This window comes from Clostridium paridis, from assembly GCF_016765615.1.
Lineage (GTDB): Bacteria > Bacillota > Clostridia > Clostridiales > Clostridiaceae > Clostridium_T > Clostridium_T paridis.
The window spans coordinates 202,885-260,555 of the sequence record NZ_JAESWA010000022.1; the positions used below are offsets into that span (position 1 = coordinate 202,885).

The 57,671-nt window shown below is 29.4% G+C and carries 56 protein-coding genes and 1 CRISPR repeat array (2 of these 57 only partly in view); of the genes, 14 read left to right on the forward strand and 42 right to left on the reverse strand.

Features of this window, described 5'->3' with window-relative positions; genetic code table 11:
* A protein-coding gene (locus tag JK634_RS08665) for an ABC transporter ATP-binding protein (protein ID WP_202767252.1) crosses the window boundary here: on the reverse strand, window positions 1-273 show its beginning. Its footprint begins 702 nt before the window's first position; only the first 273 of its 975 coding nucleotides appear in the window; the start codon lies at window positions 271-273; the stop codon falls past the left edge of the window.
* Window positions 274-282: 9 nt separating this feature from the next.
* Entirely contained in the window at window positions 283-1,095 is an 813-nt protein-coding gene (locus JK634_RS08670; protein ID WP_202767253.1) for an ABC transporter permease, read from the reverse strand.
* Window positions 1,096-1,241: 146 nt separating this feature from the next.
* Here JK634_RS08670 and guaC point away from each other — a divergent pair, with 146 nt between their 5' ends.
* Window positions 1,242-2,225: a GMP reductase gene (guaC, locus tag JK634_RS08675; protein WP_202767254.1), complete on the forward strand. Its 984-nt coding sequence runs from the start codon at window positions 1,242-1,244 to the stop codon at window positions 2,223-2,225.
* 41 nt (window positions 2,226-2,266) lie between these two features.
* On the opposite strand, the gene JK634_RS08680 is transcribed toward guaC, so the two are convergent.
* The 7 genes from JK634_RS08680 to JK634_RS08710 all read right to left on the reverse strand — a co-directional run bounded on the left by JK634_RS08680 (window position 2,267) and on the right by JK634_RS08710 (window position 9,340).
* Window positions 2,267-3,625, reverse strand: a complete 1,359-nt coding sequence (locus JK634_RS08680) for a DUF6179 domain-containing protein (protein ID WP_202767255.1) — start codon at window positions 3,623-3,625, stop codon at window positions 2,267-2,269.
* Entirely contained in the window at window positions 3,625-4,128 is a 504-nt protein-coding gene (locus tag JK634_RS08685) for a DUF6323 family protein (protein ID WP_202767256.1), read from the reverse strand. Before JK634_RS08685 ends, JK634_RS08680 begins: the two co-directional genes overlap by 1 nt.
* A gap of 206 nt (window positions 4,129-4,334) precedes the next feature.
* A complete protein-coding gene (locus JK634_RS08690) occupies window positions 4,335-5,981 on the reverse strand; it encodes a glutamate synthase-related protein (protein WP_202767257.1) in 1,647 nt (548 codons plus the stop codon).
* 218 nt (window positions 5,982-6,199) lie between these two features.
* Window positions 6,200-6,955, reverse strand: a complete 756-nt coding sequence (locus JK634_RS08695) for an AIM24 family protein (protein WP_202767258.1) — start codon at window positions 6,953-6,955, stop codon at window positions 6,200-6,202.
* Window positions 6,956-7,012: 57 nt separating this feature from the next.
* Entirely contained in the window at window positions 7,013-7,780 is a 768-nt protein-coding gene (locus tag JK634_RS08700) for a nucleoside phosphorylase (RefSeq protein ID WP_202767259.1), read from the reverse strand.
* 213 nt (window positions 7,781-7,993) lie between these two features.
* Window positions 7,994-8,473 (reverse strand): Hsp20/alpha crystallin family protein, encoded by a 480-nt coding sequence (locus tag JK634_RS08705; RefSeq protein ID WP_202767260.1) that lies wholly within the window; start codon window positions 8,471-8,473, stop codon window positions 7,994-7,996.
* A gap of 87 nt (window positions 8,474-8,560) precedes the next feature.
* Window positions 8,561-9,340 (reverse strand): SDR family oxidoreductase, encoded by a 780-nt coding sequence (locus JK634_RS08710; RefSeq protein ID WP_202767261.1) that lies wholly within the window; start codon window positions 9,338-9,340, stop codon window positions 8,561-8,563.
* Window positions 9,341-9,561: 221 nt separating this feature from the next.
* Here JK634_RS08710 and JK634_RS08715 point away from each other — a divergent pair, with 221 nt between their 5' ends.
* The 5 genes from JK634_RS08715 to JK634_RS08735 all read left to right on the forward strand — a co-directional run bounded on the left by JK634_RS08715 (window position 9,562) and on the right by JK634_RS08735 (window position 14,125).
* On the forward strand, window positions 9,562-10,011 hold the full coding sequence (locus tag JK634_RS08715; protein WP_202767262.1) for a MarR family winged helix-turn-helix transcriptional regulator: 450 nt from the start codon (window positions 9,562-9,564) through the stop codon (window positions 10,009-10,011).
* A gap of 30 nt (window positions 10,012-10,041) precedes the next feature.
* Window positions 10,042-11,598, forward strand: coding sequence for a DHA2 family efflux MFS transporter permease subunit (locus JK634_RS08720; RefSeq protein WP_202767263.1), 1,557 nt, complete (start codon window positions 10,042-10,044; stop codon window positions 11,596-11,598).
* Between the two features lie 241 nt (window positions 11,599-11,839).
* Entirely contained in the window at window positions 11,840-12,139 is a 300-nt protein-coding gene (locus tag JK634_RS08725; protein WP_202767264.1) for a hypothetical protein, read from the forward strand.
* A gap of 41 nt (window positions 12,140-12,180) precedes the next feature.
* On the forward strand, window positions 12,181-13,782 hold the full coding sequence (locus JK634_RS08730) for an ammonium transporter (protein ID WP_202767265.1): 1,602 nt from the start codon (window positions 12,181-12,183) through the stop codon (window positions 13,780-13,782).
* 4 nt (window positions 13,783-13,786) lie between these two features.
* Complete coding sequence (locus tag JK634_RS08735; protein ID WP_202767266.1) at window positions 13,787-14,125, forward strand: P-II family nitrogen regulator; 339 nt, start codon at window positions 13,787-13,789, stop codon at window positions 14,123-14,125.
* A gap of 50 nt (window positions 14,126-14,175) precedes the next feature.
* Here JK634_RS08735 and ahbB read toward each other — a convergent pair whose 3' ends face one another.
* The 6 genes from ahbB to JK634_RS08765 form a co-directional block, all read right to left on the reverse strand.
* Window positions 14,176-14,640 (reverse strand): siroheme decarboxylase subunit beta, encoded by a 465-nt coding sequence (gene ahbB / locus JK634_RS08740; protein WP_202767267.1) that lies wholly within the window; start codon window positions 14,638-14,640, stop codon window positions 14,176-14,178.
* Window positions 14,633-15,097 carry a siroheme decarboxylase subunit alpha gene (ahbA, locus tag JK634_RS08745; protein ID WP_202767268.1) on the reverse strand — a complete coding sequence of 155 codons (465 nt, stop codon included), beginning with the start codon at window positions 15,095-15,097 and terminating at the stop codon, window positions 14,633-14,635. Before ahbA ends, ahbB begins: the two co-directional genes overlap by 8 nt.
* Window positions 15,098-15,112: 15 nt before the next feature.
* A complete protein-coding gene (gene nirJ2 / locus JK634_RS08750; RefSeq protein WP_202767269.1) occupies window positions 15,113-16,099 on the reverse strand; it encodes a putative heme d1 biosynthesis radical SAM protein NirJ2 in 987 nt (328 codons plus the stop codon).
* A gap of 12 nt (window positions 16,100-16,111) precedes the next feature.
* A complete protein-coding gene (gene nirJ1 / locus JK634_RS08755) occupies window positions 16,112-17,296 on the reverse strand; it encodes a putative heme d1 biosynthesis radical SAM protein NirJ1 (protein WP_202767270.1) in 1,185 nt (394 codons plus the stop codon).
* A 104-nt stretch (window positions 17,297-17,400) separates the two neighbouring features.
* Window positions 17,401-18,708, reverse strand: a complete 1,308-nt coding sequence (locus JK634_RS08760) for a helix-turn-helix domain-containing protein (RefSeq protein WP_202767271.1) — start codon at window positions 18,706-18,708, stop codon at window positions 17,401-17,403.
* 95 nt (window positions 18,709-18,803) lie between these two features.
* Window positions 18,804-19,613, reverse strand: a complete 810-nt coding sequence (locus JK634_RS08765) for an EFR1 family ferrodoxin (RefSeq protein ID WP_202767272.1) — start codon at window positions 19,611-19,613, stop codon at window positions 18,804-18,806.
* Window positions 19,614-20,066: 453 nt separating this feature from the next.
* On the opposite strand from JK634_RS08765, the gene JK634_RS08770 reads away from it, so the two are divergent.
* Complete coding sequence (locus tag JK634_RS08770; protein ID WP_202767273.1) at window positions 20,067-20,222, forward strand: hypothetical protein; 156 nt, start codon at window positions 20,067-20,069, stop codon at window positions 20,220-20,222.
* 2,570 nt (window positions 20,223-22,792) lie between these two features.
* Window positions 22,793-25,576: a CRISPR direct-repeat array (repeat unit 29 nt; unit sequence ATTTACATTCCTTATAGTTAAGATAAAAC).
* A gap of 185 nt (window positions 25,577-25,761) precedes the next feature.
* Here the strand turns inward: JK634_RS08770 and cas2 are convergent.
* The 9 genes from cas2 to JK634_RS08815 form a co-directional block, all read right to left on the reverse strand.
* A complete protein-coding gene (gene cas2 / locus JK634_RS08775) occupies window positions 25,762-26,025 on the reverse strand; it encodes a CRISPR-associated endonuclease Cas2 (RefSeq protein ID WP_202767274.1) in 264 nt (87 codons plus the stop codon).
* A gap of 1 nt (window position 26,026) precedes the next feature.
* Window positions 26,027-27,010, reverse strand: coding sequence for a type I-B CRISPR-associated endonuclease Cas1b (gene cas1b / locus JK634_RS08780; RefSeq protein WP_202767275.1), 984 nt, complete (start codon window positions 27,008-27,010; stop codon window positions 26,027-26,029).
* A 2-nt stretch (window positions 27,011-27,012) separates the two neighbouring features.
* Window positions 27,013-27,531 carry a CRISPR-associated protein Cas4 gene (gene cas4 / locus JK634_RS08785; protein WP_202767276.1) on the reverse strand — a complete coding sequence of 173 codons (519 nt, stop codon included), beginning with the start codon at window positions 27,529-27,531 and terminating at the stop codon, window positions 27,013-27,015.
* Window positions 27,532-27,564: 33 nt separating this feature from the next.
* The gene (gene cas3 / locus JK634_RS08790; RefSeq protein WP_202767277.1) at window positions 27,565-29,796 is read right to left on the reverse strand and encodes a CRISPR-associated helicase Cas3'; all 2,232 of its coding nucleotides are present in this window, start codon (window positions 29,794-29,796) and stop codon (window positions 27,565-27,567) included.
* Between the two features lie 18 nt (window positions 29,797-29,814).
* A complete protein-coding gene (gene cas5b / locus JK634_RS08795) occupies window positions 29,815-30,567 on the reverse strand; it encodes a type I-B CRISPR-associated protein Cas5b (RefSeq protein WP_338031222.1) in 753 nt (250 codons plus the stop codon).
* Complete coding sequence (cas7i, locus tag JK634_RS08800; protein ID WP_202768093.1) at window positions 30,551-31,426, reverse strand: type I-B CRISPR-associated protein Cas7/Cst2/DevR; 876 nt, start codon at window positions 31,424-31,426, stop codon at window positions 30,551-30,553. Before cas7i ends, cas5b begins: the two co-directional genes overlap by 17 nt.
* A gap of 1 nt (window position 31,427) precedes the next feature.
* Entirely contained in the window at window positions 31,428-33,107 is a 1,680-nt protein-coding gene (cas8a1, locus tag JK634_RS08805; protein ID WP_202767279.1) for a type I-B CRISPR-associated protein Cas8b1/Cst1, read from the reverse strand.
* Between the two features lie 11 nt (window positions 33,108-33,118).
* Window positions 33,119-33,853: a CRISPR-associated endoribonuclease Cas6 gene (gene cas6 / locus JK634_RS08810; protein ID WP_202767280.1), complete on the reverse strand. Its 735-nt coding sequence runs from the start codon at window positions 33,851-33,853 to the stop codon at window positions 33,119-33,121.
* Between the two features lie 215 nt (window positions 33,854-34,068).
* Window positions 34,069-35,016 (reverse strand): helix-turn-helix transcriptional regulator, encoded by a 948-nt coding sequence (locus JK634_RS08815; RefSeq protein WP_202767281.1) that lies wholly within the window; start codon window positions 35,014-35,016, stop codon window positions 34,069-34,071.
* A gap of 287 nt (window positions 35,017-35,303) precedes the next feature.
* Between JK634_RS08815 and JK634_RS08820 the strand changes: the two genes are divergently transcribed.
* Genes JK634_RS08820 through JK634_RS08835 form a run of 4 tightly spaced genes read left to right on the forward strand, consistent with a single transcriptional unit; the run spans window position 35,304 to window position 38,035 of the window.
* The gene (locus tag JK634_RS08820) at window positions 35,304-35,684 is read left to right on the forward strand and encodes a GntR family transcriptional regulator (RefSeq protein WP_202767282.1); all 381 of its coding nucleotides are present in this window, start codon (window positions 35,304-35,306) and stop codon (window positions 35,682-35,684) included.
* Window positions 35,685-35,686: 2 nt separating this feature from the next.
* A complete protein-coding gene (locus JK634_RS08825) occupies window positions 35,687-36,589 on the forward strand; it encodes an ABC transporter ATP-binding protein (RefSeq protein ID WP_202767283.1) in 903 nt (300 codons plus the stop codon).
* The gene (locus JK634_RS08830) at window positions 36,567-37,340 is read left to right on the forward strand and encodes a hypothetical protein (protein ID WP_202767284.1); all 774 of its coding nucleotides are present in this window, start codon (window positions 36,567-36,569) and stop codon (window positions 37,338-37,340) included. Before JK634_RS08825 ends, JK634_RS08830 begins: the two co-directional genes overlap by 23 nt.
* Window positions 37,340-38,035 carry a hypothetical protein gene (locus JK634_RS08835; protein WP_202767285.1) on the forward strand — a complete coding sequence of 232 codons (696 nt, stop codon included), beginning with the start codon at window positions 37,340-37,342 and terminating at the stop codon, window positions 38,033-38,035. Before JK634_RS08830 ends, JK634_RS08835 begins: the two co-directional genes overlap by 1 nt.
* An 87-nt stretch (window positions 38,036-38,122) precedes the next feature.
* On the opposite strand, the gene JK634_RS08840 is transcribed toward JK634_RS08835, so the two are convergent.
* A complete protein-coding gene (locus tag JK634_RS08840) occupies window positions 38,123-39,121 on the reverse strand; it encodes a DUF3048 domain-containing protein (protein WP_202767286.1) in 999 nt (332 codons plus the stop codon).
* A gap of 177 nt (window positions 39,122-39,298) precedes the next feature.
* Between JK634_RS08840 and JK634_RS08845 the strand changes: the two genes are divergently transcribed.
* Window positions 39,299-39,961 carry a cysteine hydrolase family protein gene (locus tag JK634_RS08845; protein ID WP_338031223.1) on the forward strand — a complete coding sequence of 221 codons (663 nt, stop codon included), beginning with the start codon at window positions 39,299-39,301 and terminating at the stop codon, window positions 39,959-39,961.
* Here the strand turns inward: JK634_RS08845 and JK634_RS08850 are convergent.
* The 5 genes from JK634_RS08850 to JK634_RS08870 form a co-directional block, all read right to left on the reverse strand.
* On the reverse strand, window positions 39,947-40,237 hold the full coding sequence (locus JK634_RS08850) for a hypothetical protein (protein WP_202767287.1): 291 nt from the start codon (window positions 40,235-40,237) through the stop codon (window positions 39,947-39,949). The genes JK634_RS08845 and JK634_RS08850 overlap by 15 nt on opposite strands.
* Window positions 40,238-40,396: 159 nt before the next feature.
* Window positions 40,397-41,344, reverse strand: a complete 948-nt coding sequence (locus JK634_RS08855) for an acyl-CoA dehydratase activase (RefSeq protein WP_202767288.1) — start codon at window positions 41,342-41,344, stop codon at window positions 40,397-40,399.
* Window positions 41,326-42,417, reverse strand: a complete 1,092-nt coding sequence (locus tag JK634_RS08860; RefSeq protein WP_202767289.1) for a 2-hydroxyacyl-CoA dehydratase — start codon at window positions 42,415-42,417, stop codon at window positions 41,326-41,328. Before JK634_RS08860 ends, JK634_RS08855 begins: the two co-directional genes overlap by 19 nt.
* On the reverse strand, window positions 42,410-43,348 hold the full coding sequence (locus JK634_RS08865; protein ID WP_202767290.1) for an acyl-CoA dehydratase activase-related protein: 939 nt from the start codon (window positions 43,346-43,348) through the stop codon (window positions 42,410-42,412). Before JK634_RS08865 ends, JK634_RS08860 begins: the two co-directional genes overlap by 8 nt.
* 143 nt (window positions 43,349-43,491) lie before the next feature.
* Window positions 43,492-44,772, reverse strand: a complete 1,281-nt coding sequence (locus JK634_RS08870; protein ID WP_202767291.1) for a hypothetical protein — start codon at window positions 44,770-44,772, stop codon at window positions 43,492-43,494.
* A gap of 245 nt (window positions 44,773-45,017) precedes the next feature.
* Between JK634_RS08870 and JK634_RS08875 the strand changes: the two genes are divergently transcribed.
* Window positions 45,018-46,697: an alpha-keto acid decarboxylase family protein gene (locus JK634_RS08875; RefSeq protein ID WP_202767292.1), complete on the forward strand. Its 1,680-nt coding sequence runs from the start codon at window positions 45,018-45,020 to the stop codon at window positions 46,695-46,697.
* Window positions 46,698-46,768: 71 nt separating this feature from the next.
* Here the strand turns inward: JK634_RS08875 and JK634_RS08880 are convergent, their stop codons facing one another.
* The 4 genes from JK634_RS08880 to JK634_RS08895 form a co-directional block, all read right to left on the reverse strand.
* Window positions 46,769-47,383, reverse strand: coding sequence for a hypothetical protein (locus JK634_RS08880; RefSeq protein ID WP_202767293.1), 615 nt, complete (start codon window positions 47,381-47,383; stop codon window positions 46,769-46,771).
* Window positions 47,384-47,534: 151 nt separating this feature from the next.
* On the reverse strand, window positions 47,535-47,930 hold the full coding sequence (locus tag JK634_RS08885; protein WP_202767294.1) for a VOC family protein: 396 nt from the start codon (window positions 47,928-47,930) through the stop codon (window positions 47,535-47,537).
* Window positions 47,931-47,958: 28 nt separating this feature from the next.
* Window positions 47,959-48,288: an ArsR/SmtB family transcription factor gene (locus JK634_RS08890; RefSeq protein WP_202767295.1), complete on the reverse strand. Its 330-nt coding sequence runs from the start codon at window positions 48,286-48,288 to the stop codon at window positions 47,959-47,961.
* Window positions 48,269-48,709, reverse strand: coding sequence for an SRPBCC family protein (locus JK634_RS08895; protein WP_338031229.1), 441 nt, complete (start codon window positions 48,707-48,709; stop codon window positions 48,269-48,271). The genes JK634_RS08890 and JK634_RS08895 overlap by 20 nt, the downstream gene beginning before the upstream one ends.
* 185 nt (window positions 48,710-48,894) lie before the next feature.
* Between JK634_RS08895 and JK634_RS08900 the strand changes: the two genes are divergently transcribed.
* Window positions 48,895-49,878, forward strand: coding sequence for a helix-turn-helix transcriptional regulator (locus JK634_RS08900; RefSeq protein WP_202767297.1), 984 nt, complete (start codon window positions 48,895-48,897; stop codon window positions 49,876-49,878).
* A gap of 29 nt (window positions 49,879-49,907) precedes the next feature.
* On the opposite strand, the gene JK634_RS08905 is transcribed toward JK634_RS08900, so the two are convergent.
* The 8 genes from JK634_RS08905 to JK634_RS08940 form a co-directional block, all read right to left on the reverse strand.
* Window positions 49,908-50,420 carry a GNAT family N-acetyltransferase gene (locus JK634_RS08905; protein ID WP_202767298.1) on the reverse strand — a complete coding sequence of 171 codons (513 nt, stop codon included), beginning with the start codon at window positions 50,418-50,420 and terminating at the stop codon, window positions 49,908-49,910.
* Window positions 50,421-50,543: 123 nt separating this feature from the next.
* The gene (locus JK634_RS08910; RefSeq protein WP_202767299.1) at window positions 50,544-51,362 is read right to left on the reverse strand and encodes a TIM barrel protein; all 819 of its coding nucleotides are present in this window, start codon (window positions 51,360-51,362) and stop codon (window positions 50,544-50,546) included.
* A 36-nt stretch (window positions 51,363-51,398) separates the two neighbouring features.
* Window positions 51,399-51,941 (reverse strand): GNAT family N-acetyltransferase, encoded by a 543-nt coding sequence (locus JK634_RS08915; protein ID WP_202767300.1) that lies wholly within the window; start codon window positions 51,939-51,941, stop codon window positions 51,399-51,401.
* 248 nt (window positions 51,942-52,189) lie between these two features.
* Window positions 52,190-52,741, reverse strand: coding sequence for a GNAT family N-acetyltransferase (locus JK634_RS08920; RefSeq protein WP_202767301.1), 552 nt, complete (start codon window positions 52,739-52,741; stop codon window positions 52,190-52,192).
* 102 nt (window positions 52,742-52,843) lie between these two features.
* A complete protein-coding gene (locus JK634_RS08925) occupies window positions 52,844-53,704 on the reverse strand; it encodes a hypothetical protein (protein WP_202767302.1) in 861 nt (286 codons plus the stop codon).
* 216 nt (window positions 53,705-53,920) lie between these two features.
* The gene (locus tag JK634_RS08930; RefSeq protein WP_202767303.1) at window positions 53,921-55,141 is read right to left on the reverse strand and encodes a family 16 glycosylhydrolase; all 1,221 of its coding nucleotides are present in this window, start codon (window positions 55,139-55,141) and stop codon (window positions 53,921-53,923) included.
* Between the two features lie 17 nt (window positions 55,142-55,158).
* Complete coding sequence (locus JK634_RS08935; protein ID WP_202767304.1) at window positions 55,159-56,616, reverse strand: glycosyl hydrolase family 18 protein; 1,458 nt, start codon at window positions 56,614-56,616, stop codon at window positions 55,159-55,161.
* 307 nt (window positions 56,617-56,923) lie between these two features.
* Window positions 56,924-57,671, reverse strand: the end of a protein-coding gene (locus JK634_RS08940) for a sigma 54-interacting transcriptional regulator (RefSeq protein ID WP_202767305.1). 869 nt of this gene lie beyond the right edge of the window; 748 of the gene's 1,617 nt are visible here — the last part of the coding sequence; its start codon lies beyond the right edge, outside the window — the gene reads right to left on this strand; the stop codon is at window positions 56,924-56,926.

Sequence of the window (57,671 nt, forward strand, 5' to 3'; positions counted from 1 at the left end):
CATATTAATCTTTCCTTTTATAACCCTAGGATTTTTAATAGCATCTATTCCATCAAGAAAATATTCGCCATAGGTAGGTGAAAGTAATGTAGTTAACATTTTAATAGTTGTTGTTTTTCCTGCTCCATTTATGCCTAAAAGACCTATAATCTCTCCTTCATTTATTCTTATCGATACATCTTTTACTGCTTCTACACTTATTTTTTCATTTTTAAATAATCCTCTACTTGTTTTTGTTTCATAAATCTTTTTCAAATTATTTGCTTCTATCATATTTAACACCTACCCCTGAATTTTTTCTAAAGCTATAAATTCAATTCTTTTAAGACTTAAGAACCCAATTATTATATAAACCGTACTTAATATAAATACATAAATTATGGTACTACTTTGCTCAAATATGCCCTTACCTAACATAGTTGTTCCTCTTATTAAATTTGAAATCTCTGTTACAGGTATTAATTCCCCTATACTTCTAATTACCTTAGGTAAATACTCTGTTGGAAAAGTAATTCCACATAACAAAAGCATGGATACAAATAAAGTGTTTTGAGAAATATATGTATCTCTTGTGTATAGCATTATTGACGCAAGTACCATAGATAATCCAAAAAAGCCATATAAGGCCAAGATAACAATTAACAAAAAAGATTTTACATTCATATTTGATAAATTAAGACCAAAAGGCAATGCAATTATCAAGGATACCGTTACTTCAAAAGTAGTAGCAACAGTTTGCTGAAGCATATTCCCAATAAAATATTCTCCCCTTCTAAATGGAGTAATCATTAAACTCTCTAAAGTTCCTTCTCTTAGTTCTGTAATAAGACTTCTACTAACATTTAGGCAGGTCCTTACTACAAATATATACGTAAGAGAACCTAATATAACATAGCTCATATAATCTCCAGTTCCGGCAAATTTGAGAAAGTCCTCCCCTACCACCCCATTAAAGAGCATCTTATACATAAATAATGCTCCAATAACGGTGTAAAACCCTGTTAATACATTCCCAATGAAAAAATCTTTTGGATATGCTCTTAACATTACAATAAAATTTCTTTTGAAAGTTGCTACTAATACCTTCCCCCTCATTTTCATCTTCCTTCCCAATTTGATTAACCTTTTAGTTAATCAAATTACGTATTTATTATTCCGGAAGCATTGTAATTTGTTAGGAATAATTTGTCAACATATTAGGAATAATAAAATTTAAATTTACTAAGAAGGTAGGAGTAAATATGGAAAATGTGTTTGATTATGAAGATATTCAATTAATTCCTGCAAAGTGTATTGTAAATAGTCGATTAGAGTGTGATACTAGCGTGACTTTAGGAAAACATACCTTTAGATTACCAGTTGTACCTGCAAATATGCAGACTATTATAGATGAGAAGATTGCACTTTACTTGGCTGAAAATGGTTATTTCTATATTATGCATAGATTTAATCCTGAGAAACGTATAGATTTTATTAAAGATATGAAATCACGAGGTTTACTAACTTCAATTAGTGTTGGTGTAAAAGATGAAGAATATGAATTTATAAAAAAGCTTGCAGCCGACAATCTTTTACCTGACTACATTACAATAGATATAGCTCATGGTCACGCAAATTCAGTTATAAGCATGATTCAGCATATTAAAAACTTTTTACCCGATAGTTTCCTAATCGCAGGAAATGTTGGGACTCCTGAGGCTGTTAGGGAATTAGAACATGCTGGTGCAGATGCTACAAAGGTTGGAATTGGACCTGGTAAGGTATGTATAACTAAGATTAAGACTGGTTTTGGTACTGGAGGCTGGCAGTTAGCAGCTCTACGCTGGTGTGGGAAAGCAGCTAGCAAACCTATAATTGCAGATGGAGGTATTCGTACACATGGAGATATAGCTAAATCTATTAGATTCGGTGCATCAATGGTAATGATTGGTTCACTATTTGCTGGACATGAAGAATCTCCAGGCGAAACTATTGAGATGGATGGTAAGCTATATAAAGAATATTTTGGTTCAGCCTCAGAATTCCAAAAAGGGGAAAGGAAAAATGTTGAAGGCAAAAAAATGTTTGTTGAATTCAAAGGTTCACTAAAAAATACCTTAATTGAAATGGAACAAGATCTTCAATCATCAATTTCTTATGCTGGAGGGAATAACATAGAGGCAATTCGCACCGTTGACTATGTAATAGTTAAGAACTCAATTTTTAATGGAGATAGGGTATATTAAGGAAAAACCTATTGCTTGCTAAATGTAGCAAGCAATAGGTTTTAAGCTTCAACCCCTTGAGAAATTCTTATTATCTCCATTTTTCTATCCTCATCAAAGCTATCTAAGTACACCTTAAGCTTTTCATGCCACTCTCTTTCACTCTCTGTACCATAATCACTATCCATAAATTCTCCTTGTGGTGTGTGCTTAAGTAATAACGCTATCTCAAAATCATCTAATGCTTTAAAAACATGAGTAAATTCATCACCAAAAATACAATCTGCCCCCAAGACATCTACTAGATCTTTTAAACTATGAAATTCCTCTCTTATAATTTTTATTTTGTCTTCTACATTATTACAATCTCTAATTTCTTCAGTTATACTCTTAAATATATCATTTTCTACACTCTCACCATCTTCATATCTAATAACATCATCTTGGGATTTATCTGGTGTTATAAATATATTTTCTAAGGTATCAGTTTTAATCCCATTTTCTATTTCTGGTATTACCTTTAATATGGATTCTGTTATATAATCAATTAAGCTCTTATTTACGATAGAAAGTTCTTTAATTATCTTATCATTTGCTTCCATAACAAGTTCTATAAAATCATTCCTTGACAAATTCAGTACTGATTCTTTAATATATTCCCTATCATTTCTAGTTATATCTAGTGATTTTTCCTTTTTCCCTATAAGTATAACACCTAGGTAATTAACTAAAACAATTTGAAATATATTTATAAGCATGTGATAAGAATTTTTATGAAAGCCTTTTAATAATGCCTCTATTTCAATGATATCGAAGTTTGAGCAGAACTCATTTTCCATATTTATTTTATTTAAATAGTCTTCCATATATTCAATTCCTACTAATTTCATCTCATCATTTGCTAATGGATAATCTATTGAACCTGCTGCTTCATGACTAGCAAACCTAATATCATACTCATCAAAAAATAGTGGAAGCCCATAATCTATTGTGTCATTATACGCATAATTGTTTGTATTTAGTTTTGTTTCTTGAATATGCTTTAATAAACATTTACATTCTTCGTACTTTAACCTTATAAGCTTCTCTCCTTCTGTAAATAAATTTTTCATTCCTTTTTCATTAATTAGAGTTTTACTTCCTTTAATTGAGGAATTGTTCTTTATGAATAATCCAATTGTATAATAAATTGATAACATAATTTTATCTGCAACTTCTACCCTTACTGAATAACTCTCATTTCTGGTATAATAGCCTAATGTTTCTGTTAATATGCTAAATAGCTGAGATTGAATATTTTCTATTTCTTTCATACTTAGTAGCTCTTTGGTATAAAGTACATGTAATAATGATTGAAGATAATGTTCATCATCTAGTAAATCATCATGCAAATCATCTTTATCAATAATAAAATTCCCCACTATTCTTCGTCACCTTCCATACTAAAGTATTCCTCCAAAATCTTCATTTCGTCTTCACCAGCAAAATCATTTACTCCAAACTTTATATTATGGGCTACATTATATAAATATCTATCGCTAAGTAATTCTAGGGAACCCTGGCACTCGTTATCAAAATAATTTTTCATTAGATCTATTAGTTCATCATCACTTATTTCATCCATTGTTTCATTTTTATAAAAATAGAAAATATCAATAAGCTCATCTATTGTTTCAAGATAATTATATTGAGAAATATACGGAGATTCGCAAAATGCAGAAATAATTTTTTTAACTATTACTCCTCCAAATTCAAATCTTCCATTACTTCTTAATGCATTATTTCTTGTTTTTAAAATCACTCTTATATCTTCATCGGAAAGCTTTAACCCATATTCTAAAGTCTCTTCATTACACTCCTGAATTTCCAAAAAAGTTTGTTTGTTTACTAAAGAATCTGAAATAGACATAAGTTGTTTCTCCATAAAATAACCCTCCAATTTTAAAATTAACTATTGACATTTATATTTAGATATGATATGATTAATATGTATAGATATGTTTATAATATCATGCTAACAATTAATTTTATCATCGACATTTATTCATGTCAATGATATTTTTTTATGGTTATTTTGAGAACTTCAATATAAAAGCTTAGGTTATAATCAACCTAAGCTTTTTTAATTAATTATTCTTCATTTAAGATACATTTAGCAAGCTCATCATTTACCTCTGTCATGAACTTTATTCCAGTTTCTTTCTCTGTTTCCCTATTAGCTGAGAATAAATCCCCTCTAGAAATTTCAGATACTCTAAATTTTCTAGCCCCTGCCATTAATTGCTGTAATCCAGCGGTAAGTTTATCTGACAATGTCCAAACACCTATCGCTCCTAAAGGTATATTATTCATCTCATCAGCACCGACTTTATTTTTGACATCATAGTAGCCAGCAAATATTTCTTCAGGGGTAGTACCAAATTCTTCAGTTAAATTCTTAGGTAAGGCATCCCAATTACCATTTAGTTTACTCCTCATTTCAGGATATAATGCACCTTCAATATTAGCTCCTAAAAATCCAGGTATCATAAGTGCTCTACCCATACATACAAGTTTAGTAAATGGTGCACCAAGAGCAAGCGCTTTAAATATATGATCTTCTCTAGCTAGACCACCAGCAAAAGCCATATCTACTACATCATAGCCTTTATCAGAAAGAATCTTTGCATATTCATATGCCTTTGAATGAAGGAATATAGATGGAACACCCCATGACTCCATCATATTCCATGGACTCATACCTGTACCACCGCCTGATCCATCGATAGTTAATAAATCAAGTTTTGCTTCAGTTGCAAACTTAATTGACATAGCAAGTGCTTCCATTCCATATGATCCTGTCTTCAGTGTTATTCTCTTATATCCAAGCCCTCTTAAATAATCAACTGACTTCATAAATTCATCTTTCACTTCATGATAATTATTTAAATTAGTATATCCAAGCCTACTATGCCTAGCAAATGATTTGATCGCTCCGCTGGTAAATGCTTCTTGAACTTCAGGTTTTGTTGGATCAGGATCAACAATATATCCTCTATTTTTTAAGAAGATTGCGTATTCAAGACTAGTTACTTGTATCTCTCCTCCTATATCTTTCGCCCCTTGCCCCCATTTAAGTTCTAAAATTACCTTATCACCATATTTTTTAATAACATATTCTGCCACTCCATTTCTTGTATCTTCTACATTCATTTGAACAATTATTGCACCATAACCATCATAGTACTTTAAATAAGTGTCAATTCTACGTTCCAATTCTGGTGATTTTACTATCTTTCCATTCTCTATTATAGAATTTTTATCAACACCTATAACGTTTTCACCAATTACGATTGGAAATCCAACTAATGCTGCACCTATAGCAAAAGATTCCCAATACTTCTGAGCTATAAAAGTTGAACCTAGTGCCCCTGTCATGAATGGTACCCTAGACCTTGTTTTCATAGTCTTTCCAAACTCTGTTTCAATATTTACATTAGGGAATATACAATCATCTGCGTTATTAGTAAGTCCATCACTTACTCCAAACGCACCATAATTATATCCTTGTATCCTGAGATTGTTATAACATACCCCAACGTGGTTAATATTTGAACTTCCAGCTGTTACAGTTCCAAAATCCCTTGGATATAATAACTTTCTGCCTTTCATACTAGACATCCATGTTTCACATTTTCCTCTACAATCTGCCCTACAAAGTGTACAAACTCCTGATTCTGCTGGATTCCCCCTGTTTACAGTGCTTAAAACATCATTGTTTTTTTGATATATACTCATCTACTCTCCCCCTATTAATATTTCTTTTTAGACATTATATAAATATAACTACATAACTGCATTTATTACATAAATATCAGTATTTTACTTTAATTACTAATAAGTATTCCAATATTTTTACATTTCTTTACCAATATGTTAATAGAGATTTAATCATTTCACAAACAAAAAAACGTCATGCATACTAAATTCATAACGTTTTTAAGTCAAATTATATATTAAGCTATTGGAGCCATTAAGATTCTGCCAGTTCCTCGGTATACATTAACTAACCCTTCTCCTAAAACTGCAGATCCAATTAAGCTTTTGCCTGACTTTTCCACTCTAAAATCTAAAGTATCTGACCAAGCAATTGCATAGTTTCCATCAATTCTAACTTCATCATTTTGAAGAACAAATTCTACTAATTCATCTCTAGGAACAGGACTTTCTAGGACAGCAATTCCTTTACCTCTAAGACATAAATTAAACAATCCTTCTTTTCCAAGCACTGCTGATGAAAGATTTGTTCTAGCCACTACCTTTTGTTGAACACTTCCCTCACAAGCAAGGAAAAGTCCATCATCTAGCACAAGTCCACCCCAATCTGATACCTCTTCTAATAATATATGTTTGTAAGTAGGCTCTAGCATTAACAAACCATTACCTTCATATTTAGGTTTTATTGCTGATTCCTTTGTAACCTTTGATGATAAAGCTTTCCCTAATAAATCTCCAAAACCTTTAACATCTGCTCCCATACCAACTTTTCCTGCAGTCCACTGCATTGCACCAGCACTAATCACGAAAGCGTTGCCATTTAATTCTATTAGTACTTGTCTCTTTCTAACATTCATCTCTGATGCAAAATATGCATTAATTGCAGTTGAGCTATCTACGCTTAAATCCTTTTTGTATTCAAGAACTTTGACATTGCCTTTAGTTTCAATGATTTCAATATTCTTGTTGTCATAAAGATTTTTATAAGTTACCATTTTAAAATCCCCCTTTTTTATATAATTTTATGTAAAACTAATTTATTTATTACAAAATTATAATTGGAGGCTCGCTTCAACTGAAAACCAGAATAATGCTTCCCTTACAAATCTTCTATCAACTTCACTTCTTGAGTTCCATTCCTCACAACTAATATCATCACCACTATAAATCATTTGACCAAAAATAACATTTCTATATTCAGCAACAGCGCAAAAAGCTGAGCATTCCATTTCTACCACCAAACATCCTTCATCTTTTCTTAGTTTCATCATATCTTTAGTTTCTCTATAAAAGGAATCAGTACTCCAAGTTTTAGCAAGAATATAATTGCATTTATGCGCCTTTAAAGTCTTTTCAATTGCTTCAATAGCTTTATTATTAATAGAGATTTCTCTACTTGGCTCAACATAATGATAAGAAGTTCCTTCATCTCTAATCGCTGAATTTGGTACAATAATATTTCCTACTGCAATATCTTTATCTAAAACACCACCGCTACCGCAAGAGATAAACTTTCTCCCACCTAATGCTATAACTTCTTCCATAAGCGAAGCTCCAAGTGCAGCTCCTACTCCTGGATGAAATACTGTGACTTTTTTTCCTTTATAATCTAGTTCATAAATTGGATGTTTACCAATCTGAGAATAAAGTGTTTTAATCTCTTTAAGTCTTCCATCATTAGATAATTTCTCAATTACTTCACTATAAAAGCACATAACAACGCTTTCAGACATATTTATCTTTTTTATGAATTTTGATGGTTCAATTATATTCTCAGTAACACCATCAAACTCAAGTATTGGAAAATCCCTCTTACCCATATCATAGCCCCCCAGCTCTTTCTAACCCTATTTTAAGACATATTAGTCTATATATTCTTAATAGTATACCACATGAATGCAGTATTTCAAATATTTAACATTAACAATCCATATACTTATACTTTAATGTACTTTTAATTCACTTCAAAAACATAATTAAAATGCACACCAAATATTAGCCTTATCTAATACTTAATGTGCATTTCATATATCTCATTCCATTTCATAATTTTCTACATCTATAATTGTTGGAACTTCTTCTTTATTATATATTTCACTTTTTTTCTTCTTAGGTAATGTTAATAATAAAACACTATTATCAAAACTAGCAGAAATTTTTGATTTATCTATTTCTTCCACCTCAAATGTTTTTACTATATATCCTCCTGTTTGAATAACTGTCATCATAATATTAGTGCCATTACTATAAATTTGTTTTTTCTTAATAGATAAAATAGCTTTATTTTTCTCAAAATCAATTCTTACATCTCTAGGGGTTAACCCTGGTAAGTAGCCTTTTACTAAGTAATAATCTCCTTGATCCTTAAAATCAATATCATAAGTGTTTTCATCGACATTTTCATTTACTAAATTGTTTGGAATCTGATTCATAACGTTATTAAATATTACATCATTAAATAACTCACCAATAATATCAGTATTCTTAAACATGAATGGAAACATACTAAACATATATACCAACCTTTCGCAAATATACTGTTTATTATATATGTATTAAATTCGCCTAAGTTTGACACACGTTTTTACTCAAAATGTAAATTAAACCTCATATTTCCAATTATAATCATCATTATAAATCATTAGTTTAGTCATACCGCCATCCACAGTTATATTTTCCCCTGTTATAAAATCATTATCCTCTGAACATAAAAACATAACAGCTCTTGCTATATCTATTGGCTTACCGACACGCTTTACAGGATGCTGTTCCTTATCACCTATGCTATGCTTGCTATCATAGTCATTATCATAATTTGCACTTACATCAATCCAGCCTGGACTAACACTATTTACTCTGATCTTGCCTGAAAGGCTTATTGCTAATGCATGAGTTAATGCTGAAATCCCACCTTTTGCTGCAGAATAACTTTCAGTATCTTCTTGAGACATAGTTGCTCTAGTTGAGGAAATATTAACTATTGCTCCACCCTGGTTAAAATATTCTAAAAATAGTTTTGAAAGCATATATGGCGCTGTAACTCCAACTCTCAAAACATAATTAAACTCATCAAAACTACAATCTGAGAGAATTCCCTTACGACTCAAACAAGCATTATTAATAAGATAATCAACTTTACCATAAGTTCTAATTACGTCTCTTGAAAATTCCTTAAGTGTATTTTCTTCTGCAATATCACCACAGAAAAAAAGCCCATCTCCTCCATCTTTTTTAATATTTAAAAGTAGTTTTTCTCCTGCTATTTTATCTATATCTACAAAAGCTACCTTTGCCCCTTTTTTTATAAATTCATTTACTAAGCAAAATCCTATTCCCTTTGCTCCCCCAGTTATTACGCACACTTTATTTTTAAAATTCATAAATACCTCCTTAAATAGGATTATATATTCAACATTTAAATAAAATATCCTCATGTCTTATATTACATATTTTTCATGTGAAATTACAATACTATCTCTAGTGTCATTTATCATTTTAACTAATTACTTGACAAAAACATTTATTTAGTAGATACTTTACCAAGTAAACTATTTATCAAATAAATAATTTACTTAGTAAAAAACTAATAGAGGTGTAAAAAATGAATGATGATGAAAAACTTATTCTTGCTAAAGAAATTCTTGAAACTTTTCTACGATTCAAGAAAATGCATATGGAAGAATCCAAACCAAAAGACATAAAAAAAAATGAATGCATTTTATTAATGCTAATTGATGATAGAACATGTCCAGGTTCAAAAGGAATTAAAGTCTCTGAATTAAGTACAATTTTAGATATTACACCCGCTGCTGTCACTCATATGATTAACTCACTAGAACAAAAGGATTATTTAGAGAGATTATCAGATAAAACTGACAGAAGAATTGTACTCATTAGACCTACCGATGCTGGAAAACAAGCTATTGAATCTATGAAAACTCGATTATTTAATAGTTTAAATGAATTAATTAGCTTTTTAGGAGAAAAGGACAGCAAAGAATTGGTGAGAATTTCAAATTTAGTAATCAACTTTCATAAACAAAGAACTTAAACTAAAGAATTAAACAAAGGAGGAAAAATAGTGAAAACTAATTCTAAACGCAGTATTTTAATAGTAGGACTCTTACTAGGTATATTCTTCTCCTCATTGGATCAAACAATTGTAGGAACAGCAATGCCAAGGATAATCGGTGACCTAGGCGGCTTAAGTATAATGGCATGGGTAACAACTGCTTATTTGTTAACTTCAACAACTGTAGTTCCTATTGCCGGAAAAATGTCTGATTTATTCGGACGTCGTATAATGTATGTAGGTGGAATTATAATATTTATAGTTGGTTCTATGCTATGTGGAACTAGTCAAAATATGACTCAACTAATTTTATATCGTGGACTTCAAGGGGTAGGTGGAGGAATTTTAATGCCAATGGCTATGACTATAGTTGGTGATATTTTTCCACCAGAAAACCGTGGTAAATGGCAAGGAGTAATAACTGCAGTTTTCGGTCTTTCGTCCATAGTAGGTCCTAGTATTGGTGGTTGGTTTGTAGATAATGCAACTTGGAGATGGGTATTCTACATTAATATACCAGTAGGATTACTTGCTGCTTTTACTGTTTTCATTGGATTAACTGGAGAAAAACGTGTTGAAGATAAAGTAATCATAGATTATGCTGGCGCTATAACCCTTATCATTTCAATTGTATCCTTATTATTAGGCTTAAGCCTTGGAGGAAAAGATTATTCTTGGACTTCATGGCAAATAATTGGCTTATTTGCTACATTTGTGGTGGTTGGATTAATATTTATTTTTGTTGAATTAAAGGCTGAAGATCCAATTTTAAATCTTCATCTTTTTCAAAATAAAGTTTTTGTAGGTGCAAATATTGTTGGATTTCTAATGGGTCTTGGTATGTTTGGTGCTATGATGTTTTTACCACTTTTCATGCAAGGAATAATTGGTATCAGCGCTACAAAATCAGGTAATTCAATGATTCCTATGATGTTAGGAATGATGGTTACAAGTGTACTAGGTGGTCAATTAGTAACTAGAATAAAATTTAGAACTATTTTTATTTCAGGTATTCTTTTAATGGGATTAAGCTTGTACTTATTAAGTACAATGGATGTTGATACAACACGTTTAACAATTAGCTTATACATAGTAATTTTAGGTCTTGGACTTGGACTAATAATGCCGACTATAACTTTATCAGTACAAACAGCTTTCTCTATTGAGCAACGTGCAGTAGTTACTTCTGCAACTCAATTTTTCCGTAGTATAGGAAGTACTCTTGGCGTTACTGTACTTGGTGTTGTTCTAAATAATAGATCAACTACTTTATTAGATAAGAACTTCTTCCCAACAATTGATAAAATACCAGCATTACAAACAGGTACTATAGGTACATTACTTAAAGAAGCACATAATGCCCCACAAGATTTATTTAATACTCTATTAAATCCAGAGATAATAAATAAAATACCAGCACAATTACAGGCAATAATGCTTCCTCCATTAAAACTAGCATTATCAGATTCTCTTCATACTGTATTTATTGTTTGTACAGTGATTGTTTTACTTGGCATACCTGCGAGCTTTTTACTAGGCAACTCAAAGGTTGTAAAAAAACAATAAATTACACCACTAATAAAATTATTAATTTTTTATAATAAACTATAAAAAAACTATTGATTTTTTTTATTTATACTGCTAAAATTACATTAAATGGAAGAGCAAATGACGCAGGTGTCTAATATAATATTAGATACCTGCTTTTCTTTTTATAGTAATTTATTGTATTTTTGACAATGGAGTCAAAGTTAAAAACTTTGCTCCATTTTTTATTTGAAAAACATTATTTTAAGGAGGTTTTAAAATGAAAAAACAAATCACTTTAGCACTATCAAATGCTTCAAAGAAAATAATAATAAGTTTTCTTTATCTTTCTGTAATGATAATTCTATTCCTTGGTATATTTTTTAGTTTATTTTCTGTGGTAAATGGTATAAGCTTAACAGTTCTAAAAGTCCAAATACCAGGAGTTATATTTGGAGTTCTAGTTTTATACTTGGGATTGAAATATTACTTTTCCGTTATTAAACTCCAGGAAGAACTTTATAAGTCTACTTCTAAATTTTCATGGGATAACTTTAAAAGTAAAAAGGTAAAACAATAATTTTTAATTATATAAAAATAAATTTATAAGGAGGAGGGTTTATGAAAAAGTCAGTTAAATTAGGAGCAATATTACTTTTCTTAGGTGCTTTAGCTGTTATGCTAGTCGTAGCACTATCACCAGCTGGAGGCTCTGACCCGACGGGAGCCTCATATATTGCTACAACTGGAAATGAAACTTTAAATGATGTGGCTACAACAGCTAATAAAGGTTACTACGGAGCAAACTTCACTTGGGTTATGATAACAGGCTTTATGGTATTTTTCTTTCAATGTGGTTTTGCTATGGTTGAAACAGGTTTCTGCAGAGGTAAAAATGCAGCACATACAATAACAATGAATTTTATGGTTTTCTTAGTTGGTGCAATTGGATATTTTTTAGTTGGTTTTGCATTACAATTTGGTGGTTCCGGAGGTGCTGCTGGATTAGGAAGTGGTGGTGCTGCACTAAACTCAATGATTTCTATTCCTGGACTCGGTGGTATTATGGGAGGAACCGGCTTCCTATTATCAGGTAAGGGAATATATGATCCAGGTATATATGCTCTATTCTTTTTCCAAATGGTATTTATGGATACTACAGTAACGATTCCAACAGGAGCTGTAGCTGAGAGGGTTAAATATTCTTCAATTGTAATTTTATCTTTATTCATTTCAATGTTCCTATACCCTTTATTCGGAAATTGGGTATGGGGAGGTGGGTGGCTCGCTACCCTTGGCAAAAACTTTGGATTAGGTCATGGTGTTGTAGACTTTGCTGGTTCTGCGGTAGTTCATTCCATGGGTGGTATGCTTGCTTTAGCAGGAGCTATTGTGATTGGTCCTAGAATAGGAAAATTTAAAAAGGATGGAACCTCAAGAGCTTTCCCTGGTCATGATATTCCAATGGCAATCATAGGTACAATTATTTTATTCTTCTGTTGGTTCTCGTTTAACGCAGGATCAACTCTTAATTCTTCTGACTTTAGACTTGCTATAGTAGCAACAAATACTATGATTGCTGGTGCAATAGGTGGCTTGGTTGCAATGTTTTATATGTGGATTAAGTATGGTAAACCAGACCCTTCCATGACAGCAAATGGTGCACTTGCAGGACTAGTTGCGATTACTGCTCCTTGTGCCTTTGTAAGTGGTGCTTCAGCATTCTTTATTGGTGCAGTTGCTGGATTTCTAGTTTGCGTTGCAGTACCATTTATAGAAAATAAGTTTAAACTTGACGATCCAGTTGGAGCTATATCAGTCCATGGTGTTAATGGATTTTGGGGAGTTATCTCATTAGGTTTATTTGCGGATGGTTCTTATGGAGACGGAATTAATGGTGTTTCAGGTGGAGTTACAGGATTATTCTTTGGTGATCCTTCCCAATTAGTTGCACAATTAATTGCTATTGGTGTTTTACTAGTTTGGGGCTTTGGTATCTCTTTTATTTTCTTGAAGCTTCTTGATAAGGTATGGGGATTAAGGATTTCACCTGAAGCAGAATTAGATGGTTTAGACATTCCAGAGATGGGCGTTAATGCTTATCCAGACACTCAATTAGTAAAATCTCCTGAACTTGATTATAGTTCTTCAGACAATGCCGAAATAAAACAGTTACTAAGATTTAAACAAAATAAAGCCTCTAATATTAGTGAAAGCAGGTGATTTTATGAAAAAATTAGAAATTGTTATAAAAAGTGAAAAACTTGAAGATTTAAAAAAGATTTTATCTGAATGCAATGCTAATGGCGTTATGATTTCAAATATAATGGGATATGGTAACCAAAAGGGATATAAAACTATCTACAGAGGGCATGAAACTCAAGTAAATTTACTTCTTAAAGTTAAAGTTGAAACTATTGTGCCTGCTGAAGTAGCTGAGACTATAATTGATAAAGTATTAAATGAAATTAGCACAGGTAATATTGGAGATGGCAAAATATTTATATATGATGCTGATGATGTCGTAAGAATTCGTACAGGTGAGCGTGGAAAAGATGCCTTATAATAACAAGGACGTTTTGTTTGTCTTATTGGACAAATAAAACGTCCTTTTATTTAAAAATACCTCATACTGCATTTCTTAAGTTCTCTTATACTATATAACATTTCATAATCATGCATGTTGGTTGCCTTAGAAATTTCACTAACAATTTCCTCACATTCTTCTTTGCTTTCTCCATGTATCATTGTATAAATATTATATCTCCAATTAGGTAGTATCCTACGCTCATAACAATGACTTACTCCTTCAAAAGATGTCATCCTATCTCCTACTTCATTAACTTTTTCTTCAGGCACATTCCAAACAACCATCGGATTTTCTTTAAATCCAACATTTCTGTGATTTAGTGTTGCTCCAAATCTTCTAATTACTCCGCTAATCAACAAATCTTTAATCTTGTCTAAAAGCTCATTTTCAGTAATTTCTAACTCATCAGCTATAAGCTTATAGGGTTCAGGGACTAATGGCAAATCCCCCTGAAGTCTATGTATGATTTTTTTATCTAATGAACTAAACATATATTTTCTCCTTAACTTGAAAATCAACTTTAATTTTGAACATTTTAGTTGAAGGTAAATATAATATATCCTCTATACCTGTTTTATATTTTATCTCATTTATAAACCTTTTTATTTCTTCCTCTGTGGATGCAATTACAGTAAACCACATATTGTACGAATGATTTCTTAAGTAATTATGTGTAACTCCCCCATAACTATTTATGAATTCTGAAACTTCCTCTATTCTTTCTTTCGGTACTTTAATAGCACATAAAGTGCTGTTAAATCCCATCTTTTTTGAGTTAAAAACTCCGCCTATCCGTCTGATTTCTCCACCTTCCTTAAGTTCCTTAATATATTTAATAACTTCTTCTTCTGTAATATTTAATTTCTTTGCCAAAGCTAAATATGGTCTTGATTCTAATGGAAAACCCTCTTGAATTGAATTAAGCAATTCTATATACTCTCTATTCATACCTAACACTTCCTCCTATGAGTTAGAATATTGGCACCATTCTTCTTCTGCCATATAATCCCCGTTATTATAAAAAGCTGCTCTCGCCCTACAACCACCGCATGCTTTTTTATGTTTACATACTCCACACTTTCCTTTATACTCTAAAGTCCTAAGTTCCTTGAATATTTTATTATCTCTCCATATTTCACTAAACTTGTTTTTCCTAATATTTCCAATGGGCATATTTAGGTAAGCACATGGTTGAACATCCCCTATTGGGCTTATTATGCAGTAGCTAGTTCCTGCAAGGCATCCTCTTCCGTACCTTAGGTTCATCTCCATTTCTCTTGCAATCCTCATAAACTGGGGGGCACAAGTAGGTTTAAGTTCTATATCTACGTTCTTTTGTTTCATCATAATAGCTCTTAATAGTTCCTCATACATTTCCGGCGTCAATGACTCGTTTTCAATATCCTCTCCTCTACCAGTAGGAACTAAGAAAAATGTGTGATGAGCAACTGCTCCCATACCAACTGCAAAATCAGTTAAGTCTAAAATCTCATCTCTATTCCAGAGCATCACAGTTGTATGTACTTGAAATGGCAAACCCTCATCTCTACAATTTTTCATACCAAGAACAGTTTCTCTCCATGCACCATTATAATTTCTAAATTCATCATGTTTTTTTGCATTAAGACTATCTAGACTTATTCCTACTCCCATAGCGCCTGAAGCTTTTAATCTCTTTGCAACTTCCCTTGTGATCATTACTCCATTGCTTCCTAGAACAGAACGAAGTCCAAGCTTTGAAGCATAATTGACTAATTCATAAATGTCTGGTCTCATTAATGGTTCTCCTCCTGAGAAAATCATTATTTTGAAACCAGCTTTAGCTATTTCATTTATAAGTTCTTTTGCCTCCAGTGTACTTAGTTCCTGTTCTGCTTGCATTCCTGCATCTCTATAACAATGCTTACAGTACATGTTGCATTTATTTGTTGAATTCCATGAAACAATCATATATCCCACTCCTTAAATAAGCCCCATATTATCAGAAATACCAATTTCCTCATCTGTTAAATAGCATGCTGGATCCGAAGCCCAAAAGTCTCCAGTAATTGATTCAGCTCTTGTTCTTAAATTTCCATTACATACATTTATCCATTTACATTTACTGCATCTACCTTTTAATAATTCTTTTCTGTCTTTCAGCCCTCCGATAATTGGATTTGAAGCATCTGTCCAAATATCCTTAAAACTTCTATCTTTAATATTTCCAAAAGTATGTTGCCAGGTAAACTGATCTGCATGAACGTTTCCATAATAATCAACATTCGCTATAGCTATACCCGAACGATTTCCTCCATTAATTTTCATTAATTTTAAGATACTTTCTGCTAAATGAGGATATTTTTTGAGTGCCTGCAAATATAAATAAATTCCATCAGCATGATTATCAACTGTTAGTATCTCAACCTTATCTTTTAACTCAAGTGATTTTTCCATAATTAGATCCATAGCTATTCTTGCTTCTTCATGAGTAATATCTTCATCTATCATTTTGCTACCCCTACCTGAGTAAACTAAATGATAAAAGCACACTCTATCAATATCTTCATTTTTAATTAAATGAAATATATCCTCTAATTGATTAAAGTTATGGCGATTTATTGTAAATCTTAGCCCAACTCTTTGATTAACGTCCTTACAATTACGAATACCATTTAATGCCAGATTAAAAGCTCCCTTTGTTCTTCTGAACTCATCATGACTAGTTCCAACTCCATCTAAGCTTATTCCTACATATCCTACCCCAGAATTTTTAATTTTAGTCGCAATATCTTTATCAATAAGAGTTCCATTTGTTGATATTGTGCTGCGTATTTTATACTTATTTGCATACTGTACTAATTCAAAAAGATCCTCTCTAAGTAGAGGCTCTCCCCCTGAAAATAAGATTACAGGAACCCTAAATTCATCTAGTTCATCAATAAATCTCTTACCTTCTTCAGTACTTAGTTCTCCATCATACTTTTTATTATCTGAACTTGCATAACAGTGAACACATTTTAAATTACAAGTCCTTGTGCAATTCCATACAACTACTGGACCATAGCCTAAACTTACACCATTTCTTTGATTGTTCGCTCCATTAACATATCTTAATCTATCTCCATAATTTTCTGCTCCACATAATAATTTTGATACTCCAATCATTTATTTACTTCCCTTCCTCAATTAAATAATCTAAGTTATTTTTCCCAATTGTGTCTAATATATTAAAAAAATCACCAAACCCATTAGGTTCGGTGATTTTAAAACTAAATTTCCATATCATCATTTTTGCTCACTAGCCATTTAAACATTTCATGATTAATCTCTGAAAGTTCTTGAAATTTATCTATATCACTAAGGTATGCCATAAATATCATTTGAATTGAATAAACAACATATGGAATAGCTTTTTTCTCTTCGATTGATAACTTACATACTTTGTCATATCCTTTTATTATATTCTTAAAAATTAAAAGCCATTTATTAAGCCTATTTATATTATTAATGTCGAAGCTTTCAGATAAAATTGCAGTAGCTGCATAACAGGGGTCAAAAATTCTCACATTTCTTTCTGATAATTCAAAATCTATAAAGCCTCTAAGCTTACCATCTTTAACTATAATATTGTTAGGGTTAGGATCACGATGTATAACATGCTTTATTAATTGAGGATATATTTTTTTAAAATTCTCTTTGTAATCTTCATAAAACTTATAATTAAGGTTCATCTTTTGCTTAATCCTTGGTATTGCCCATTCGCTTACAGTTTCATAAAGATTCTGGTCATTACATATAACTTCATTATCTTTTTCTTGTAAAACTAAATGCAACTTTCCAATAGCCTCTCCTATACTTTTTGCTTTACTTTCATATTCACCTTCATATATCTCGATACTTTTTATAACTTCTCCTTCAATACGATTTGTTAAACAAAAATATAAATCTTCTTCTAATACATACTCTTTTTTATCTTTCGTTAATATAGGAATTGCAACTTCAAAACCAGCGTCAGCTAGAGCCTTTGATACAGAAATATGCTGTTTTAATCTCGAGATGTTTGTACCTATCTTTATTATAAAATCATTATTTATTATCCAAGATGTATCTGATTTATTTCCATTAGATTCGTAATATACACTTTTAATATCAATTGGCTCTTTTAGATTCCAATTTTTTAGCTTTTCTTTGATTTTCTTTTCAGTTATCATAATATTCTCCTTCTGCTTTAAATTTATCCTATAAGGCTTAACTACCTTATGTTTTTTAAGATATTCAGTGGGAGAACAGTCATATTCACGCTTAAATGCCTTAAAAAATCCTGAATGTGTGTCAAAGCCATAACTTAGTGCAACTTCAATCATCATGTTGCCTAAACTTATATCATATATAGCATTGCAAAGTTTTCGCTTTAATACATATTGCATAACAGGTATTCCAACTTCATTTTGGAATAATCTATAATAATGAAAAAGTGAAAAACCTGCCGCTTGAGAAATCTCATTAGCTGACAATTCAGATTTTAAATTTTCTTCAATATAATCAATACTTTTTTGCATGATATCCTTGTAATCCATACTGCACTCCTTTAGCAAAAGTTCTTGCAAGTTATTTGCTAATACTATGATAACAAAAAATTCTAATTAAACATTTCCAATTTTGCTATATTATATTAATAAGTTTTATTTATCATTTCATTTAAACTAACATTAGGATTTTTATATCTATTTCTATTTATAGTCTTTGTCCCAAATTGAATTGCTTTTTCTGTACAGAACTGAATACATGCTGTACATTGTTCGCATTTATGCTTCCAAATAGGTTTATTATTCTTAAGTTCAATATTGTTTACTGGACAAATCTTTTCACATATTCTGCAGCTATTACAGTTATTTTTAGCCCAAAATTCACTATCCTTCTCATGCAGTTTATTCATGATTTTATTAGTAGCTTTTGAAAAAAGCTTATCAATTCCTCTATCAATTACTAATTTACTTACTTCGCATTTTTGACTTTTACGTTCCCTAATGATTGCTGAGATTTTTTCTACCTTTTCCTTTTCCCTCTCAAATGTTTTATTATGTTTTTCTGGTGTTTTAGGATTATAAGCTAGTACGTTATTTGCTGGCATATGAATTAAAAACCCAGAATTAAGTCCTAATCCATTTTCTTTAAGTTTGTCATCAAGTCTAATTAATACATTAGCTGGGGCTCCTCCATGACTTGCAATTCCAAAAACATAAGTATCAATGCTAATCTTTAGTTTTTTAGCAACATTCTCTACTATTAGTGGCATACGTGCATAATATACTGGAAAAATTATTCCTATAGTCCTTGCTTTAACTTCTATCTCTTTTTCATTTAGAAGAGATCCTATATTTATCAAATTAAACTCTCCTAAATTACTAGAAATATCTTTAGCTATCTGCAAACTATTACCTGAACCAGAAAAATATAATATTGTATCCTTGGTAATTTCCATAAAGCTCTCCTCTTATTTAATACTATTAATATTTTTATGCTGGTTAGTATAAGTTAAGTATATATTTGATTTTTATATTGATTAATGTTTGTCCTATTACATATGCATAAACTATCTTTTTAAATAGTTACAATATCTGTTAAAACTCCTTATTGTTAAGATAAATTGACTATGTTTTAACCGAATAGTCTTTCATACTCTTTATTTACATTCCTTATTGTTAAGATAAAACGTTGAACATCTGCAATCCAACAAGATATATTAGTATTATTTACATTCCTTATAGTTAAGATAAAACCTGTGTTGAAAGATGGTGCTGGCACTCTTGTTAAGGCTATTTACATTCCTTATAGTTAAGATAAAACTTTTCTTTATCATGTGATCTGTATAATTTCATCTGAATTTACATTCCTTATAGTTAAGATAAAACTAGTGATACATGGATAAAAACGTATGGCAGTTAAGATAAAACCAACAGGCTCAACAGTTTGGTACTCGAATTTAAGTTTATTTACATTCCTTATAGTTAAGATAAAACCAGATATACAAGATATGAGCGTTGTAACAACAAGAATATTTACATTCCTTATAGTTAAGATAAAACTATGAATAACAGTTACCAAACCCCATTTTCTACAGTTATTTACATTCCTTATAATTAAGATAAATCTGTACTGCCTAAGTTCCGCTTAAGTCTTTTATTAAAATTTACATTACCTATATCGTAGTTTAAAAAACTATAACTATAAAGTGACCCCCTCTTGTGAAGTGTCCATTTACATTCCTCATTGTTAAGATAAAACCTGGTAACACTATAACAGTTCCAACATGGGCTTACATATTTACATTCCTTAAAGTTAAGATAAAACTTTAGTAGTTAAATTTGCTTTAGTTGCTGCAGCAATATTTACATTCCTTATAGTAAAGATAAAACACTTTATGATCAAAGCATTAAATATGTGGGTACAAAATTTACATTCCTTATATTAAGATAATACGCAAAAGGAATATAACTGTAAATTTGTTGTGACACTATTTTCATTCCTTATAGTTAAGATAAAACTATTTCCTTTTCTTTTTCTGTATCCTTAAATGACACTTTTACATTCCGCATAGCTAAGATAAAACTCTTCTTTATTCATAGGCTATCCTCCTATTCCATATAATTTACATTCCTTATAGTTAAGATAAAACCGGAAGCGACACTTGGTTAAGAACTTATGGTCAAACATTTACATTCCTTATTGTTAAAATAAAACTTAGTAGCCTTAAGTCTATCCATTGTACTTTGCGCATTTATATTCCTCAAAGTTAAGATAAAACAGTTGCCCCTGAAGCTACAGCAGCTGACAATGTAGTATTTACATTCCTTATAGTTAAGATAAAACATAATAAAACACGTGAAGTTATAGAACAAAATTATAAATTTACATTCCTTATTGTTAAGATAAAACCTTTTTTACTCATAATTCCTCCTAAATTAAAAGACTATTTACATTCCTCATAGTTAAGATAAAACTAGAAATTTTAGTATATAGCTGTCAAGCTGCAATAAAACTTACATTTCTTATAGTTAAGATAAAACTCATATCTTAGCTAACTACATCTCTAGACTGGGCATATTTACATTCCTTATGGTTAAAATAACTTTCTTTTATTTCTTCATTTTTTTATTCTTAAATTCATTTGCATTCCTTACTGTTAAGATAAAATGAACTAAAACTAAAGAAGTAGCAGAATGTTCCAACACAATTTACATCCCATATAGTTAATATAAAACTAAGTTTCTTATCCCTAGTTTGTCATTGTCAGGCCTATTTACATTCCTTATAGTTAAGATAAAGCCCACTAACTCACTTCCTTTTTACCTTTAATTCCACCTTTTACATTCCTTATGGTTAAGATAAAACAAACTCCTCGCTCAAATTCGGCTGCTGAAAATATATTATTTAAATTCCTTATAGTTAAGATAAAACATATGTGGTAACAAATAAATTTCCTTTTTGTATTCCATTTACATTCCTTATAGTTAAGATAAAGCTAGCGATACATGGATAAGAACATATGAGCATATTTAAATTCCTTGTTGTTGATATAAAACATACTTTTCTACTGATAGGTGTAGAAAACTTAATTTGATTTATATTCCTTATAGTTAAGATAAAACTGTCTCTGTTACTGCTTGGCTCTTACCATGTTGTAGATTTACATTCCTTATAGTTAAGATAAAACAGTGATTCCGGCTCTTACCATTTCATCCAGATTGAAATTTACATTCCTTATAGTTAAGATAAAACCTAATGGAAAAATGATTGCACAAATCGGAGATAACGTATTTACATTCCTTATAGTTAAGATAAATCTGTACCACCTAAGTTTCACTTAAGTCTTTTATTAAAATTTACATTCCTCAATGTTAAGATAAGACTCTTCATGTTTGCAATTGCTTGCAAGATTTATCGATATTTACATTACATATTGTTAAAATCAAACTAATCAAAGTAATACAGCTAGATATCAACAAGTTTCATTAACATTCCTTGGAGTTAAGATAAAATTGTATATGATGTTAATTGGGGTGCAAAGATATTTACATTCCTTATGGTTAAGATAAAACATTATATGGTATTTATCCGTTAGTTAATTATAACATCTCTACATTCCTTATGGTTAAGGTAAAACTGATTTTGATAATTTGCTTGATTTGATTATATGCTCATTTACTTTCCTCATAGTCAAGACAAAACATGGAATACATATGAAGGCTTTAGAAATGCAATAATCTTTACATTCCCTATAGTTAAGATAAACCCTGGTCGCGGTGCTTTAAATCCTGTTTTTTTAACTTAATTTGCATTCCTTACTGTTAAGATAAAATGAACTTAAACTAAAGAAGTAGCAGATGATCCAACCCAATTTACATTACTTATAGTTAAGATAAAACATATCTTTTTAAGTTTAGTAAATCTTCTAATGTATAATTTACATTACTTATAGTTAAGATAAAACTCGGTGGAAACCAGGACGCAGTAGCAAACACTGTATTATTTACATTCCTCATTGTTAAGATAAAACCTGGTAACACTATAACAGTTCCAACATGTGCTTACATATTTACATTCCTTTTTAGTTAATATAAAACTTAGATTTAAAGTCTTTGTCCAAGTACAATATTGGTAATTTACATTCCGTATAGTTAAAATAAACTTTATTTTATTTCTTCATTTTTATTCTTATATGCATTTGAATTCCTTACTGTTAAGATAAAACCAGACAATTGTATAATGAATTAATAAGAATCAGTAAATTTACATTACTTATAGTTAAGATAAAACGCATTTATATGGTATTGATTTAATTGTTGGTCTTTAATTTACATTCCTTATAGTTAAGATAAAACAATACAGAATAAAAAACAAAAAAAGCCAAGAAGAATATTTACATTCCTTATAGTTAAGATAAAACTTTGAAATTCTTCTACATTCTCCAACATGATAACCCTATTTACATTCCTTATAGTTAAGATAAAACACTTTCAGGTTGTTCTACTTCTGGAAAAGTTCTATAATTTACATTCCTTATAGTTAAGATAAAACTCAGAGCGCCAGGCTCCAGCAGCTAAAAAGTTTAAGATTTACATTCCTTATAGTTAAGATAAAACAACCCCGTCACCTATAGAGCGTAGTTTAGTATTCATATTTACATTCCTTATAGTTAAGATAAAACGTAGGCGTCATATATGTGTACCTCTTTTATTAAGTGCATTTACATTCCTTATAGTTAATATAAAACTTGCGTCGTATACTGCCTTACACTTAACGTCTCCATAATTTACATTCCTTATAGTTAAGATAAAACATAAAAGTGGATAGTTCAAAGAGTTCAAATCCTATTAATTTACATTCCTTATAGTTAAGATAAAACATAAATTTATAAGTAAGTTGCCTTCACCTATAAAAAATTTACATTCCTTATAGTTAAGATAAAACTAGAACAGATGGGCGCAGCTGCTAACAGCCTACTAGAATTTACATTCCTTATAGTTAAGATAAAACTAAGTAGTGTTGTAGGTGTCCTCCCTCTTCTACTAATTTACATTCCTTATAGTTAAGATAAAACCTGCATCTGTTTTATTGTGTAATGTTGTGACTATAACATTTACATTCCTTATAGTTAAGATAAAACCAAAAGAAGGTGAAGTAAAATTGAAATATATAGCTATATTTACATTCCTTATAGTTAAGATAAAACAAAGAAAATACGTGGACTAGCCTGGATTGTTCTTAAAATTTACATTCCTTATAGTTAAGATAAAACTGAAGTTATAGAACAGAATTACAAGGCGTTTTTCCTATTTACATTCCTTATAGTTAAGATAAAACATCTCTTTTAGAGTATCATTTAGAACAATGTTTTTTATTTACATTCCTTATAGTTAAGATAAAACACTCTTTTATTTCTACAGTGTCATGTATATCTATTCCATTTACATTCCTTATAGTTAAGATAAAACAGAGAAGTTAACTCTAATAGAAGGATGGGCTAAAGAATTTACATTCCTTATAGTTAAGATAAAACAGTCATTTCTTTTAGTAGCTGATATTATCACAACATTATTTACATTCCTTATAGTTAAGATAAAACGTTCCCATGTGCTTCCATTCCACTTTTTTAATATATTATTTACATTCCTTATAGTTAAGATAAAACTCTTATATAAGAAATAATATTGATACTTTTCGTGCTATTTACATTCCTTATAGTTAAGATAAAACTAATCATTTATTTGAATTATTCAGACAAGGTATTCAAATTTACATTCCTTATAGTTAAGATAAAACTGAATCCGCCGAAAGGCGACAACACCGTACACATAGAATTTACATTCCTTATAGTTAAGATAAAACATGTTCCCCTTTTGCTTGAACTTAGTGGAAATAGTGATTTACATTCCTTATAGTTAAGATAAAACTATAAAAAGCACGTTTAATTTCTTCGGGTAACCTAAAATTTACATTCCTTATAGTTAAGATAAAACCTGGTGATACAACAAATGTTTTCACTCCTTATCCTGGATTTACATTCCTTATAGTTAAGATAAAACTTAGTACATAGTTAGTAATTAATATAATTTTTGTATAATTTACATTCCTTATAGTTAAGATAAAACTTAATTTCATAGGTAGCGCAAAACAAGATACTCAACAATTTACATTCCTTATAGTTAAGATAAAACTCGAGGGATATAACGGTATATATCAAATAAGTAGCTTATTTACATTCCTTATAGTTAAGATAAAACCTGTACCTCTAACTATGAAATAACATTGCTTTTTAGCATTTACATTCCTTATAGTTAAGATAAAACATGATTCTACAAAATTGAATTTTAATATATTAGAAAAATTTACATTCCTTATAGTTAAGATAAAACAAGGAACGTTTGATACTGCTACTAAAACATTTACTGAATTTACATTCCTTATAGTTAAGATAAAACATTTAATCCATTGAATAAAGAACTATCTCTTATTTCATTTACATTCCTTATAGTTAAGATAAAACGCTATCAAAATTAGCATTTTCATTAATTATAATTTCATTTACATTCCTTATAGTTAAGATAAAACTTATTGTATAAACAGTTGACTCTAATTCAGTTAAAAAATTTACATTCCTTATAGTTAAGATAAAACTCAAATAAAAGCAGCATGGAACCAAGGACCAATGAAATTTACATTCCTTATAGTTAAGATAAAACAAGTAGCTATCAGTGTAGATAGTTTTGATGATAATGAATTTACATTCCTTATAGTTAAGATAAAACCTGCAATAAAGACTATTGTTAATAATAATAATGCGTAGCATATTTACATTCCTTATAGTTAAGATAAAACCACAATATTGATAATATTTATTATACAGTTTCTATTCATTTACATTCCTTATAGTTAAGATAAAACCCTAAAATCACATAACTCTCTCATGCCTTATTTTCTAAGGCTTACGCTACACTTTAAAAATACAAAAAATCATCTTTTTTGCAGTAAAGTGTAAGTAACGTTTTTTAGTTTATTACTAAATACTATTATAACATAGATTTCACAAGGCTTTGAATTAATCGTAAAAACATTGGGTTTACTGCAATTTATAAAAACATATCGTCGAAATTCTTTTCACTACCTATTACATATTTTTTAATATTCTTAGGATTACTTATTTTATAAATATATATCGAGTCTTCATTATCTACAGTAATTTTATTAATTTCAGCTAAACATTTATTTAGTTTTCCTTCTGTAATCTCTCCTTCAAATACTGAGTTTTGTGTCCATGTTATATATTTTTTAAGGAGTTTCCTAACCTTATTTACCCTAACTTCGTTAACATCATAAGTTATTATAACAAACATTTTACCACCATGCCTTTAAAGGTTTATATTTTTCATCTTCAATTAAATGTTTTATTAGCTTATAACATTCAAGCTTAATTAAACCTCTATAAGAAATATTTCTATTTAGCTTTCTATGTTTAATCGTTGTTGCCATTTTCTTTTCAAATTCTATTAAAAATTTCTTCTTTCCATCTTCATTTAAAAAACATACTCCCTCATTAATAGAGAAATCTTTATCGCCTATGACTTTATTATTTATAGAACTAAAAATTATACTATCGATAATTAAAGGCTTAAATATTTCTGAAATATCCAGAATAAGTGAAAATCTCTTTGTAGATGGTTCATGTAAAAAGCTTATGGTAGGATCTAGTTGAGTTTGATACAGTTCTCCTAAAATAGCAGTATATATTATACTATTTCCAAAAGAAATCAACGCATTTAAAGGATCTTTTGGAGGTCTTCTATTTCTGTTTGTAAATCCGAAATCATTCTTTAAAATATATTTAAAACAATCATAATAGTTCTTTCTTGCACGTCCCTCTGCACCCATTAACGTTTGTACATCCTTAGCCGATTTAACATTTTCTCTTTCTAATTTTATCCTTTCAATTAATTCAACTGGAACCCTCTCATGTCTTCTTAAATTTCTTAAAATATGATGTATTGCACTATCAATAAAACTTTTTGCTAATACTAACCTATTATCTAAATCAGAATAAAAAGATGCTTGCTTTACTACTAACATTCCAGAAACATTCTTTTTTCTAGGATAATAAGTCCCAGAATAAAAACCATAATAATTATAGAAATTAACTAATACGCTATACTGAGATATATAATTAAAAAACTTTGTATTTAGGTCAATTTCTCCAAAAAGATGTATTCTCTCAACGTTTTCTATTGGAAGCCCTTTTTTAATCTGGTCTTCGTCTTCAAAATAAATAGTGTTATCTTTTCTTTTAATTCCTCCATTTGAAAAAATATAATAATCCTTTCCCATATTTACTCCTCCTCTCCTGAATAACAAAATTCATAGTAAGCACACTTTTTGCAATAAGGTTTTTTAATGGTTTTAGGAGGAGCATTCATATTCTCTATTTTTTTAATATCAACTAATACATTTTCAATAGTATTTTCATCCTCAGTTGTTAGTGAAATTTCCTCAACTCGCTTTTCCTTTGTATAATTTATTTTTCCTTTTCTATTTATACCTAATTGTTTTAAATAGTATAGATAATATAGAAGTTGCATCCTATCGCTATCTTTCATCTTGCTGCTTATTTTAATTTCTTTTACATTTTCCTTGTCCATTATGTCTACTTTAATAGTATTATCAATTTCTATCTCTTTATTTTTCTCTCTGTTGTAGGAATACTCATGTAGAACCTTTCCCTGAAGTACTCTATCATCATTTTTTTCAAAGGAAATTCCCTTTGAAAAAAGCCATAGTTTCCTATGGCAAATATAGTAGTAATTAACTTTAACTCCTTGCGTTTTATGCTTATCAAAATCAAACTCCATATAATCACCTCAAAAACTTATATTAAATACAAACTATAGGAATTCATAATTATTTTCCGGTTTTTGCACTTTAATCTTTTGTACTCCAAGATCTTCTGAGTAATCACAATTTAGCACAGGTATACTTTCATACTTATTTATTTCTAATACCTTATCTACATTTCCTTCATTATAACTAGTTCTTACGCTTACAGTATAATCCATTAATTTATTTCTCGCTAAAGCCTTTTCTAATGCTATGTTTTTTCTTTCTTCAATTGATATTTCTTTGCTATATTCTTTTGATATTATTGATATATTCTTATCTATCTCAATATAATTTTCTTCATATATTTGCTTTGGAATTACAGTAACTGAATCTATATTTCTAAATATTTTTTTCACTTCATTTTTAGTTGTATCATATTCTTTTATACTTTTAACAAACTTAATCGCATCTCTTACTTGTGAAAGATATTTAGTATCCTTGAGTCTTTCGAAAGTATATAAATTATTAATTATTTGGACTTTCATTTCCTCATTTAATGGCCCATCGACTCTTAAAATTTCTTCTTTAGATAATTGATAAATTTCTTCATCTATTACATAACCTACTCCGCTGCATTTTTTATTTCCACCTGTGTAAACATAACAATTATAGCCTTCAGTATTAAAGTTACGCTTTCTATAACATCTACCAAGTCTTTGAAATAGTCCGTTAACATCAGATAATTCAGTAATAAGTATATCAAAATCTATATCTAAGGATGCCTCAACCACCTGAGTTGAAATCCATATTCCATAATCCTTATTTTCATAACTCCCCAAGCTTAAAATCTTGTCTTCTTTTTCTTTCCTATGTTTCTTTATAAACCTACTGTGTAGCAAATTTACTCTTTCAACATTTCTATTCATTAATTCACTATAAACTTCTTGAGCCATATGTACAGTATTACATATAACCAAAACCTTATTGTTTTTGTATAGCTCCACAATTTTATCTATGTCTATTTCTTCATCAATAACTTTCAAACTGTGCCTATTATTTAAATCTTTGTTTATGAATGCTTTTTCTGATAGTTCAAATTCTATTCCCTCTTCTTCTAAAAGATTAATTATAAATTTAGGTAGTGTAGCAGTTAATATTGCAAATTTGCCTCCAACCTTATTAATATAAGATAATCCGATAATTAAATATGCTAATAAATCAGGTGAATACATTTGTATCTCATCTATAACAACCTTTGAATATGCAAGTGTTGCAATCTTAGGTTCAAATCCCCTATACTTGTATACAAAATCAAATATTTGATCTAAAGTACATATAGTTAAAGGAAGTGACATTTGCTTTGTTCTGTTATAATAATCTGATACATCTATATTTTCAGAAGCATTAATAATGTATTGACTGAAAGTATCTGAGTGAAGCAATCCTACTCTATCTTCTTTATTTTCTTTTATTAGCTCTACTACCCTATCATAAATTGAATTAATAGCTGTTTTTAAAGGCAGTGTAAAGAAACCTTTGTTATCTCCAATCCACAGTAACCCTGCTTCTGTTTTCCCCATTCCTGTTTGAGCTACCACTACAACATTTTTGTCTTTATTTTTAATCATATATTCCTGTAGATCATTCCATTTACAATTTGGAACTTTTTCCTTCCATTCATTCATCAATCTATCTAAACTTCTACTTAAAAAATCGTTTTTATTTTCAATTTCAATGTATCCACTTGCAGAATAATCAATTCTATTTAGTAAGCCTTTAATCATAATATAATTAAAAAATATGTCACTATCACGTTCTTCATATATTCTGTCATTCTTAAAGTAAAAAGTCTCTTCGATATAATCTGGAACGTATCTTTTAGAAATCTTATTATAATGAAATCCTTCAAATTCATTCACTAATGCCTCGATCTCATTTTCTAATTCCTCATCTGTATAATCTAATTCTCTTTCGTGGTGATATGCTATAGAATGAAATAATACCCTTATATCTTCTTCAGTATATCCATTAGCTTCTAAATCTTCATAATCTATAAATGCTAAACTTAAAATCCCATGAGGTATCTCCCCTGGAATTAATCTATGGGTTTCTATCTTTTCTTGAAATTTCGAATTCATCTTTCCAAAATCATGATACAGGCACGCTTTATATAGCATATCCCAGTTTATTTCTAAACTAGGATATGTTTCTTTTAATACTCTATAGTTTTTTAATAAATTATCAGTATGCTCCTGTATGGTTTCTTTTGGATTTGATTTCGCTAAATATTTATTCAAAGCCAAACCATCTCCTTTTTAAACTGCAAAAACAACATAACTATCTTCATCTATACAAATTTCTCTATTCCTAAAATACAGTATATTAGTTCCGTAAAGGACTTCTTTCTTTTCCCACTTTCTAAATATCTTTGGTGCCTTAACTGTTCCGTTGTTTACCAGTACATAATTCTTATTTAGTTTATACCTAGTTCCAGGGTACTCTACTCCTTGTTGAGAGTTTTTTAATTTTATATTATTAATTATTTCAACAGGTATATATGCACCGTATGCCTTTTCGCCTTTTACAGACTTTTTTAAAACTTCTTCATGTAAATTAACGATTTTCACTTCTTCAATTGTTACTAAATCCTCTCTTCTACCTAAAGATGGATATTCTATAGGATATACAAATGCTTTTTCTATTTTCTCTATCAACTCATCATTTTTAGGAATAATATGAATTACAAGTTCTACATCTACTAATAATTCTGCAGTAGCAATTCCTCTACATATTCCAAAATCTCCTGCTTTTAATTGATGCCTGCCTTCTTCATATTTCATTGCATTTTTAAACTCATATCTTGTATATAAATCATTAACCTTTGAAGAGTACTTTCCTTGTACACTTATATTCATTTCATTATATTCTTTAAATCCACATAAACTATGCACCATTCCTATCACCGTAGAATAAGGTGGCAATGGGTATGTCTCCTTTAATTGAAAACTTGTAGGTTTTTTATAATTAACTAGATCTTGATAAAGCTTTACTCTAACAGCCCTTTTCATAGTATTCATCTACCTTTTCTTTAACTTTCCCAAAGAATTCTGGCATAGATAAAGCATTAAGTTTCTCCTTGACTTCAGAATCATTATCAAATTTTTCTGGAATCAATCCGCAGAAAGTATCCTTCTTTATATTGTCAAATAATACTCCTTTTATTTCCTCAACTGATACTTTATTGTTTTTAACATTTAATATATTTTGGAAAATTGGATTTTTAATATCGTATACCCCACCTATTGCAAATAGTGGCTTAAGGTCTTCTCTTCTTCCTCTTATATCTCTGTAAAGCATTGCAACTGTATCAAGAAGTTTTTTAACTCTTCTAGCTTTTTCCTCATTTGATACCTCTATATTATCTACTTCATCAAAACCTATTTGATCTAAATCAGCAGTAATAGTATATCTATAATAGGATCTATGAATTTCAGATTGTGCAATATTCATATTTTCGTTTAATCTGTCAGCTAACCCCTTATTGGTTAAAAAGTCCAAATCTCCTTTATAAGTTTCTAATGATATAGCATTAGACAATCTTACTTTTGCAGAACGTTTTTTTCCTGAAGTACTTTTTTCTGTTTTCATATATCCAAAGAAATCTATCTCTGGATATTTATCTATACTTGCATCTGCCGCAAATTGTATAACTTTTTTATCCCCACTACCTTCAGCCTTAACTTGTGCGTAAGCTTCTCCAAGTTGTTCTGAAATGTTATATCTAATTGCTTGTCTTGAAATGTATGTGTATTGTTCTCCTTTATCTCTAGCCATTTTTTTCAAAGATGCTACATTTCCCACTGCTTCACCATAGTTAGCACTTTCTGCTTCAAATATCATAGATATTGACAGTCCTTTTGGATTCATTTTATTTTCCATCATTCTTTCCCCCATTTTCATCTATTTTACCTTCAATTAAACTTGTAACAAATGCATATCCAATATGCTTAAATACTAAGTCATCTTTAAGAGTCTCTAAAAATACACTTGGTACTTCTTTTCTTGTGTATAAATAGCAATTTAATAAGGTATCCATAAACATTGATGTATTATTTGTTTTAAGTGCATTTAAAAGTCTATAAGAAATCCCATTTAATTTATCTTCTGATTTTTTACTTTTATAAGCTTGTCTTAACCAATAGCCCGCACCACTAGCTCTATCAATTATATCTTTTCCCTCTTGAATATTCTCCATATACCCAATCTCCTTTATAAAGTTATAGTTAATTCTTAACATAGAAAGTAAATCTCTTCCTGAATATCTACAATCCTTAACATTTGAATTTTTATATACCACTAGCTTGTGAATAAGTACAAAGAGGTTTTGATTTCCCAATAAACTATCAATTACTAAGTCATAGATATTAAAATATGTTTTTATCTCCATGAATCCGCAATTCATCAATTTATTTAACTCGTCTTTGGATTTTAATATTACATTCAAAATATTTCTAGATAATATATTGAATTTGTACTTTTCATTCTCATATCTAATAACTTGTATATCTGCTAACTCATATCTAAAGCTACTATTAAACTCTTTTTGTATTGAAGTAATTAAAGCCTTATAAGTTAATGATTGTTCCCTACCATCTTTTTGAAGTACCACTGCTTTTATATTATTATTTACATTAATTAAATCTTTAGCTTTCGAATTTGCATTTATAAACATTCCCTTACTATTTGCATAAATCATTCCTGCAGGTATACATGAATACACTAGTTTACAAACATTACATATAGCTACATCATTAGAAAAGTTCCATACATGAGAAGATTTTCTCGCAACATCAAAACCTGTAACATTTAAAAAGCTAAAATCATTCGATAAGTCTTTAATTTCATTATCACAAATAAAACAGTTGTATTTATATTTAGATTTATCAGCCTCTAGATACTCATTAACTGGTGTAACAAAGTAATTTTTATAATCTATATACATATCTTTTTCTTTAGTCTGATTAAAGAGAAATGAAACTCCATTCCAAGCATTTTTCACAATTGTATATACAACATTTTTACCTGCTAAATATTTCTTTGCTTTATCCTCTAAAAAATAATTAATTATAATCTTTAGAGTTTTAAAAACCTCTCTAACTTCTTCCATCTTAGCTACTAAGGTTTCTTTTTTATTTACTTTTATAGTAGTAAGTTTTTTCTCTAACGAGAGCATGTCCTCTTCTCCGCCAATTAAATCATATGCAGCTTTATAACTTGCGCTTTTTAAGTAATACTTGACTATATTTGTAATATAATTATTTAGTTTTTCTAGACTCTCCATTGTGAAGTTTTCAAATTTATTCTCTTCATAGTGTTCTATCGTAGCCTTAAATGAAACAATCTTATACCAAGATAACGTTTGAAGATATGTGTCTATAAAATACTTAAAGTACTTCTCTTCAAAACCCTGTAGACTTTCCTTAGTTATCTCAATATAATTTTCTTCAACTACAACCTTATCCCCAGCATAATCTAAAATATTATACATCCCTACAATGCCGGCATTAAACATCCAATCTTCCAAAGTTAGTCTAATGGTATTGTCCATAATTTCACCTCCTATCCTATAACTTCTAAGTTACCAAACCCTTGAGAACGTCTATATCCAATTCCTAAAGAGTATAAAAGTCTTAAATCTTCCTTATCACCAGATAATCTAAATGTTCCCTTATATCCTGTTATATAAAATACATCCTTTTTTGTTATTTCTGTAAAACTACTAATCTTTTCTTTCACTACAACTTTTTCATATTTAACTGGAATAAATTCCAGTGGCCTCTTTAACCCGTACCCTCTATATGTTTTTAAACTTAAATTTGAAATATAGTTCAGCTCATTAACATATCTTTCATCTTCTACCCTTAAGAAATTTCCATCTTTATCCTTCACTACTATTGGTGATAAGGATTTAAATGTAACTTTCTCAGAATTAATCCATGATTCCTTAAGCAAAATAATCTTTCCTATTGTAAGCTTAAATTTATTATTGTAAGTATACTGTGAAATATTTACTAATCCATTGTAGATATTTATGAATAGCTCTGTATCCGGAGTTGAAATAGTAAGATTTACTTTTCCTTTTATTTTTATCTCTTCTTTTCCCATTTCATAATCCTCTAAATATGTGGAGAATGTAAAAGGTTTGATCTTTTTACTTTTCTTATCTTCAAAATTATAGAGTTCATTAAAATAAGAAGAATTTGATTTTTCTAATGAGTTTTTTATCAAGCTTACAAACATCATTCTATAAGCTAAAGGAATACACTCGGTATATATTGTTATTTGTACCCTCATGATTCTCACCCCTTTCCACTTTAACTAAATAATACCATTTAAGTATATTATTTTCAACAACTTTCCTCCATTGTTATTAATTATACTTATATTCTTTTTATCCATTTATATTCTTAAAAATATAAAAATATGTCCTAATTAGAATCTATCATCTAATTAGGACATAATAAGGTTAGATATTAAATTTTAATAATATTTTTTACTTATGTAACTTATCAAATACTCTTTAGGATATTTTCAACTTGTTGCCTTATATTTTCTTTTAATCTAAGTGGTTCAATTATTCTAGCAGAATCTCCCATACTTAATATCCATGATATTAGTTCGGGTCCGCCTTTCATCTTAGCCTTAAATATTATACTTCCATCCTCTAATTCCTCTATTGTCTGATTTTCTACCCAAATTCTTTCACTTATGGTATTTGCCATTGGAGGTTTAATCTCTAATTTAAGATCATATTCTTCTCCACCAAATACCCCAAACCCATTCTCCTGTGACATTCTCAATGTTTCCTCTATATCCTCTTTAAAATCAAACTTTTTATTAGTAGTTATATATTCTTGTATTCTAGCAAGCTTAAAATATCTTATTTCATTTTTCAATAGACAATTTGCTACTAAATAGTATTCGCCCTTATATCTTAAATATTTAAGTGGCTCTACCTCTCTCTCTGATACTTTTCCTGTATTACCCTTATACTTTATGTAAATTACTTTCTTATCTAAAATTGCTTTATATATATCCTCATGCATTTCCACAATATTTTCTGTTAATTTTTTAGGTGTTGAATATGGAATTATTTTTTCGCTTCCTAATAAATCATTTTCGCTATTTAGAATTGAGAAATTAATTTTATCAATGGCATTAAGTATTTTTTTATTCTCATCTATATTAAATGAATCTAAGGCTTTAATTGCAACCTTCAAACTCATTATTTCATCATTTGTAAGCATCTCTTTAAATGGAAAGCTCTGCTGTACTAATTTATATCCACCATCTGGTCCAGCAACAGATTCAATTTCAAAAAATTCATCCAATATATCCTTATATCTTCTTACTTGCCTCTCACTTGTTTCTAAGTCCTCTGCTATATCCTTCGCTTTAATTTTTCCTCTTCGTTTTAATATAAAAACCATCTTAAGCAAATTTCTAAGCTCACTCATACTTACTCCCCCCTAAAAAATTTTAAGCCCACCAATAAAGATGAGCCTTCCACATAGTTAAAATAAAATTAATCTTCGTAAAGTATTATTAAAAACAAATTTACATTCCTTATAGTCAACATATATATCAATAATTATATATATTTACATAGCTTGAATCAATTGGTTATTTCAAATTATTTTAAATGTGAGCATTAGTTTACTATATTGACATTTATATCCACATGAGGTATAGTACATTATATCAGTAATGTACTAAGGTGCATTTCTAGTTAGGAGGTTTTAAAGTGATACTTAATACCGAAAGCATAAAACCTATTTATATACAAATATCCGAATGGCTTGAAAATCAAATACTTAACGATAGCATCGCTGCTGATGAAAAAATGTACTCACAATATCAATTAGCTGAAATGTATAACATTAACCCAGCAACTGCTGCAAAAGGTATTACTATTTTGCTAAACGAAAATATACTCTATAAAAAACGTGGCCTTGGTATGTTTGTATCAAAGGATGCAAAGGAGCTTATTTTTAAGAAAAGGAAAAATGAAACCTTAAAAACTTTGGCTATTGAACTATTAACTGAAGCAAATCGGCTTAATGTTGGTGAAGATGAATTATTTGAATTACTTAAATCTCTAAATATAGAAAGTAGGGAGGATTAGCTATGGCTATAATTGAATGTACAAATCTTACTAAGGATTACAGAAATACTAAAGCACTTGATAATATTTCGTTTACTATTGAAGAAAACACTATAACTGGTCTTATTGGAAGAAATGGGGCTGGAAAAACTACTCTATTAAAAATAATAGCAGGATTTATGAAAAATACCTCTGGCGAAATTTCTGTTTTGGGTAGCAATCCATTTAATTCTCTAAATGTTTCTTCTAATTTATTTTTTGCAAATGATAACATTGAATATCCTGCTTCATTAAATCTATCAGAGCTGTTAGTTGAGATAAGTAAATTTTATTCCAACTGGGACATGTCTCTTGCAAAAGGCCTTTTTGAATACTTTAGACTAAATCCAAAGCAATATCACTCCAAGCTTTCAAAAGGTCAAAGAAGTACTTTTAATGTAATAGTTGCACTATCTACTCACTCTCCAATAACTATATTTGATGAACCTACAACAGGGATGGATGCCTCTGTTAGAAAAGACTTTTATAGAGCTCTACTTAAAGATTACATTAGTTATCCTCGTACTATTATACTTTCTAGCCATTTACTTTCAGAGATTGAAGATATATTAGAAAATATACTTCTTATAAAGAACGGGACAAAGATACTACATTCATCTGTTGAAGAAATAAAAGAAATGGCAATTTGTCTTAGAGGTGACACTGATTATATACATGAGTTATGTAGAAATAAAGATATTATTTACACTGAAAAGTCAGGCGGGAATCTAACTTCTATAGTAGTAAAGAATGAATTTACTGAAACTGATCTACAAAAAGCTAAAATAAAAGGAGTAGAGATATTTACTGTTTCTGCAGATGATTTATGTGTATATCTGACAAATAGTTCTCAAGGAGGAATTGATGATGTATTTAACAGAAAATAGTTTACTTAATATTGCTAAGAAGCAATACTTTTTTAAACTTAAAACTAATATTGGTTTATTTTTTAGCTTAATAGTAGTACATTTTTTTGCAACTTTTTTGACTATGAATGCCCTAAGAACATCTTCAACAAGTGGTTCAGGTGTGTCAGTTGGTATCTTCTACTATTCAGGAAATGCAATAATTATTTTTACACTAATATGGTCATTCGTTGTTTCATTAACAATCTCAAACCTAAAAAATAAAAATTTGGATTTTTCTTTTATAACTAACAGACTCTCAAGCAATATTTCAAATATCGTATTATTAATTACCCTTGCAATTTATGCTAGTATTACATCTACTTTTTCTAGTAATCTCATTAGAGCTATATTTTATTTTACTAATAAAAATGAAAATATTATACGAGAAGGTTTTATAATAGAGCCTCATGTTATGCTTTTAAATATAATTAGTATTTTATTTTACATTATATTTATAGCTAGCATTGGATACTTTATAGGTTCAGTTAGTAGTATAAATCAAGTATTCACAATAATTTTCACAACAATATCTATTTTAGGTTTATTTTTATTACTTCAGCTTGTTGGTAGTTTAAATAATTCGTCATTATACACTTTAATCACTAAAATAGTACACTTTTACTTTTATGAAAATTCACTTTTACTATTTATACTTAAAACTTTAGTTACCTCAATAGCATTATTTGCTTGTTCTATTTTTATAACTAATAGATTGGAGGTCAAAAAATAATGAGTATTCTTTTTATAATTTTAAATATCCTATTGATTCTACTTTTAGTTATTTTTGTAGTAAAAAAGAACATAGTTCGCTTTTCAATGCCAAATAATATTAAAAAGTACATTATTGCTATTTATTGCGCTACCCTTATTATCGGGACTATACTATTAAATTTTATTCCTACGAAAAACTTTGTAAGTATTAATGAAACAAATGGTCAAATTGAGCAAATTCCGAGTACAGATTATTTCAAAGATCTTGCAAGTAAAGGGCTTTTAAATACAACAGATGCCTATAAGCAAAATCAAAACTTAAGTTTAGATTATACGGATAAAAAGCTTAAGATAACAAATAGTTCTAATAATATAACAATAATATGTAAGATTAAAGATGTGGATGATGGGAAAATTGATATTCAAAATTTTGTAACTAACTGTTCTTTTAATGGTGTTAATATTACTGATAAAATTATGCCATCTAAAATTACATTAAAAAATAACGAATTATCAATCTACGATGATTCAAGCTTTGACATTAAGTTTAGGAAATTTGACTATGATTTTACAACAACCCAGTTTTCAAAAGCTAATTCTGAAAATAGTGATTATCTTTCACCATTTTTTATCATGAAAATTATGTATATACAAATTCCGAAGAACTTACAACTTAATGAATCAAGCATGGAAACACTAGATATTATCAACTAATTTTTCTTTTAAAACAAAAGGTGTATAAAAGACTTTTTTTCTTTTATACACCTATAATTTTATACTAACATTATGTTAATTGTTTATTTAATTTATTGTTAATTGAGCATTTTGATCTAATATATGCCACCAGGTCTTACCTACATTTAGTGGTACTATATTACCTTTTTCATCCTTAAATATTGTTTGAGAATTAAGATCTGCTTTAGACCACGTAACCTTTATTTGTTTTCCATTACTTAGGATAACTCCATCTCCATTACCAACTAAATCTGCATCTAAATAAGGCTCTCCAACTCTTGTTCTATACTTAACATTCTGTATAACTATATTTTTCACTGCTACTGGAACATTATCATCACGATTAAGTGTTGGTTCATTATTCATTGATTTATAATATAAACCATCTTTAAACTGATAACTCGTTGTATAGGATGGATTGAATTTTATAGATACTGCATTTGCTTTATTTAAGGCACTATTATCCCAGAAAGTTTTATCAAATTTAAGTTTTACATTTGATGGTTTTATATAGTTCTTTTCCTTTAGAAGTTTAAGCAAATTTTCTGAACTTGAAAAAAGGCTATGTTCTTGAACTTTAATAGTTTTATCTCTGTAGTAATATGCGCCATTTGTCATTTCATCTAATGCCATAGAGTTTTCTTCTTTAATTCTATCTAGAGCATCATGACTTCCCCCACAATGTGCAAAGGGAACATTATACTCATATGCTAAGTCAATAAAATATGTCCTCATACTTCTAATTGGACCAATCTTTGCTGCCTCATCTTTTTGATATAGTGCTAGACACCTGGTAATGCCTCCTTCTGCCATTAACTCATATACTATATCTGCAGAAGTAAAACCTGCTTGTGGCCTAGCTGGTGATGCATTTTCTATGGACACCATATAAGCTGGTTTTTCAGCTATGTCTTTAGTAACTTCTTCTCCTGTATAAGGAGCATAGTATTTACTTACTGTTTTATCTGAGGAAGCACTTTTACTTGTATCAGCAGCCTTCTTATGACAACCAGTTAATAACATCATTGTACTAAGTGCTATAAGAATTATTATTTTCTTTTTCAATTTCTCAACACCCTTCTTTTAAAACTTTTAATATAATAAAAGGTAATTTAGTAATATTATAACAATTGTTAGAATTACAGTGAAGTTAATTTCCAACTATAATCTATAAGTTTCAGTAACCTTCTTTGAGTATAAAAAATAATATAAAATATATAACCCTTTTAAGGAGCTTTAAATGTGATATATTTTTGTTATAATCCTAGTGAGTGGTTTGGATATAAAGATGACGAAAATCTAAAATATCGAAATTATTTACCAGACTCAGATTTTCGTCAAATGTCTGCAAATAAAACAATAATTGATATATGGAATAGTGTACCAACTCCATCAGTTCCAAAACTCCAATCAGTTACTGTTAATCCTAAAACAACTGCCTTACTTATACTAGATATGCAAAATTCAATTTGCAAAAGCCCTAGATGTATTGCAACACTCCCTAATATTAATAACTTACTTACCACTGCTCGTAAAAATAATATGTTAATTATCTATAGTCTTACACATATAAGCACAGCAAGCGATATATTTAATACTCTTGCTCCAACAAAAAAAGAGCCTATAGTTAAATCTTACGTAGATAAATTTTACAGAACCGACTTGGAAGCATTATTAAGTTCCAATGGAATTAAAACAGTTATTATCACTGGTTATGCCGCAAATGGCGCCGTTCTTCATACAGCTACAGGGGCAGCTTTTCGTGGCTATTCCGTTATACTCCCTGTAGATTGCATTTCTGCTCAAGATCCTTATGCAGAACAATATACCGTATGGCATATGCTTTATAGCCCTGGTGCTAAAAGTCATGTTACATTAACAAAAACAAATTTAATCAGCTTTTAAACTTATGAATTGTTGATATTCGTTACTGTAAATTGCTACTCCTTCTATATCACTTATGTTGCTAGCCATAATATTTTTATAAAGATTTAATAGGTCTTCTTGAGTATCAATTTGCTTAAAATTATCAAACCCTATTGCCTCTAATGTTTTTTGAGTTGGTTTTACTGCTAATGCGAGAAAATATTTACTTTTATTATATTGATTTTCAACCCACATTACGTTGCCCTTACCTAATTCAGCTATCTTAACAGGAATAAATAAAGGAAATTTTATCATGATGATTCCTCCGATTCTCAATATATAATTTAATCTTCAAAGCTTTTCCCTAAGAAGAACATTAAAATATATTTTAGATTCCTATTATTTATTCCATAGTTAAAATATAAAGAGTAGAAAATTCTGTTTTCTACTCTTTAGTAATGATGTATATATTCTTTAGACAACTGCTCCATTATCACATTTATTTCCCCAAGCATCTACTAGATGATCATTTTTATAAATACATATAATTTCACAATTATTTGCGCACTTTGCACACTCTACACCTCTTGTTTCAAAATGCATTTCTGCTATATCAAAATCAAAATTTTGTTCCTTTCCGGAATTTTTAGCTAGCATAGCTACTCCTAAAGCACCCATTAAATGGGCGTATTTATCAACATAAATCTTTTCTCCTGTCTCATCTTCAAATGCTTTTATAACCCCAATATTTTTACTAACCCCTCCTTGGAATACTATAGGCGATTTTATTTTCTTTCCTTTACCTACATTATTAAGATAATTAGTAACAACAGCTTTACATAATCCAGCTATAATATCTTCTTTCTTATGACCTATTTGTGCTTTATGAACTAAATCTGACTCTGCAAATACAGTGCATCTTGCTGCAATTTTTGTTGGATTTTTTGATTGCAAAGCAAACTCTCCAAATTGTTCTACCTGTAATCCAAGTCTTTTTGCTTGAGATGATAAAAATGATCCAGTTCCAGCAGCACATAGTGTATTCATTGCATAATCAACTACTATTCCGTCTTCAATTAATATAATTTTTGAATCTTGACCCCCAATTTCAAAAATTGTTCTTACATCTGGATAAATTGAAAGGGTTCCTATTGCATGTGCTGTAATTTCATTCTTAATAACTTGAGCATTTAAAATAGTCCCTATTAGTTTTCTTGCAGAGCCAGTTGTCCCAACTGCCCTAACTTTAATATTCTTATCTTTAACTTGTTCTTTTAACGAATTAACAACATTCTTAACTGCATTTATAGGATCTCCTTCAGTCCAAAGATACTTTTCTGCAATTATTTTGTTATTTTCATCAATTATTACTCCTTTGGTTGATATTGACCCAATGTCAACTCCTAAATAACCTTTTTGCATTTCTCTTTCTCCCTCTTCATTAAAATCATATCGTTAAAGGCTTCAAGTCTAGTCTTTATTCCTGTTTCTGATGTTTGTGAATCAAAACTAAAGTATAATACTGGTATTTTATAATCATTGCTTATATTTTGTAGCATTGGCATTGCATTAACCTCTGGAGTACATCCAAATGGTTTTACATGAATAATTCCATCATATCCAGCTTCTGCAAGTTCTTTTGTCCTCGCTACGCTATCTGTGCCATCAGCTCCAATTGCATACTTCAAATACTTTCCAGCCATTTTTATTAAATCTTTAGTTTTTGGGTGACTTCTAAAAAGATAAGTAACTGTAATAAATCTAGTTACTTCCATTCCTTTTTTTGCTAATTCCTTTTCAATAAAATAGTTGCTAAATGGCTCCATGATAGTATATAATTCACCAACAATACCTACTCTAATTGGATTTTCAGGTTTGTTAGTCTTAATTTCATTAAATAATATGTTGTATTTTTTATGAACTGCATTTAGCTCCCTAAAATTTTTAATCTTTTTTAAATCCTTTAAGAATTCTTTTTGCAGCTTTTCGAAGCTCCCATCTTTAACTTCAAATCCTATATTTTCTCTGATATATTTTTCTATTTTATCTATCACTCCAACCATCTTTAAAGTTAGTTCGAAATAATATACAAATTTTCTAAAATTAATACTTGGATTTACACTTTTGAATACACCATATACCGATAGCGGATTCAAGTCGTCTGTATTTAAAATACTTATAAAATCAAATTTATATCCTAAATCTCTTAAAATCTGTTCTTGTATTTCTCCATAATAACCAAATCTACATCCTCCTCCTGCTTGAACTAAAAAATTAGCGCCCTTTTCTAAGGCTTCAATATAATTTCCTAAATTATATTTGAATGGAACACAAACAAAATCTGGAGAATATTTCGAACCTAATTCTAATGTTTTTTTAGTTATTGGAGGCGGCGTTAATGACTTCATGTTTAAGGTATTCTTTATTAAAAATTCTATAGCAACATAATAATTTCCGATATGAGGAAAACTAATAATTCTTTCGCTATTATTCATTGGTAATTTCCCTCCTATTTCTTTTTTCTCTTATAATATCAATGAAACTTTCTATTCTAGTATGCATGCCAGCTTCCCCCTCTAACTCATCCAATATTATATTAGTCATTGGTATGCCTTTAATCTTTCTTATACATAATTCATTTACAAGTGAATCTGGTCCGCAAGGGAATGTTGAAATGAAAATAATTCCGTCAATTTTATCTTTATAATATTCAATTGCACCTATTAGTTCCTTATTATATGTCCAATATAATGTATTAGAAATTTCCTTTGATTTTTTAGTAGTCTCTTCCTTGTTTGCAATATCTGCATAAATAGGAACAACATCAAATCCTTCAAGATACTTAATAATTGGATATCCTATTAACTTGTCATAAATATTGTATGGATGTGAGACTATAAGCATCTTAAGCTTATTGGTATCAAGAAGTAATTGTTCCTGCTTTATGGTTTCTTTATGTTCAAAATATTCCTGTGCCTTTTTAGCTTTTAAGTAAGCTTTTAAGACTGATATAGAGCTTTGCCCCATTACTCTTCCCATCTTTAAAAATGCTTTTAATTCTCCTTGATTTTCTTTTACATCAATGTTATATTCCAATAATTTTATATTTTTAAAAGTATTATTTACAATATCATACATAGCATTAAATTTTGTACATACAACTTCTTTTTGTCCAAAACTAACTATTCTAGGTACCAATATATAATCAACCTTATTAATTAGATGATAAACATGCCCCATATAAATTTTTGAAGATAAACAACTTTCATCTATAGAATTATTAATTCCGTCTTTTAAAATTTGTTTATTAGTCTCCGGACTTACTAAAATATCACAATTTAACTCTTTGAAAAATGTCTCCCACAAATTCTTATATTTAAAATATAAGAATGCTCTTGGTATTCCAATTTTTATTTTATTCTCCACGTAATTCATCCTTTCAGTAAATATAACACAATAGTAATCTTCACCAAAATGAATGTATTTTATTCAAGAATTCCTAATATTACTAAATTACATAAGCAAAAAAAAGACACTATGTTTTAATTTAAACATAATGTCTTAATATATTAGGAGACCCTATTGATGTTTCTCTCAATAGCATTATTTATTCTATAACTTTCCTTAATTGAAGGTTCTACATCTAATTTGTCTAAGAATTTATCCCAATCGCTTAAGTGTATCTGTATTGCCCCTTCTGCGAACCTGCTTCTTTCTGCTGAGCCAGCCATAGACGGTCTTTGCGCTAGTAATGCATCATTAAGCTGATTTAATGCCAATAAGTAGTTATGACAAAAAGTTTCTCTTGACACGCCTGATAATGTAGCAAATGATGAATAATAATTCATAACCTCCTTCTGGAGTTGTATTGACGGAATATTAAATAAGGAGCCATACTTTTTAGAGAAATTCATTATTTTATTTGATATATTTTCAAAAATTGCATCACTTAGCTTTGATTTTACTTCACTTGATAGACCATAATGAGTTAACATTATGTCTCCTTTTAACTTAAATTGTCCTAGATATGCTCCTAAATCCTTAGCTGAATGTGTATAAATTCCGTTTCCTATATTACTAATTATTCTTCCAATTCCTTTAATATCATTATAGGTCATTTTTTCTAATTTATTTGAATTCTTAGATTTCAGCGAAGTAATTACATCCAATTTATAGGTGAAATCATTAATATTTTTCCCATAAGTATGAATTATCTCCTGCCAATTGTCTTTATTATTATTTTTTATATTATGAAAAATTTTTCTTTCCTTATTTATAATTTTAATAATGTAATCTTTAAATTCATTTAAATCAAAATCTAATTCATAATAATCTTTTGTCTGTGCTTTATATGAAGGGTCTTCATGTACCCAGCCCAAATCTCCATTAAAAAAGTTTCCGATTCCTTTTGAATACGCCTCTACTAGCTTATCTAATACTTTTCTTGATATGTTGTTTAATCTATTAAGTTTTTCATCTAATTCATACCCAGTATAAGTGACTTTTATTGTATCTCTATAGTAATCTTCTACTACTACAAAATTATTTATGAACTGAGGATCTGTTAGATTTTCTTCTACTTCCAAATTATATGTACAGGAGGTTCTTAATTTATCATCTCCATTTACTATTTTTGCTCCAGTAGCAGATTCAAATAACCCTTTTTCCATAGCTGAATCTGAGAGAATATTTTTCTTTATCTCATCATTAATTTCGTCTGTTTTGGAAATTAGGAACTTAGAGTTAATTGGTGACCTGTCCACATTTTTAAGAGCTTTTAACATGTTGTCAATACTCCTCATATACTCATCAGCATCAAACTCATATGATGGCATCATAGCAATACACATTTTATCACCTCTTCATAAAGTAATATAAATATAATATTTTAAATTATATATTTTTATTTAATTATATATTAGAAAGTTTTTAAACTTATAAATATGTAATGAAAAGTGCTTTTTTTGTAATAACCGTATTATTAAATGTATATTACAATTATAAAATTCTTAAAAATTAATAAAAAATATGTAAAATACTAAAACTAAATTATTGAAAATAAAATGTAATCTATAATTCTACGGAGGTAATGAGAATGAGTGATAACACTACTAATACATTAGATTTAAAACAAACAGTTGGATTCTTTTTATTTGATTGTTTAAAAAAAGAAGGTATTACAGAAATCTTTGGAGTTCCAGGAGATTACAACTTTTCTCTTTTAAATATCTTAGAAAAATATCAATATATAGATTTTATAAACTGTCGAAATGAATTAAACGCTGGATATGCTACAGATTCGTATGCAAGAATTAAGGGAATGGGTGCATTAATAACAACTTTTGGTGTTGGAGAACTAAGCGCTTGTAACGCTATTGCGGGTTCATATTGTGAAAGTGTACCAGTTATTCATATAGTTGGGGCTCCAAAAACCATGGTACAACAAGAACATAAACAAATGCATCATACTTTACTAAATGGAGACTTTGATGTTTTTAGAAAGTTATCTGAAAACATTACGGAATATAATGCTGTAATAACACCTGAAAATGCTACGCTAGAGATACCCTTAGCTATTCAAAAAGCAAAGGAAAATAAAAAGCCTGTTTATTTATTATTCGCAACAGATATTGTAAGTAAGAATGTGGTTAAAAGACCTATAAATTTAGAAGTTAAGAGAACTAATCAAAAAAATTTACAAACTGCTATAAAGCAAATAGAGCAAATGCTTACTGTTGCCAAAAATCCTCTGCTTATTTCAGGAACTTTTGTATCAAGATATAATCTTCAATCTCAAGTTGAACAAATTGTTCAAAAAATGAATTTACCTGTAACAACTATGATTATGGGAAAAGGTTCTTATGATGAAAGTAATAAAAATTACATAGGACTTTATGCAGGCGGTCTTGGAAGTAAGGATGTTCAAAATATTGTTGAAACTTCTGATTGTATTTTGTCAGTTGGTACAAAATGGTCTGACTATAATACAGGCGCTTTCACTGCAATGCTTAATCCTTTAAATATTATTGATATTCAACCCTATTATGTTAAGGTTGGTGTGACAGTATATGAAAATATCCTAATTAAAGATTTGTTAGATGGTCTATTATCAAAAGTTGACATTAAGGTATCTTCATTACCAACTGCCTCTTTCCCATATACAGAAAATCATGCTTCTCTAGGTGATGATATTTCTTCAAAATATTATTACCCAAGATTTCAAAGTATGTTTAAGGAAAATGATGTTATTGTTGCAGACGCAGGTACCTTCCAATTTGGAATTGCAGAATTAAGACTTCCAAAAGGTGCCACCTATATAACACAAGGTGGATGGGGAAGTATAGGTTATGGAACACCTGCTGCCTTTGGCGCTTGTATTGCTGATAGAAATAGAAGAGTCATTTTATTTGTTGGTGATGGTTCAAATCAAATGACTGTTCAAGAATTTAGTTCAATTTTATATACTAATTGTAAACCAATAGTCTTTCTAGTAAACAACAAGGAGTATACCATTGAAAAATATCTTAATATTAATGAAAAACAAACTCATTATAATGATATACCTATATGGGATTATTCAAAGCTCATAGATGCTTTTGGAGGGAATGCTTATACAGCTAAGGTATATACAAATAAAGAGTTAGATGAAGCTATAAAACAAGCTGAATTACAATGTCAAGATAGATTCTGCTTTATTGAAATATATGCCCCTCAAATGGATGCCCCAGAGATAGTGCATAAAATGACTAATGTTCTTGAGCAGATGAAGTCTTAGTTATATATAATATATTTAAAAAGAACTCTAATATATTTTAGAGTTCTCTTTTTGATTTTGAATTAAATATATTAAAATTTCTCAAATTCCTCTTTTATTTCACTTAATATTTGAGTGTAGCTGAGAATCCCTTCTACTTCATCTGGACTTATAGCTTCAGAAACTACAGGAAATTCATCAATGAAATTAAGAATCTTTTTCTCTTTTAACCCCGCTTTTCTCAATGCCTTAACTAAGGAGTCTTTATCCGTAGTCCAAACTTGTACATATTTAAAGGTTGTTATATATATCTCATTTAAAGTATTATCATCATAATAAGCTATTCCAAATTCACTAAATCCATCATTAGATAATTCAAATTGATATTTGCTAAATAACTCGATTATATTTTTTTTATCTGAAATCTTACTTAATGTAGGTTTTTCCCCTTTAAATCCAATTAATCCATAAGCCTTATCTCCTATAATGCTATCAGATAAGCTTATAAATAAACTCCATAGTTTATCAATATCAATATTTATCTCTGTGAAATGCGTAAATTTTTTATCACTTACTTCCACTAACTTGTAACCTTGAACTATATTAGCTGAATCTCTTTTTTTATTTACTTCTTCAACAACATATCCCTTTGGATATTCATCGTATCTTGGTATTCTTATTCCCAGTGGCAGTTTATATATGCCCATATCTTAACCTCCATAATTTATACTTTGCCTTACCCTTATGCTTTATCTTATACCATATTATGGATAATAGTTAAAATATTTTACTAACTAAGTGATAAATTATAAAAAGAACTCTGAAAAGCTCAGAGTTCTCATTAAATTGCTATTAAGTTTATTTTGGACAATTAATTTGCCACATAACTCCAAATTTATCTATTAGCCCACAATGACATGGACTGAAAAATGTTGCAATTGGCTCCATTATAATTTTTGAACCATCTTTCATTTTATTAAATGTTTCTTTAACTTCTTCTGGATTTGATAACTCTACTGTGAAAGATATCTGATTTCCATTTGTAACTTGTGCTGGATTATGGTCAGCAATGTGAATCTTTGTACCTTTTATGTCAACTTGAGCATTCATTATTAAATCCTTTTGCTCAGGACTTCCTGCTCCTACGCTGCCATAAGTAATTAAATAATCAGTAGTAGCTCCAAAAGCTTCACTATAGAACTCAATTGCTTCTTTACTATTTTCCTTCATTACAATACGTGGTGTTATTTTCATAATCAACATCCCCTTTTAATAAATATTTCTATTCCTTATTTCCTGTTTCAACAAAACTTTTTAATGCATTAAGCTTCTTATCCCAGAATCTTTCATAGTATGAAAGCCAATATTTAAGTTCTTTTAATGGTTCAGGTTCAAGCGTATATCTAACTTCTCTCCCTACTTTTTTTGTAGATACAAGTCCTGCTTCTGCTAAAATATTTAAATGTTTAGAAACTGCTGTACGACTTATTGGAAATTGGTTACTTATTGCTGTTACTGGCAATTCCTTGTCAGCTAACAAACTAATTAATTCTCTTCTAGTGGGATCTGCAATTGCTTGAAATACATCATGCTTATGATAAGTATTTACCATTATTATCACCCATTTTTTGTTTTAAACCTTCTGATAAATAACCCCATCCATCATACATAATCTCACGAAGCTGCATATTTTCTTCAGACCAACCAGAGTGAACAAGAGTAAATTCAGTTTTATCATCAATCTCTTTTAGTTCAAATGAAACATATTGATCTAAATTATTACCACTCCATGTAAATCCAAGCTTATATGGAGGATTTAATTCCTTAACTATACAGTGGCATATTCCATCCCAGTCACCTTTAGGTTGTGACTTAAATGTAAACTCATATCCTAATATAGGCTTAAAGTTATTTGGCATAAGCCATGCTTCAAGCCCATCTTTTGTTGCTATCGCATCCCAAACTTTATTTATATTTGCTTCTATTACTACACTACGAACTATATCTGGTAATTTTTCACTTGATTTTTTCACCAAAAATAATACCTCCCTTTTGAAAATTGTGCAACCATTTGGTTTCATAATTATAATATAACACCTTTTGGTTGCATGTCAATATTATTATTTTATTTTCACGTCAATAAAGCAAAAATGGAACAGACTATTACGTTAAATTAGTATATATTATAATTACCACGTGGAATAAAGAGGTGAATTGTATGAAGTATAAAGATTTAATCTTTAATAGTTTTAAATATATAGAAAAAAATATTAAAGAAGTTTTAACAGTTGATATTATAGCAGGTGCCATGGGTTATTCACCCTATCACTTTTCACGCATTTTTAAAGCAGAAGTGGGTGTCTCGCTAATGGAATATGTTAAGGAAAGACGTCTTATTAACGCTTCGAAAGACATATTTTCAGGAAGAAGGATTCTTGATGTATCAACAGAATATGGTTATGAAACACATAGTGGCTTTTCTAAATCATTTAAGAAAAAATTTGGATTTTCTCCTTCTATAATTCACGCTATTTATTTGTCAATTGAATTTTCAGAAACAGGAGGTAATAATTATATGGAAAATAGTGATGAGATTGAAAATAGAACTCTAGAGAAAGCTAATATATTTATAAAAACAACTGAAGATTTTATTGAACCAAATGTTTTATATGATAAATTAATAAATAATGTAATAAAAAACAAACTTTTTAAAGATATAAGTAGGCTTGACAAAGCATACAATATTGCTCTAAATGCACATGATGGACAATTCAGAAAATCTGGTGAGCCCTATATTGTCCACCCTTTATCAGTTGCTATTATACTTTCAGAAATGGGAGCAGAAGAAACTACAATAATTGCTGGATTATTGCATGACATAATTGAAACAGATTCTTCAATTACATTAGAAGATATCGAGAAAAGCTTTTCCAAAGAAATATCAGATATAATCTGTGAAGTATCCAAGTTTATGAATTTTAATATTGAAGAGTTTCTTAAAAATTCTACTAATAAAGATGAGGTTATATTAATAAAATTAGCTGATCGCCTCCACAATATGCGTACAATAAAATACATGGAACCTGAAAGATGGACTGAAAAGGCTAAGGAGACCTTAGAGATTTTTTCTCCTCTAGCTGCTAAACTTCGTATTTCAAAAATAAAAGCTGAACTGGATGATTTATCATTAAAGTATATGTAACATAGAATAAAGGAGGGTTTTAACCTCCTTTATCTTATAAATTCATATAGATAATTATTATATTCCTCTGTGGCACTTGTTAATTTAAAGTTGCATTTATTTAGTACCTTATTTGAACCTATATTAGTCTTTAATACCTTACATGCAGTAATTCCTGTAGTTTCTGAATAACCTGAAGCCCAATCTAATAGCATATTAAGTGCTTCTGTCATATATCCAAACCTTCTATAATTTGATGAAATGCTATATCCTACCTCCGATAGTCCTTTTTCATCTGGTATTCCTTTGAACCCAATAAATCCAATTCCATTTTTGTTTGCTTTATTTATAATTAACCAATAAGTATACCATTCATGAAGATTAACATTAATATTTTTCATTTTATCTATTTTTTTAGCTATTGCAATTCTTGTTTTATCTAAAAGAGCGTCTTCTATATTAAATTGAAGCTTAGAATATTCTTTCTTTTCTATATACACTAATTCTTTAATTGTTAAAGGTATTAATTTTAATCTTTCTGACTCTACTCCTAATTTATTCAATGTTATCCTCCTAATATTTAATCAATAGTTAAATTATACCACTATGTTAAAATCACTCAATAACTAGGAAAGGGCCTATAGCATTAACAGTAAAAAAATACTGGTGCCACAGCCCTATTTTCTTTAAAGCTTCTTGTATGTGTTTTTTAGTAACAATGCATCCTTTTCTACCAAAGGACCTTCTAAAATTACGCAACCTTTTGCATTAAAATCTTTTAATGCTTTTAAACACTCAATGTAATTAAAATCGCTCTCTAATACTGGAAGATGATTTCTCTCTCCTTTAATATTATAATTAATTCCACCCATGTGTATATGAATATCTTCTATCGCATCTTTTCCTAATTCATTTAATACATATTGGAGTATATTAGCGAAATCCCTATAAGTCTTTAAACTACCATTTTCTCGTGCATGGATATGAGCAAAGTCTATACATAATTTACAGTGTTCTATCTCTTTGCATAGAGAAACTAATTCCTCAAGACTTCCAAATTGACTAGGCTTTCCAGTTGTCTCTAACCGATAATCCACGCCTTTATAAGGAAGCTTTAATAAATTTTCTTTTATAGTTCTATATGCTTCTTCTCTTGAATCTTTTAGATAAAAGCCTGGATGAAAAATCAAGCTTCTACCTTTGACTTTTAATAGGCCTTCCATTGCTTTAATTATCCTATCAACTGATTGCTCTTGCTTTTCAATTTCATCAGCATTCAAATTGATGTAATGTGATCCGTGAGCCGATAAATAAATACCATTTTCTATCTTAGTTTTTAATATCTCATCTCTATTTTTATCTGTGACATTTACGTTTCTTACAAAAAGAAGTTCCATAGCATCTAGTCCAATTGACTTAATATATTCCATACCTGAAGAATAATTAAATCTCTTTTTACCATCGCCAATTGGAAGTCCAGATATTCCAAATAAAAGCTTATCCATACTCTTCTTCCTTCGTTAATATAAATTAGTGCTGTATTATTTTAGTTTTTCAATTCTCCACCATATTAATTCATCATCTTCTTTAAATATAAATGCGCCAAGATTTCTTAACACTCTATGTGATGCAATATTACCTTTATCTGTATCTGCGATAACTGCATTAACTTTAGGATTTTCAAACATCCAATTTACGAGTCCATTTACTGCTTCAGTTGCGTATTTATTTCTTCTATATTCCTCTTCATCAATGCCATAACCTATAATTACTTCTCCTATTTCATTAGGGACTCCTTTAACTATTACAAAACCGATAATCTTATTATCTTCTTTATGAATAATAGCCCAACAGGTTAGCCATAAATAATTTTTAGGATCCTCTAATATCCTTTTAAGTCTAATCTCCATTGCATATTTAAGAATTTTAATTAACTCTTGCCTTGCAATATTTAACCCTAAATCAAGCTGCATTCTTTTATAATCCTTTATTGCAAGTTCTAAATACTTTGCTTGTAAAGGAAATAAATATAACCTTTCAGTCTCTAAGTTATTCTCATTAAGTTCTTTTAATTCATAATTCATTTATATAGCCTCCGAATAATTAATTTTGGGCAAAATAATACCCTGAAATAGTTTCTTAACTACTCCAAGGCTATACATTACTTATTTTAATTACCTATATGAATGTATGATTAATAGCACCTATTTGGAGTAGTTTTTATTAATGATTTGATTTCTAATACATTTGTTATTTTTAACATGGCAACCACTCCTTTCATTGTTTACAAAAAATAGTATATCATAAATTTATTAATATACATAGCTAATATTTACAATTTTTCATTTAAAAGAACCATATGAATATGATCTTCCCACTTACCATTAATTCTTAAATATTTATAAGCTAATCCCTCACTATAAAATCCTAACTTTTCAACTACTCTTAGGGAGGGTAAATTCTTAGGCATTATATTAGCTTCAATTCTATGAAGTCCACCTTCATTAAACATAATACTGATTCCTTTTCTAATTGCTTCAGTCATATATCCTTGATTTATTTCGTCTTTATCTAATTTATAGCCTAGGAAGCATGAAAGAAAACCACCTCTTACAATGTTATTAAATCCTATTGATCCAATTATTCTGTTTTCTTCACCTTTTTTAAAGATCCACAATCTAAAAGAGCTTCCTTTTTTGATTTCCTCTAATTCCTTATCTATAGCTGTCTCTTGATACTCTTTTTCATAGAATTGATTATTCTTAATTGGTTCCCATTCCTCTAGAAAATCTTTATTTCTCAAGTAATAATCTATTACATTTTCTGCATTGCTTTTATCAATAACTTTTAAAATAAGTCTTTCTGTTTCATAATACTTTTTCATATATATCCTCCTTTGATATAATTGAACATTAAAATGCCTTGATATACCGCACTAACTATATCAAGGCAATAATACTCTTTATAATTGCTTATGAAAATATATTTATTCTACCTTCACAGATATTAATCTTATTTGTTCTTTTGCTTCATTAACTTGATAAATCTCATTCCCATGATTAATAACAAACTCAAGTTTCTCTTTAGCACCTTCTAGCATGCCTTCTTTTATATCAATTAATGATAACTTATATATTATAACAATTTTGTTTAATTTAGATGATACATTAAGTAATGCTTCTTGGAAAAGCTCTCTCGACTCTTTAAAATCATTATTATAGAACGCTAAATCCCCTTTAAGAACAATGATTTTTATTTGATTATTTATTTTTTCAGCAACAGAATATTTCTTATTATCAGTTATTTTTTCTGCTGTACTTTTAGCCTTCAAAAATTCATCAATATTCCCTAATGAGTAATAGCAATCAGCTAAATATACATAATAGTTAAGCAAATCTTGCTTTCTAAGTTTTTTAGTATCAATTTTTCCTGACAAAAGTAATTCTAAAGCCCCATTAAAATTTCCTGAATATATAGAGCCATATATCATCTCAAATAATATTTTCTCTCTATAAACTTTTTTACGTTCACTTCTATATACCCCATTCATAATTTCAAAATATTTTTTTGCAGCACATTCTTCTAAAAGTATTCTCTTTAATAGTAGGATTCTTATATATTTTATACTTATTTTTAAAACTGCAATTATTATTCCGGAAATTAGACTTAATTTAATTATATGAGTAAATACTGGGAATGTGAACTCAATAGGTGTTTTAAGCACTGCTATAATGGCCACACATATTATTACAATTAAAAATACACCATTAATTATATAATTTCCTCTTTTGTATTTAGCAATTATAGAGCTAACAATTATCTGCTTTTTTATTTCTATTTCATTCATTACTTTAACCTCACCTCCAGATTCTACCACTATAAATTATAACATATATAAAAGATTTTTTATTTTCAATAAGTCCAAACTCCAGAAGTTTTCTTGTAATCTTAGGAACTGTTCCTTTTGTAACATTCATGTTTTTTGAAATATTAATAGTATTTATATATAAAAAGGAGGTTTTGCTTGCAACAGTTGCAAACAAAGCCTCCCAATTTATATAATTTATTGAGATATGAAATCAAATGCTTCCCATCCACTAGCGGAATCTCTATTTGCAATTAATGGGTTATTTCCATAATTATCAGCACATACATATTTATTATTAATTACTGCTTTTAATGCCTTCTTGCCATCTGGTAAAGTTTCTACATGAAAAGTTTCCCATGTACCTATTGCATCTTTATTGGCAATTAATGGGCTATTACCATAGTTATCTGTACATACATATTTATTATTAGCTAATGATCTTAATGCTATATTTCCATTTCCAAGATCTATTTGCTCAAATTGTTCCCATAAACTTGGTGCTGTTCTATTAGCGATAAGTGCGCTGTCCCCTCCATTTTCAGCTGTTACATATTGACCATTTGCAGCTGCTTTTAGTGAAACTATATTATATCCATTAGCTCTTTGATATACATGAACATAATCTATTAAATATTTTTGTGGGAATACTGTTGAAGCATCAGGATAGCCTGGCCATCCTCCACCTACAGCTAAGTTCATTAAGATGAAGAATGGTTGGTTAAATACCCACTCATTGCCCCCAACATCTTTTGGAGTTCTAGTTTCATAAAGATTACCATCTACATACCATTTAATTACGCTTGGTTCAAATTCAACTGCATAAGTATGATAATCGTTGCTAAAAGCAGTTGAATTAGTATATGCTGCACCAATTCCTTTATCAGCAGAGTACCCAGGCCCATGAATTGTACCATGTACAACATTAGGTTCTTTACCTATATTCTCCATGATATCAATTTCTCCGCAATTAGGCCATCCTTTATTAGGTTGATCAATGTTGCTTCCTAGCATCCAAAATGCTGGCCAAATTCCTTGACCATATGGAATTTTTGCTCTCATCTCAACTCTACCATACTTAAAATTAAAGGTATTCTTTGTCAATATTCGTGCTGATGTATATTGAGCGCCATTATAATTTTCTTTGTTAGCTTGTATTACTAAATTACCACCTTGAATATATGCATTTTGAGGTCTATCAGTATAGTATTCTAGTTCATTATTTCCCCAACCTCCTGCACCAATATCAAAGCCCCATTTAGTTCTATCTATAGGGGTTCCATCAGGAACATTAAAATCATCTCCCCATACTTGAACCCATTTGTCAGTTATAGAAGCCTTTGCTGGAATTGTATTTACTGATGCTCCAATAACTAAAGCCGAAAGTACAGTAGCAATTATTAATTTCTTCTTAATCATAATACCCCTCCTTAATTCTACTTAACTGTAATTACGTCAAACTCTTCCCAGCCACTTACAGTTGTTCTATTTACCATTAAAGGATCATTTCCATAGTTTTCAGCACACACATATTGATTATTTGCCATAGATTTTATTGCTATTTTTCCATCTGGCTGAGTTATAAGCTGGAATGCTTCCCAAGCCCCTCCTACTGATGCTCTATTAGCAATTAGTGTACTTCCTCCTCCGTTTTGTGCAGAAACATATTGATTATTTGCAAGGGATTTAAATGCAACAGTACCATTTCCTAAATCAACTTGTTCGAATTCTTCCCAAGCATCATAGCTATCTCTATTGGCTATTAGTGGATTATTTCCATAATTATCGGCACATACATATTTACTGTTTACAGCAGCCTTTATCGCTATAATTTTTGAAGGAGTTGGATTTGGATTTGAACTTCCTAAGTCATTCCAAATCTGCGCTAATAGTTGTCCATTATCTTGGCTATACTCCCAGAACATAGCTCCACCTAATCCTTTACTCTTAATAAAGGAATCTTTTACAGCAATAGATTGTGGATCTTCATAGGTTACTGCAAACTTTCCATTTTGAGTTAAATATGGAGCTTGCGCTGCTGAATCCCATTGTCTAACATATCCATTTTTATTTATATAATTATTTACTAGCTCTGTATAGGTTGGCCATCCACCTGATGTAGTTCTACCATAGAAAGGCATACCAAGATTTAACTTAGCTGCTGGAACTCCAGCATTCAAATAATTATTTACAACAGTTTCGCAGCTATACCCTGATGTTGCTAAGCTTGAATTATAAGTATTGGAATTTAATGTGTTTCCATTTGTGAAGTCATAGGTCATTAAATTTATATAGTCTACTATATTTTTTACATTTCCTATTTCAATCCATGAATTTACATAATCATAAGAGGCTCCAGCTGCAATAGATAAGATTTTACCAGTACCAATAGAGTTTCTAATTGCTTGAAGTAATAGAGTGAAATTCTGCTTATCTGAAGGACTTCTAGCTATTATTCCTCCACCACCATCTACTGGGTATTCCCAATCTATATCTATACCATCTAAACCATATTGATTTACATAATTAAGACAGCTTTGGGCAAAAGCACTTCTGCCAGCTGCAGTAGATGCTGCTTGGGAAAATCCATCCATTCCCCATCCACCTACTGATAATATAACTTTTAAGTTTGGATTCTTTGATTTTAACCCTGTTAGAGTTCTTAAATCTGAAGTATTATCAACCTTTATTGTATGATCAGAATTAATTGAAGCAAAAGCATAGTTAATGTGCGTTAGCTTTGAAACATCCATACTACTACTTGGAGATCCATAAATATATCCAATGACTTTATAGTTAGTAGCAGCAGATGCCTTTACATTAGGATTAACCCCTAAGGCTAGTAAAAGTGTAAAAATACTTGCTATAAAACTTGAAGCTATTTTCTTTTTCATTTTCCCATCTCCTTTTTAATAATATTTAGCTTGTCCAAAAAAATTAGTATGAGAATTTAATCACCTCCAATATATTTATTTCAATGGATATTTAATTGAATAGCAATTAATATGCCAAAACTAAATTATGTCTTGTACGTATTTGTTTTTTTCCTCATCGTTAAAATTTCATCTTTTACTAACTAGTGTTTTATTTATATAGTTGTGTTTTATCTTTTAGGCAATAGTGTTTTGTTATTAATAATGAAAAAACCTCAAATATTAAACACAAAATTTAAAGTGTTTAATATTTGAGGTTTCTTATATTTTAAATATATAAATTAAGATCATAACAATAGATTAAAAATATTGAAAGAATCGAAATATCTTCTTCTGAAATTATCACTCCATATATATCTTCAATTACTTTAACGTTTTCTGTTACTATCGTAAACTCCTCTTCGTGTTTTAAAATTATATCATTTATATAACTACTTATGAAACCCTCCTTAATATTCTCCTTGTTAATTATATTATCAAAATGTATAACGATAGCTCTATAGAAATCTTCATCTAATACCCTATTAAAGTTTTTCTCGCAAAGTTCTACAAATTTATAAGCCGCTTTAATACATATTGGATCACAAATATTCATAATATCCATTTCATTAAATTTCATTTCTATGCTTTCTATAAAACTCCTTATATAGCCATTTAGATTATACTCAACCAAAAACTTTATTTCATAAAAATCCTTTCCTTTACTTATTAGCTGATTTATTTTTAATTCAATTAATTTATTAAAATCAGGTTTTACAAATGTAGTTTTGGGTAAAAAGTCATCATCTTTAGGATTAAACACACAATATCTTCCAAGAGTAGTTTGTATACCTTCCAATATAATTTCGTATTCTATATTTTTATATAACCCCTCTCTAATATTGTCTTGGAGATCAGTGCTGTTAATTTTTATTGCTTCTCTTCTTTCTGATATAAACTGTAAGTATGCTTTTGCGCATATTAGTTTAATATCATTTCTTAGTTGTCCAATATTGTGATTACACCTGTATGCTAAT

Excerpts from the sequence above, each read along its gene's own strand:
- JK634_RS08670 (WP_202767253.1), bottom strand. The coding sequence starts at position 1,095 with ATGAGGGGGAAGGTATTAGTAGCAACTTTCAAAAGAAATTTTATTGTA.
- guaC (WP_202767254.1), top strand. The coding sequence starts at position 1,242 with ATGGAAAATGTGTTTGATTATGAAGATATTCAATTAATTCCTGCAAAG.
- JK634_RS08685 (WP_202767256.1), bottom strand. The coding sequence starts at position 4,128 with ATGGAGAAACAACTTATGTCTATTTCAGATTCTTTAGTAAACAAACAA.
- JK634_RS08690 (WP_202767257.1), bottom strand. The coding sequence starts at position 5,981 with ATGAGTATATATCAAAAAAACAATGATGTTTTAAGCACTGTAAACAGG.
- JK634_RS08695 (WP_202767258.1), bottom strand. The coding sequence starts at position 6,955 with ATGGTAACTTATAAAAATCTTTATGACAACAAGAATATTGAAATCATT.
- JK634_RS08700 (WP_202767259.1), bottom strand. The coding sequence starts at position 7,780 with ATGGGTAAGAGGGATTTTCCAATACTTGAGTTTGATGGTGTTACTGAG.
- JK634_RS08705 (WP_202767260.1), bottom strand. The coding sequence starts at position 8,473 with ATGTTTAGTATGTTTCCATTCATGTTTAAGAATACTGATATTATTGGT.
- JK634_RS08710 (WP_202767261.1), bottom strand. The coding sequence starts at position 9,340 with ATGAATTTTAAAAATAAAGTGTGCGTAATAACTGGGGGAGCAAAGGGA.
- JK634_RS08715 (WP_202767262.1), top strand. The coding sequence starts at position 9,562 with ATGAATGATGATGAAAAACTTATTCTTGCTAAAGAAATTCTTGAAACT.
- JK634_RS08725 (WP_202767264.1), top strand. The coding sequence starts at position 11,840 with ATGAAAAAACAAATCACTTTAGCACTATCAAATGCTTCAAAGAAAATA.
- JK634_RS08730 (WP_202767265.1), top strand. The coding sequence starts at position 12,181 with ATGAAAAAGTCAGTTAAATTAGGAGCAATATTACTTTTCTTAGGTGCT.
- JK634_RS08735 (WP_202767266.1), top strand. The coding sequence starts at position 13,787 with ATGAAAAAATTAGAAATTGTTATAAAAAGTGAAAAACTTGAAGATTTA.
- ahbB (WP_202767267.1), bottom strand. The coding sequence starts at position 14,640 with ATGTTTAGTTCATTAGATAAAAAAATCATACATAGACTTCAGGGGGAT.
- ahbA (WP_202767268.1), bottom strand. The coding sequence starts at position 15,097 with ATGAATAGAGAGTATATAGAATTGCTTAATTCAATTCAAGAGGGTTTT.
- nirJ2 (WP_202767269.1), bottom strand. The coding sequence starts at position 16,099 with ATGATTGTTTCATGGAATTCAACAAATAAATGCAACATGTACTGTAAG.
- nirJ1 (WP_202767270.1), bottom strand. The coding sequence starts at position 17,296 with ATGATTGGAGTATCAAAATTATTATGTGGAGCAGAAAATTATGGAGAT.
- JK634_RS08760 (WP_202767271.1), bottom strand. The coding sequence starts at position 18,708 with ATGGATTACAAGGATATCATGCAAAAAAGTATTGATTATATTGAAGAA.
- JK634_RS08765 (WP_202767272.1), bottom strand. The coding sequence starts at position 19,613 with ATGGAAATTACCAAGGATACAATATTATATTTTTCTGGTTCAGGTAAT.
- JK634_RS08770 (WP_202767273.1), top strand. The coding sequence starts at position 20,067 with ATGGCAGTTAAGATAAAACCAACAGGCTCAACAGTTTGGTACTCGAAT.
- cas2 (WP_202767274.1), bottom strand. The coding sequence starts at position 26,025 with ATGTTTGTTATAATAACTTATGATGTTAACGAAGTTAGGGTAAATAAG.
- cas1b (WP_202767275.1), bottom strand. The coding sequence starts at position 27,010 with ATGGGAAAGGATTATTATATTTTTTCAAATGGAGGAATTAAAAGAAAA.
- cas4 (WP_202767276.1), bottom strand. The coding sequence starts at position 27,531 with ATGGAGTTTGATTTTGATAAGCATAAAACGCAAGGAGTTAAAGTTAAT.
- cas5b (WP_338031222.1), bottom strand. The coding sequence starts at position 30,567 with ATGAAAAGGGCTGTTAGAGTAAAGCTTTATCAAGATCTAGTTAATTAT.
- cas7i (WP_202768093.1), bottom strand. The coding sequence starts at position 31,426 with ATGAATCCAAAAGGACTGTCAATATCTATGATATTTGAAGCAGAAAGT.
- cas8a1 (WP_202767279.1), bottom strand. The coding sequence starts at position 33,107 with ATGGACAATACCATTAGACTAACTTTGGAAGATTGGATGTTTAATGCC.
- cas6 (WP_202767280.1), bottom strand. The coding sequence starts at position 33,853 with ATGAGGGTACAAATAACAATATATACCGAGTGTATTCCTTTAGCTTAT.
- JK634_RS08815 (WP_202767281.1), bottom strand. The coding sequence starts at position 35,016 with ATGAGTGAGCTTAGAAATTTGCTTAAGATGGTTTTTATATTAAAACGA.
- JK634_RS08825 (WP_202767283.1), top strand. The coding sequence starts at position 35,687 with ATGGCTATAATTGAATGTACAAATCTTACTAAGGATTACAGAAATACT.
- JK634_RS08830 (WP_202767284.1), top strand. The coding sequence starts at position 36,567 with ATGATGTATTTAACAGAAAATAGTTTACTTAATATTGCTAAGAAGCAA.
- JK634_RS08835 (WP_202767285.1), top strand. The coding sequence starts at position 37,340 with ATGAGTATTCTTTTTATAATTTTAAATATCCTATTGATTCTACTTTTA.
- JK634_RS08850 (WP_202767287.1), bottom strand. The coding sequence starts at position 40,237 with ATGATAAAATTTCCTTTATTTATTCCTGTTAAGATAGCTGAATTAGGT.
- JK634_RS08855 (WP_202767288.1), bottom strand. The coding sequence starts at position 41,344 with ATGCAAAAAGGTTATTTAGGAGTTGACATTGGGTCAATATCAACCAAA.
- JK634_RS08860 (WP_202767289.1), bottom strand. The coding sequence starts at position 42,417 with ATGAATAATAGCGAAAGAATTATTAGTTTTCCTCATATCGGAAATTAT.
- JK634_RS08870 (WP_202767291.1), bottom strand. The coding sequence starts at position 44,772 with ATGTGTATTGCTATGATGCCATCATATGAGTTTGATGCTGATGAGTAT.
- JK634_RS08875 (WP_202767292.1), top strand. The coding sequence starts at position 45,018 with ATGAGTGATAACACTACTAATACATTAGATTTAAAACAAACAGTTGGA.
- JK634_RS08880 (WP_202767293.1), bottom strand. The coding sequence starts at position 47,383 with ATGGGCATATATAAACTGCCACTGGGAATAAGAATACCAAGATACGAT.
- JK634_RS08885 (WP_202767294.1), bottom strand. The coding sequence starts at position 47,930 with ATGAAAATAACACCACGTATTGTAATGAAGGAAAATAGTAAAGAAGCA.
- JK634_RS08890 (WP_202767295.1), bottom strand. The coding sequence starts at position 48,288 with ATGGTAAATACTTATCATAAGCATGATGTATTTCAAGCAATTGCAGAT.
- JK634_RS08900 (WP_202767297.1), top strand. The coding sequence starts at position 48,895 with ATGAAGTATAAAGATTTAATCTTTAATAGTTTTAAATATATAGAAAAA.
- JK634_RS08910 (WP_202767299.1), bottom strand. The coding sequence starts at position 51,362 with ATGGATAAGCTTTTATTTGGAATATCTGGACTTCCAATTGGCGATGGT.
- JK634_RS08915 (WP_202767300.1), bottom strand. The coding sequence starts at position 51,941 with ATGAATTATGAATTAAAAGAACTTAATGAGAATAACTTAGAGACTGAA.
- JK634_RS08920 (WP_202767301.1), bottom strand. The coding sequence starts at position 52,741 with ATGAAAAAGTATTATGAAACAGAAAGACTTATTTTAAAAGTTATTGAT.
- JK634_RS08925 (WP_202767302.1), bottom strand. The coding sequence starts at position 53,704 with ATGAATGAAATAGAAATAAAAAAGCAGATAATTGTTAGCTCTATAATT.
- JK634_RS08930 (WP_202767303.1), bottom strand. The coding sequence starts at position 55,141 with ATGATTAAGAAGAAATTAATAATTGCTACTGTACTTTCGGCTTTAGTT.
- JK634_RS08935 (WP_202767304.1), bottom strand. The coding sequence starts at position 56,616 with ATGAAAAAGAAAATAGCTTCAAGTTTTATAGCAAGTATTTTTACACTT.